This is a genomic window from Geobacillus sp. PLS 41, assembly GCF_056494105.1.
Genome location: NZ_CM151395.1, coordinates 1781453 through 1837372 on the forward strand (window position 1 = coordinate 1781453; position 55920 = coordinate 1837372).

Genomic DNA, 55920 nt, shown 5'->3' on the forward strand with positions numbered 1-55920 from the left:
TATGATTCGTCGACCGGATGGTTGTATGTGTTGTCCGCCGAAGACAGCAAACTGTTTGTCATTCGCGCCAGCGACATGAAAATGGTGAAAGAAATTCATCCCGGACCGCAGCCGACGGATGTAAAAATTGATGGCGGCAAGGTGTATGTTGCGCTATCGGGAGCGACGAAAATGGCGATTTACGACGCCAAAACAATGCAGTTTCTTGGAACGGTGCCGCTGATCGCTGCTCCGCGTTCATTGGCGATCGGGGACGGGAAAATTTTCTTCACGGACAATAGCCGCACGTTGACGGGATCGATTGCCGTTTATGATATGAAGACGAAAAAACAATGGCGAATCCCAAAGGTATTCATCAATCCGTTGATTGGGTATGACGAAAAACAAAATGTATTGTATGTCGGACAGGAAGGAACATCGGATCATGATCTGTATGCGGTGCGGCTTTCCGATTGGCATGTTTCGCAACTATTGTCCTTCCCTGGAGGGGATGATGCCTTTTTTATGAACGGCGGGGAGATTTTTTACGGAAAGGCGCGCATCAATCCAGCCCAGCCCGGCGCATTGGTGGCCGCTGAATTTCCGGAGCCGCTTCGGGCGGCGAGCCGTCAATATATCATCACCAGCCGTGCCATTTATAACCGGGCAACAGGAACGAAAATCGCCGATTTGTCATCTGAAGCGTTGCTCGCAACGGCTGGAGATGATGGAATGATCTTCACGTATCGAAAAGTGGCTACGAACCATTATTTGATTAAGCAAAAACTGTCTCAATAAAATTGCCATTGCTGGGAGCGTTGGTGCTTCTCCAAAGCGCATGAAACAGTTTTCACAACGTCTAGACGGGCTCGTACCTCCGCCCGTCTAGTTTTATCATCCTAAACCGAGAAGACCCCCCACTTCCACGCGTGAGCGTAAGTGGGGGATGAATCGTTTATTCGCCATCGATCTCCCTCTTGACAATTGTGCTCGTGTTGCGGGCATCGGCAGGTTGAGGTGAAATCGCTCGACATCCGTCAGTGGATGTGCCCAAACGGCGGAGCCGAACATGACCGGGACCATAACGCCGCCCGAACTATTTTGCAGGAAGGGCTTCGTTTGCTGTTTTGGTAAGACCACTAAACCGTGGGACGCACGGGGATGGCTTGGTTGACAAGCCTGCCTTAGGGCGGGTGTTCAAGAATCTCCCACCTCTAAGCGTGAGCGTAGGTGGGAGAGCGTTCAAAAAGAAGCAAATATGTCATAATGAGGATGATGCCCAAGGGTGAATTTTCCAAGGCGTTCAATCACTTAAACACGTCTGTTCACAGATAGGAGGGTCTTTCCATGTCACAACAGCGTAAATCGATCATCCCCGACGACTTTTTATGGGGCGGGGCGGTGACGTCGTTTCAGACGGAAGGGGCGTGGAACGAAGGCGGCAAAGGGCTGTCGATCGTTGATGCGCGCCCGATTCCAAAAGGGCATTCCGATTGGAAAGTGGCGGTCGATTTTTACCATCGCTACAAAGAAGACATCGCTTTGTTCAAGGAGCTCGGCTTTACCGCCTACCGGACGAGCATCGCTTGGACGCGCATTTTTCCGGACGGGGAAGGGGAGCCGAATGAAGCGGGCTTGGCGTTTTATGACGCCGTGTTTGATGATTGAGAGCGAACGGCATCGAGCCGGTCATTACGCTGTACCATTTTGATTTGCCGCTGGCGTTGGCCAAGAAATACAACGGCTTTGCCTCGCGGAAAGTCGTCGACTTGTTTGAGCGGTACGCGCGCACCGTATTTGAGCGTTACCGCGGGAAAGTGAACTATTGGCTGACGTTCAACGAACAAAATTTAGTGCTCGAACAACCGCATTTATGGGGGGCGATCTGCCCGGAAGACGAAGACCCGGAAGCGTTTGCCTACCGCGTCTGTCATAATGTGTTCATCGCCCACGCGAAAGCCGTGAAGGCGCTGCGCGAAATCGCTCCCGAGGCGAAGATCGGCGGGATGGTGACGTATTTGACGACGTATCCGGCGACATGCCGGCCGGAAGACGCTTTGGCGAACGTGCAGGCGAAAGAGCTGTTCATTGATTTCTTCTTTGATGTGTTCGCCTGCGGCGCCTATCCGCGTTATGTGACGAATCAGCTTGAGAAAAAAGGAATCTGCCTGCCGCTCGAAGCGGGGGATGAGGAGTTGCTCCGTTCGCAGACGGTCGACTTTTTGTCGTTCAGCTACTATCAAAGCCAAATCGTCCGCCATCAGGAACAGGATGAGCGGATCATCAAAGGGCTTGAACCGAATCCCTATTTGCCAAAGACGAAATGGGGCTGGGCGATCGATCCGATCGGTTTGCGGATTGCCTTAAAAGACGTGTACGCCCGTTACGAAATGCCGATTTTCATCACCGAAAACGGCATCGGGCTTGAGGAGGAGCTGAATGAGAACGGCACGGTCGACGATGACGAGCGGATCGACTATCTGCGCCGCCATATCGAACAAATGAAGATGGCCATGGAAGAAGGGGTCGAGGTGATCGGCTATTTGATGTGGGGGGCGACGGATCTATTAAGCTCGCAAGGGGAGATGCGCAAGCGCTACGGCGTCATTTTCGTCAACCGCGACGACGAGAACTTGCGCGATTTGAAGCGCTATAAGAAAAAAAAGTTTTTATTGGTTCCAGCGCGTCATTCGCACGAACGGGGAAGAGCTGTAAAAAGAGGCGGGGAAGCCCCGCCTTTTCACCAGTTCTTTGGACGATCGTGGCGAATGTTCAATCGTTTCAAATATTTGCGAGCCACTTAGTTTTCCTCCCCGTCTTTCAATTCTTTTGCTCCCATCGTACGATATACTTCATCTCGGATTTCCTCAACGGGGCGGAACGGCTGATTGGTTTTGAGAATGCCGATTAATTGTGACAAGCGATATTTCTTCGTGACTTCCACTTTGATTTCCCCATCTTCATTTACAATAAACGTAAGATCGTCGCCTTCAGCAAGGCCTAATGTTTTCCTGATTTCAGCAGGAATGACCACTTGCCCTCGGCTAGACAGTTTGCTTGTCGCTTTCATGACGATAGGCGATGGTTGAGCAGAAACATTCCCCTTCTCCATCGATGCGTTCACTCCTTTCGAGAACGCTTTTTATACTTATGTTTGTGTTGAATCAATCATTAAAAATCGTATGATTTTTTGTCCAGCAAGAAACATGTGTGGTCAGCAACGATATGAGAACGGACGTTGAACGCCCTCTTGCCCCGTTCACACATAGACATGGGGTCTTCTTGAATGAGAATGAAAAAAATCGGTCCCATCAAGGGGCCGGCTGTTTTTACGGCTCGCGGTCAAACAGCAAGACGCGCGCCGGGGCGGCGTCGGTGCCGACGAGTTTGAGCGGAGCGGCGACCATGAAATAGCGTCCTTCGGGGACGTCTTTCAGCCGCAGCCCTTCGATGATGATGACACCGGCCGAAAACAGCGTTTTATGAGTCGGGTGGCCTTCTTGCGCCCGTTCGATGCCAAGGGCGTCGATGCCGACGCCGCGGATTTGTTTGTCGGCCAAATAACGGGCCGCGTCTTCGGCGACGAAAATAAACTCGAAATGGAACGCGTCTTCGAACGAATTTTTCGTTTTGAACAACACAAAGTCGCCTTCTTGAATGTCAAGATGCGCGATGTCGTCTTTCGTGATCCGGTCGTTGACATGCGTCAAATCGAACAGCTTGCACGGGCCGACGAGGTCGTTCAATGGAATCGTTTCAAACGTCGCCCCGCCTTCGACCATATGGAGGGGCGCGTCAATGTGCGTGCCGGTGTGCACGTCCATGTCAATGCGCGATTCGGTCACATAACCGTTGGTGATCGTTGTGCGTTTCGGCTGTTTTTCTGGTTTGTTTTTATACACGGGCATGCCCTCGTAAATCGGGGCGGTGACGTCATACACCTTCATCGTTCATTCGCTCCTTTGCATGAGGGATAAAGGGGCAAGCGCCCTATGTTGGTTTGGCAAAGAGGACGAGATGGGCGCAACAGGCGGGCCCATCGCGTCTTTACGAACGCGGATGCTCGATCGGCCACCAGTGGAAGCCGTCTTGTTTGAGCAGCTCGTCCGCAGCCGCCGGGCCCATGGAGCCAGCCGCGTAGTTCGGAAAGTCGGAAGCTTTTGTGTTCGCCCACACCTCAGAAATTGGGTCGACAAATTGCCATGACGCTGCCACCTCGTCCCAATGGGTGAAGTTCGTCGCATCGCCGCGCATGCAGTCGTACAACAGCTTTTCGTACGCTTCGGGCGTGTTGATGCCGTCGATGCAGTTGTTGCAATAGTCGAGTTGAAATGGAGCTGTTATGGTCGTCGATTCCCCGGTTTTTTTGCCGTTTAAATGAAGGGTGATCCCTTCGTCCGGCTGGATGTGGATGACGAGCAAGTTCGGGGCGATCGTCTCATTCGTCCGGTAATACAAGTTCATCGGTACATCTTTAAATTGGACGACGATTTTTGTCGATTTTTCCGCCATCCGTTTGCCGGTGCGGATGTAAAACGGCACGCCGGCCCAGCGGAAGTTGTCGATCAAAAGTTTTCCGGCGACGAACGTTTCCGTGTTCGAGTTCGGATCGACGTTCGGCTCTTCGCGGTACGCCGGCACGTGTTTGCCGTGGATGGTTCCGCGTCCGTATTGGCCGCGCACGAAATAGCGGTCGACTTCATCGTGCACAATCGGGCGCAAGGCGCGCAACACTTTCACTTTTTCATGGCGGATGTCATCAGTTGTTAGTTTGATCGGCGGCTCCATCGCCAACAGGGCGACCATTTGCAGCATATGGTTTTGCACCATGTCGCGCAACGCCCCGGAATGGTCGTAGTAGCGGCCGCGGTCTTCGACGCCGAGCGTTTCGCTCGATGTGATTTGAATGTTGGCGATGAACCGGTTGTTCCAAAGCGGCTCGAAAATGGCGTTTGAAAAGCGGATGACCTCGATGTTTTGCACCATTTCTTTGCCGAGGTAATGGTCGATCCGGTAGATTTCCCGCTCGGAAAAGACGCGGCGAATCTCGTCATTCAGCTTCTCGGCGCTCGCCAAGTCATGCCCGAACGGCTTTTCGATGACGAGCCGCTTAAAGCCGTGCGTTTCCGTCAATCCTTCCGACTGCAAGCGGGAAGTAACGGTGCCGAAAAATTCCGGCGCCATCGCCAAATAAAAGATGCGGTTGCCTTCGGTCTTGTATGTGCCGTCGAGCTGTTCGAGGAGCGACTTTAAGCGCTGGTACGACTCGGCTTCCGTCACGTCGAACGGATGGTAATAGAAATGGGAGGTGAATCGGCCGTCGGCGAGCTTTTGGTGAAACGCCGTTTCGACCGAGTCGCGCACATAGTTCCGGAACTCGTCGGCCGACAACGGGCGGCGCGCGACGCCGACGACAGCGAATTGCTCGTTCAAATGCCCTTTTTCATACAGGCGGTAAAGGGACGGAAACAGTTTCCGTTTCGCCAAATCTCCCGTCGCTCCGAAAATGACGATGATCGATTTCGGATTCATGTTGTCCACCGTATGTACCTCGCTTTAACCAAATTTGTCTCTTCAATGAAACCATTGTAGAGGTTTGCCGGTCGGAACGCAAACACTTTGTTGCTTTCCGGCGGGAAAGCGTTTATGTTCATGAAAGAGCCGGGCGCCAACCCGGCGTTTTTGAGCGCAAAAGAAAGTTGAAAAGCCGTTTTGACATTGGTACGCTAACAACAGGCAATGTTGAGCGAGAAAAAGGAGTGAAGCGCGTTGGAACTGTTGTTTTTAGGCACGGGTGCCGGCGTGCCGGCCAAAGAGCGCAACGTATCGTCCGTCGCCCTGCAGCTGCTTGGCGAACGCGGGGCGACATGGCTGTTTGACTGCGGCGAAGCGACGCAGCATCAAATTTTGCATACCGCCATTCGCCCGCGCCGCATCGAGCATATTTTTATTACGCACTTGCATGGCGACCATTTGTTCGGATTGCCTGGACTGCTAGGCAGCCGTTCGTTTCAAAGCGGCGAGACGCCGCTTACGGTTTTCGGCCCAAAAGGCATTCGCTCGTTTGTCGAAACGGCCCTTGCCGTCAGCGGGACAAAGCTCCGGTATGAACTGAACATTGTGGAGATCGATGAGGGCGTCATTTTTGACGATGAACGGTTTTCCGTCATCGCCAAACGGCTCGATCACGGCATGCCGTCATACGGTTTCCGCGTCGTTGAAAAAGATTTGCCCGGCCCGCTCTTGGTCGAGCGATTGCAAGCACTCGGCGTCCGCCCCGGCCCGATTTATCAAGAAATTAAGCAAGGAAAAACGGTCGTGCTGGATGACGGCACGGTCATCGACGGGCGCGAATTTGTCGGGCCGCCGCAAAAGGGGAGAATCGTCGCCGTGTTGGGCGACACCCGTTTTTGCGAAGCGGCGATTGAACTCGCCCGCGATGCCGATGTCGTCGTCCACGAGGCGACGTTTGCCGCGGCGGAACAGCGGCTGGCCCATGACTATTTCCATTCCACGACCACAGACGCAGCCGAGGTGGCGAGGCGGGCCGGGGCGAAGCGGCTTATTTTGACCCATATCAGCTCTCGCTACCAAGGTGAGGCGGCGCTGCAGCTCGTCGCCGAGGCGCGCAGCGTGTTTCCGAACACCGAGCTCGCCGTTGATTTCGCCTCGTTTTCGATCCCGCGCGGTTAAAACCGCCAGCCGCGCTCATATTGGACGGGCGCCGAGATTTTTGCGCCCAGCTCTCTCGCCGCGGCGTATGGCCAATACGGGTTGCGCAGCAGCTCGCGCCCCAAAAAGACGAGATCGGCGCGGCCGTTTTGCAAAATTTCTTCCGCTTGCCAGCCGGACGTAATGAGGCCGACAGCGCCGGTCGGGATGTCTGCTTCACGGCGGATCAGTTCGGCAAATGGCACTTGGTAGCCGGGATAGACGTTCATGCGCGCCGGAACAATAGCGCCGGAGCTGACATCGACGAGGTCGACTCCTTGTTCTTTCATCCGCTTGGCGTATGGGACATAGTCTTTGGCCGTCAGCCCGTCCGGATGGTAGTCGGACGCCGAGATGCGGACAAAAAGCGGTCCGTCCCACACCTCGCGGACAGCGTCGATCACCTCGCCCAAGAAACGGTAACGGTTTTCCGGAGAGCCGCCGTACTCGTCTTGGCGCCGGTTGGAGAGCGGCGATAAAAATTCGTTAATGAGGTAGCCGTGGGCGGCATGGATTTCAATGACGTCAAAGCCGGCTTCCTTCGCGCGCCGTGCGCCGTTTTGGAACGCTTGCACCGTTTCTTCAATGTCGGCTTTCGTCATTTCTTTTGGCGTCGGCGACGAATCATCAAACGGGACGGCTGACGGAGCGATGATCTCTCCCGGCACTTGCGATTTTCTCCCCGCATGGGCAAGCTGGATGCCGATGGCCGCCCCATGCTCTTTCACAAGCCCAACGAGTTCGCGAAGCCCGGCGATATGGTCATCGCTCCAAATGCCTAAGTCGCGTTCAGAAATGCGACCTTGCGGCGTCACGCCGGTCGCTTCAACGATAATCAAGCCGACTTGGCCGACAGCGCGAGCCGGGTAGTGGATTTTATGCCACGTGCGTACGGCGCCGTCTTTCGTGTCGCACGAATACATGCACATCGGCGACATGACAATTCGGTTTTTCAGCGTCAGCCCGCGGATTGTATACGGCGAAAACAGCATCGTGTTCATGACAAGCAGCTCCTTTCTAGGCCAATGAATGGTTCATTACTGAATGATAGCACGCTGCTTATCAAAAACAAAATAAAACGGATTGTCGCCGTGTTCGGGCTAGGCGGGAAAAGGAGCGGCGCGCTCCGGAGGTCCGCTCTTTACGCTTCGGCGATGGCAGCGAGAAGAGCGCTGCCGAGCTCTTCGGAGCGGGCCGTCGCCCGGCGGATGCAGGCGATGACCGCTTCTTGGAACCGGTATTGCTCAAGCACGCCAATGCCGGCTTCGGTCGTGCCGCCTGGGCTCGTGACTTCACGGCGCAGGACGGATGGGTGCTTGTCGGACGCTTTTAGCATCTCGGCTGCGCCGATGATCGTTTGCAAAATGAGCCGTTTGGCGACATCTCGCTCAAGGCCGATGTCGGCCGCCGCTTTTTCCATCGCTTCGACCAAGTAATACACATACGCCGGACCGCTCCCGGACAGGCCGGTGACCGCATGCAAGTCCTTCTCCGGCACAACAGCGACGATGCCGACCGTTTCAAACAGCTGTTTGGCGACCTCAAGATGTTCTTTCGCGGCGAAGCGGCCGCCGGCGATCGCGGTCGCTGATAAGCCGACGGCGGCGGATGTGTTTGGCATGGCGCGCACGACAGGGATGTTGCGTCCGGCGAGCCGTTCGATCGTCTCGGTCGTGATGCCGGCGAGCAGTGAAAGAATGAGCTGATGGGCGCGGAGGGTCGGTGCGATGGCGTTCATCGCTTCGACGACGTCTTTCGGCTTCATCGCCAAAATGACGATATCCGCTTGTTTGACGGCTTCTTGCGCGCAACCCGCCGTGCAAACACCGTATTGGCGCGCCAGCTCCTCGAGCCGAGCGCGGTTTTGTCGGTTGGCGACGACAATGTGCGCCGGATGGCAAAACGCTTTCGTCATGCCGGCGATGAGCGCTTCCGCCATCGAGCCGGCGCCGATGAGCGCGATCGTTCGTTCGTTGTTCATCATTCCACTCCTCCTTGCCTTGGTGTATCCATCCAAAAGAAAAAGGTTTCCCGTCCTGCAAAAGGACGGAAAACCTTCGTTTCCGCGGTACCACCTTTTTTGGCCCGATTTGGCCCAAGCGCCAAACAGGCCCGACTCTGCCCCGATAACGCCGGGGAGGCGTTTAGGTTGGCCTAACAGCTCCTAGGGTAGGTTCAACCGCAAAGAGGGCCGCAAAGCCTTCCAGCCGCGGGCTTCGCTCTCTGGTGCCGTTTGCGGTTTACTGGCCCTGTTCATCGCCGGTTTGCCGTATCCGTGATGTTATTAGTCATTATGCCGCGGGACAGGCGCTGTTGTCAAGAGAGGAGAGCGAATTTTTTTGCAATTTCGTCGTGCGGAAGAAAAAGGCATGACAAATGGATGAAATCGGTGTAAACTGTAAAATAAAATATAATGAATAACTATTCATTTTGACTGATGAAACGGTTCGAACGGGATGGTTCATGAACTTGAGGAAAGAAGGGAACGCAATGAACGAGGAACGAGTGTATCGGATCACGGTGCCGACGCCGTTTCCGGTCGGCGATGTGCATATGTACGTGATCGCCGGCGATCGGTTGACGCTGGTCGATGCCGGAGTGAAAACAGAGGAAGCATGGCAGCTGTTTGTGAAGCAGCTTGGCGAGGTCGGTTATGCGCCAGAGGATATTGAACAAATCGTCATTACTCACCATCATCCGGATCATGTCGGCTTGCTTGATTATTTTCCGCATGCGCCGATCATCGGCCATCCGAAAGCGGATCCGTTTTTGCGCCGCGAACGTTCGTTTATGGAGCGGTACGTCCAATTTTTTCAGGAATTTTTTACGGAATGCGGCGTCGACCGCCGTTTGTTCAGTCAGCTGTCCAAAGAAGGCGGATCGCTTCGCTACGCAAGCCGGCGCGGGCTTGACATCATGGTGACGGAAGGGGACGCGGTGCCGGGGATGCCCGGGTGGCAGGTCATCGAAACGCCGGGGCATGCGCAAAGCCATATCGCCCTCTACCGCGAGGCGGACGGATTGCTGATCGGCGGCGATCATTTGCTTGTTCATATTTCCCCGAATCCAATGATGGAGCCGCCGGCGGAAGGGGAGACGGGACGGCCGAAACCGTTGTTGCAGTACAACGAGTCGCTGCAAAAAATGCTGCAATACGATATCGTTCGCTCGCTAAACGGCCATGGCGACGATGCGACCGATATTCCGGCGCTCGTTCGCGAGCGGCTGGGTAAGCAACGCCAGCGCGCCGAGCGGGTGCTCGAAATGGTGAAAGAACGCCCGCATACGGTGTTTGACGTTTGTCAAAAGCTGTTCCCGACCGCTTACGAACGCCAGCTCATGCTGACGATGTCAGAGACGATCGGCCAGCTTGATTATCTCGAGGCGAACGGGTATGTGACGAAAAAGCAAGAAGCCGGCCGATACGTCTACGAAGCGGTGGGGGTGTCGGTGTGCGGCTGAAGGGGCGCCATGTCGTCATTACCGGAGCGTCGGGAGGAATTGGCGAGCAAATCGCCTATGAAGCGGCGCGCCAAGGGGCGGTGCCGGTGCTCTTGGCGCGCAGTGAAGAAAGGCTGAAAGAAGCGAGCGCGCGGATCGAAGCGCAAACCGGTATTCGCGCCCCGTATGCATCGCTTGATGTCAGCGACCGCGGCATGATCGAGGCGGTTGTTTCCCAGCTCATTGCGGATCTTGGCGCGATCGATGTGTTGGTCAACAACGCCGGGTTTGGCGTCTTTCGCTATGTCGAGGACATCGACTTGGATGAAATGGAGAGGATGTTTGCCGTCAACGTCTTCGGCCTCATCGCCTGTACGAAGGCGGTGTATTCGCATATGAAAGAGAGAGGAAGCGGTCATATTATCAACATTGCGTCGCAAGCCGGCAAAATCGCGACGCCGAAGTCGAGTGTCTATTCCGCGACGAAACACGCGGTCGTTGGCTTTACCGACAGCCTCCGCCTCGAGGCGGGGCGCTTTGGCATTTTTGTCACGGCCGTCAATCCGGGGCCGGTGGAGACGAACTTTTTTTCGGCCGCTGATGAATCGGGAGAGTATGTGCGCAATGTCTCGCGTTGGATGTTAAGGCCGGAGGCGGTGGCGAAGCGCGTTGTTGCCGCGATGATGACGCCAACGCGCGAAGTGAACATGCCGCGTTGGATGGATCTCGGCAGCCGGCTGTACCGGCTCGCTCCGGGTCTTGTGGAAAAGGTGGCAAAGCGGGCGTTTTTCCAAAAGTAAGCGAGGGTGTCCCAAATATAAGGGGCACCCTTTCTGATCATCGTCTAGACGCGCGAAACGCCTTTCCTCTTCTTGAAGAAAGATGGCCTTTGGGGCCAACCCCGTGTTCGTTTGACACGAGCCGGGTCAAGCGCTGGTGATGAACCGGTAGACGGCGTCATGGACAAGTTCATAGATGTCCGCGTTTGGCTGCCTCTCTTTGGCGGCGGCAATGCGGGTGCAAAGCTCGCGCCAGTCGTCTTCGCCAAGCGGCATCATGTCATCATCATAGCCATAATGCCGCAGGCAGTTGCGCACTTGTTTTTGCAGCCATCGTTCGTCCATCGGCTTCTCACCGCCTTATTGTTTATCCGTTTCCGGCAAAGGGGCGCGGACAACGGATTGGAAGCGGCCTTTGTGCGAACCGTCGCAAAACGGTTTGTTGTTCGACAGCCCGCAACGGCAGAGCGAAAACGTTTGTTTGGTCACAAACGGCTTTCCTTCTCCATCGAGCAGTTCAACATCGCCGGTGACGCGCAGCGAGCCGTTGTCGTTCACTTTGATTTGCACTTTTGCCATCGCTTTTTCCTCCTTGCTTTGTTTTGACAGTTTCTCATGTTGACAGGTAAAATAAATAAAGGAAATCAAAGGGAAAAGGAGCCAGCTATGAGTCTGTACATCACGTTTACGGATGCAGCCAAACGGGCGCTTGCCTCTATTGTAGCGGAATCCGGACGGCAGTTAAAGTTGATGTTTGACACTGACGGCTGCGGCTGTTTGGTCGACGGCGTGCCGGCGCTTATGGCTTGTCGACAAAGCCGATGAAGATGATGTCGTCGTCGAGACGAATTTTGCGCCGGTGCTCGTGGAACGGTCGCGTCTCATCTTTTTTGATGAAACGATGACGATTGACGTCAAGCCGGGAACGACCGTTTTTCAGCTCAAAAGCCCAGGGCAAACGTTGAATGGTCATATGCCGTTTGTTGAGGTGAAATCTGGCCATGAACGGTAAGCTAGAGCAGCTCGCAAAGGCGGCGAAGCAAAAAACATGGGTGTCGTTCACCCATGAAAACGATCCGTACAGCTTGCTTCATTGGTCGGTCGCCGGCCCGTATCATGAGGCGAAAGACGTCTGGCTGCTGCAAAACGAAATGACGTTTGAAATGAAAGAGTTTCCGACGCTGGAGGCGGCGATCGCCTGGCTTGGCGAACATATGCCGCACATCACCGAGGTGTTGTAAAGGGGCCGCCCCTAAGCCATTTTCGGCCGGGGGCGCCCCTTTCCATAGTTAGAAGCCGCGTTTTGCGCCGAACGGCGCTTTCCAATGTTATTGCGGACTGTTTTGCCGCTTAGTCGGGTGGATTGCTTTTTCCAATTCTTCTTTTGCGATCACCGGCTTCACCGTATCGGCGGACGGTTTCCCTTTTTGGGCGCGGTTTTTCTCCATCCATACATCTCTCCTTTTTCTTATCGTTTAGTTGTATCGTTTGACAAACGAACGGTCGTTATGCAAAGGGGGCGGAAATCATGAAGAACCGGGTTGCGCGGAAAAAAGAACAAGAGACGCAGGCAGTGACGCTTGCCGACCGGCTCGGTGCCGAGACGGAAGCGAAACTGCTCGCGAAAAAGCGGGCGCTTGCCGAGGAAGAACAGCGGCGTCTAGCGGCGGAAGAGGCGCGGCGTCGCGAGGAAGAGCGCCGCCGTGAGGAACAGAAATCATTTGCCGAGCTGCTGGAAGAAAGTGAACTCGATTGGCGGAAGTTTAAATAGGGGGAACGTTCAGATGAAACAAAAAATGATGACAGCGGGTATGGCGTCCGCGTCTGTGTTCATGGTGGCTGCGGTCGTGATCTTGGCCGCCAACTTGCGCGCACCGCTCACAATGGTCGGGCCGCTTGTTCCTGAATTGCAGCGGGAGCTTGGCCTCTCCCACGCAGCCGCTGGGGCGTTGACGACGATTCCGCTTTTGGCGTTTGCCTTCTTGGCTCCTGTGGCGGCCGCGTTCGCCCGGCGGTTCGGAATAGAGCGGACGCTGTTCGGTTCGCTTGTTGTTTTGCTTGCCGGCGAACTCATTCGCCCGCTTTCGGGAGAGTTTTCCCTATTTCTCGGCACGGCGCTGATTGGAGCCGCCATCGCGGTCGACAACGTTCTCATGCCGGCGCTGATCAAAGACACGTTTTCTGAACGGGTCGGCTTGATGATGGGCGTTTATACCGTAACGATGAACATGAGCGCCGCCTTCGCTTCCGGGTTCGCCGTTCCGCTTGCCGACGGGTGGGGGATCGGCTGGCAAGGGGCGTTTCGCTTTTGGGCGCTGGTTGCCGCGTTGTCGCTTGTCGTTTGGCTGCCGCAAGCTTGGCGCCAGAAGTCAAGCGGCGTCCCGGCGGGAAGCCGGCGCTCTTCGCTTTGGCGATCGGCGCTTGCCTGGCAAGTGACGCTGTTTATGGGGCTGCAATCCTTGTTCTTTTATTGCATCGTCACGTGGCTGCCGGAGCTTGGCCAAAGCAAGGGCTTGGCGGCCGATACAGCCGGATGGCTGCTCTTTTTCTTCCAGTTTGCCCAGTTGCCGATGATGTTCGTCTCTCCGATGCTCGCGGAGCGGATGGACAATCAAAAAGTGCTGATCGGCTCGGCGGTGTTGCTCATGGCTTTTGGAACGATCGCCTTTTTGGCTGGCCAAGGTTGGCTGCTTTGGGTTGGGGCGCTTTTCGCCGGCATCGGCGCCGGCATGGCGTTTTCGCTGGCGATGATGCTGTTTACTTTGCGCACGCGCCGTCCGCTGGAAGCCGCCCAGCTGTCGGCCATGGCCCAATCGGTCGGCTACTTGCTGGCTGCTGCCGGACCGCCTCTGTTTGGCGTATTGTACGATGCGGCCAGACGGTTTACCGCCCCGCTTGGCATGTTGTTGGCCGTCTGTGCGGCCATGATGGCGTTCGGCTTAGGGGCAGCGAGGAATCAGTATGTGGAAGAGGATTGATCGGTTTTTGTGAAGTGACCGGCCCATTTGGAAAAAAGAGCCCGTAACGGACATTGGCAGCCGTTGGGCTCTTTTGGTTTGTTTTTTCGTTTTGCCTCTTGTCAGCGCCATGGCCGCCGGCAAGTTCAGTGACACACATAGGCAGGGAATAGAGGCTGCGGCCTGCGGTTGTTGCTGGCCATAGGCGTCGGAATGAAGCACGATGGCGATTCCTGCGCTTATCGGTGCGCCTCATACACCGAGCGTTTTGTCGTTTGTTTCAGCCATTCGTATTCGTCGGCATCAAGCGGCGGGGCGGAAGCGGCGGCGATGTTTTCTTCAAGCTGCCGAAGCCGGCTTGCGCCCGGAATGACGGCAGCAACGACCGGGTCATACAGGCAAAATTGCAGCGCGGTCGCGGTCAATGAACGGCGCCCGGCCGTTTTTTCCTTCAGCTTCGGGATGAGCGCCTGCAGTTCTTTGTAGGAATAATCGAGGTAGCCGTGTTCTTTCACCGCGCTGCTCGCTTGTTCAAGCGGGCGGCTCGTGAGCAAGCCTCTAGCGACCGGACCGCGGGCGATCACGCTGATGTGATGTTCGCGAAGAAGCGGGAACCATTCTTCCGGCCGCCGGTCAAGCAAGCTGTATTGCATCATGACGCTGACGATGTTCGAGCGCTTCACATATTCGCGAATGACGTTTGGGCGGATCGAGGAGATGCCGTACCAACGGATGACGCCTTCTTGCTTCAGCTCTTCGAACGCTTCAATCGTCTCATCGATCGGGTCGTCGATCGTGCCGCCGTGGAGCTGGTATAAGTCAATGTAGTCCGTTTGCAGGCGGCGCAGGCTCTCTTTGACCGCTTGTTTGATATAGGCTTTTGACGGATCCCAGTCCCAGCCGCTTCCGTCTCGGCGCCAACGGTTGCCGACTTTTGTCGCGATGATGACTTGGTCGCGTTTTCCTTTCACCGCTTTGCCGACAAATTCCTCGTTTAAGCCGCGGTCGTATAAATCGGCTGTATCCAAGTAGTTGATGCCGCGCTCCAATGCTTCATGGATGAGATAGATGGCATGGTTTTCATCAGTGCCGAGCGACATGCAGCCGAGTCCAATTTCGCTGACGTATAAGTCTGATGTGCCGATGCGGCGTTTGTTCATCTTTTGCGCCCCCTTTCGCGATCGATGATGATATGTTCATTGTACAACGGAAGCGAAAAAATGGCCAAACATGTAGTACAATGGAAAAGAGTCCATCAATCGATAGGGGAGAAGAAGAATGGAGAAGTTGTATGAAAAAACCGTCCGCAAAGAGAAATTGTTCAGCGGCCGCATCATTGACTTGTATATCGAGGAAGTCGAGCTGCCAAATGGGAAAACGAGCCAGCGCGAGGTGATCAAACATCCGGGGGCGGTGGCGGTGCTGCCGCTGTTGCCGGACGGGAAAATCGTTCTTGTCCGCCAGTACCGAAAAGCGCTGGAGCGCGCATTAGTCGAGATTCCGGCGGGCAAGCTAGAACATGGGGAAGAGCCGCTCGCTTCCGCACACCGCGAGCTCGAAGAAGAAACCGGCTACCGCGCCCAATCGATGCGCCATCTCATTTCCTTTTATACATCCCCAGGGTTTGCCGATGAACTCATCCATTTGTATGTCGCCGAGGGGCTGGAAAAAGCGGAGGACGGCGCCGGTTTGGATGAAGATGAGTTTGTCGAGCTGTTGGAAGTTACATTGGAGGAGGCGCTTGAGATGCTTCAACAACGCGACATTTACGATGCGAAAACGGCATACGCCTTGCAATATTTGCAGCTGCGCCGCGCGCTAGGGGAGCAAAATGCCGAATAAAAAAAACGAGCGCGGCCTCGGCTGTTATTACGCTGATTTACATATTCACATCGGCCGCACCGCCTCGGGCCGCCCGGTGAAAATTACTGGGGCGCGGACGTTGACGCTTGAGAACATCTTGCATGAGGCGGCTGAGGTGAAAGGGATCGACCTCGTCGGCGTCATTGACAGCCATGTGCCCGAAGTGCTGGACGAGCTCGAGCGGGCAATGGAGAAGCACGGTTGGCGCGAACATGAGGGGGGCGGCGTCAGCGCCGGGAAAGTGACGCTTTTGTTAGGCAGTGAAATCGAAGTATATGACGACCATTGCCATGGACCGATCCACGTGCTCGTTTTTTTGCCGACTGTGCAGACGATGCGCACGTTTTCCGGCTGGCTTGGCAAACGGGTAAAGAACATGTCGCTCAGTTCACAGCGCATTTACGCCTCCGGCCGCGAGCTGCAAGCTGCCGCGAAAGAGCAGGGCGGCTGGTTCATTCCCGCGCACGCGTTCACCCCGTTTAAAAGCTTGTACGGAAAAGGGGTCAAGCACAGCCTGACAGAAGTGTTTGACCCGGATTGGATTGATGCCATTGAACTTGGGTTAAGCGCCGACACGGCGATGGCGGACCAGATCGCCGAATTGCATCGCTACCCGTACTTGACGAATTCCGATGCCCATTCGCTGCGGAAAATCGCCCGCGAATATGAAGAAGTGCGGCTCGCCGCCCCGACGTTTGCTGAATTGGAAAAAGCGCTGCGCGGTGAAGACGGGCGCGCGATTGTCGCCAACTACGGTTTAAATCCCAAACTCGGAAAATATCACCAGACAGTGTGCGAGCGCTGCCTTGCGCCGGTTGCACCGGACGTCGACCGCTGTGCGGCATGCGGCCATCATCGCTTCGTGAAAGGCGTGTTTGACCGGCTTGCGGAGCTGAAAACGGCGGAACGCGGGCCGAAACGGCCGCCGTACATTTATCAAGTGCCGCTTGAATTCATCCCCGGCCTTGGTTCAAAAGCGTATGAAAAGCTGCTCGCCCGTTTTGGCACGGAAATGAGCGTTCTTCATGAGGCGGCGGAGGAAGAGATCGCGGAGACGGTGGGAGAAAAGTTGGCCCAACTGATCGTCTTTGCCCGCAGCGGTGCGCTCCATATCGAGGCCGGGGGCGGTGGGAGGTACGGGAAAGTGCGGGAGGGGTAACCACTCGGGCAGCGCTCCTGCCGTTCATCATCATGCCGTGCGTGCTGCTTGGCCCAGCCATGCGCTAATGGACCGAGGCGGCGTGCCGCCCGTGGAGTTGGTCACACGTCGGTGTTGAGCTGCTTTTTTATTACATCACCAGCCTTTTAGAAAAACAGTCATACCGAAAGCGGATGGACATACAATCTACTAAGAGACAAAGTAGGAGGACGAAGCACAATGAGAACCCATCCGCTGAAATCGGCTATCGCTGTTCATTGGCGTGAACATGCTTCGCTGTACGTGTTTGTCATCGTCCTGTTTCTCATGGGCGTCATTTTCGGCGCCATTGTCGTCAACAGCCTCGGTTTCAGTCAAAAGCAAGACTTGTACTATTACTTGACGCAATTTTTTGGACAAGTGTCAAAAGACAATATCGCAAGCGCCCATGATATGTTCCGGCAAAGCTATATGCACAACGTCAAATATACCGCGCTGATGTGGGTGCTTGGCATTTCTGTCATTGGCTTGCCGATCATTCTTGTTTTGCTGTTTTTCAAAGGCGTCGTTGTCGGCTTTACGGTTGGCTTTTTAGTCAACCAAATGGGTTGGCGCGGGTTTCTTTTGTCGTTTGTGTCCATCATGCCGCAAAATTTGGTGGCCATTCCACTCATGATCGTCATGGGCGTCATTTCGATTTCGTTTTCCTTGCACATGGTGCGCAACCAGTTTATGAAGCGGCCGCATGGATCGATGTTTCCGATGGTGATGCGCTACGCAGCGGCGATGGCGGCTGTCGCCCTTGGGCTGCTTCTTTCCTCAGCGGTCGAGGCATATCTTTCGCCGGCATTGATGAAACAGGCGGTTCAATGGACAATGAGTTTAATCATAATGAATATTATATAATAACCATTATCATTTCTTCATAATAGTGATTTTACTTTGATACTTCCCTCGTGCATTTGTTATAATGATGGGTGAATGGCGAGGGAGGAATGAAAAGATGGAAGATCGTGTGGAACGAATCAAGAAGCAGCTGCATTCGGCGGGTTACAAGTTAACGCCGCAGCGGGAAGCGACGGTAAGAGTCCTGCTTGAACATGAAGAAGACCATTTAAGCGCGGAAGACGTCTACCTCCTCGTGAAAGAAAAATCCCCAGAAATCGGGTTGGCGACCGTTTATCGGACGCTCGAGCTGTTAACCGAGCTGAAAATTGTCGATAAAATCAATTTCGGGGACGGGGTGTCGCGCTATGACCTCCGCAAGGAAGGAGCGGCCCATTTTCATCACCACCTCATCTGCTTAGAATGCGGGTCGGTGGCGGAAATTCAAGAAGATTTGCTTGAGGATGTCGAAGCGATTGTTGAGGAGAAGTGGAAATTTAAAATTAAAGACCATCGTTTGACGTTCCACGGCATTTGTCACCGTTGCCAGCAAAAGCATGAAGAAAAATAAAAACCTTTTCCAACGGGAAAGGTTTTTTGCGTATAAACAACGAAACAAATGGCATATCCTCATACTAGCAAGCTGACAAGCAGCTGATAGGGAGGATGCCATGAAAACCGTTTGGCAAATGGTGAAAGTGTTTCTTTTATTTACGGGATGCACCATTTTATTTTATTATAGTCTTGTATGGTTTAACCGCGAGTACGAGTATTACCACCGATACGATGAGCCGAAGGGATCGGCGGTCAAAGTATCGGCGGCGGAGAGTGCGCCGCCAAGTTGGCTCGACCGACTGTTATTTTTTTATCGCGATGGGGAGTAGAGAGCGTTGGAATACGAGTTGAAAGATTTTCTGCATTATTTGACGGTGGAGCGGAATTTGGCGCACAATACGATCGTTTCATATGAACGCGATTTGAAAAAATACGTCCGCTATTTGCGCCAAGTCGAGCAGCTTCAGGCGTGGGGCGAAGTGGAGCGCCTCCATATTCTCCATTTTTTAAAGTTTTTAAGCGAACAAGGGCAATCGGCGCGGACGATCGCCCGCCATTTGGCGTCGATCCGTTCGTTTCATCAGTTTTTGCTAAGGGAGAAAATCGCGGCGCAAGACCCGACCGTCCATATCGAAACGCCGCAGTTTGAACGGACGCTGCCGAAAGTGCTGTCGGTCGAGGAAGTCGAGGCGCTGCTTGCAGCGCCGCAAGTGAGCACACCGTTTGGGCTGCGCGACAAGGCGATGCTGGAGCTGTTGTATGCGACCGGCATGCGCGTCAGTGAGCTTGTGCAGCTCAACTTAAGCGACGTGCATTTGACGATGGGGTTTGTCCGCTGCTATGGAAAAGGGCGGAAAGAGCGGATCGTGCCGATCGGGCGCATGGCGATTGAAGCGCTTGCCCACTATTTGGAGCGAGGGCGCCCGCAGCTTGTCAATCCGCGACGACGGGCAACGGAGGCGCTGTTTTTGAACCATTATGGCCAGCGGTTGACACGGCAAGGGTTTTGGAAAATTTTAAAGCGGCTCGCGAAAGAAGCCGGCATCGAAAAAGAATTGACGCCGCATACGCTTCGGCATTCGTTTGCGACGCATCTGCTTGAGAACGGAGCCGATTTGCGCGCTGTGCAAGAGTTGCTTGGGCATGCCGACATTTCGACGACGCAAATGTATACGCATGTTACGAAAACGCGCCTAAAAGACGTGTACAAACAGTACCACCCGCGCGCCTAGCAGCTGCCGTATGCTAGGCGCTTGCCTGTCGTTTTAGTTGTCAGACTTCTGACCAATTGGCCATAGGCGTGTTTTCGCGAAAATACGGGAACGATAGAAAGAGACTCCATTTTTCATTGCAGGCAGGGGGAATGAATGTGAAAACGACATACCGGCGCGTTTTTTTGATTGTGATGGATTCAGTCGGCATCGGCGAGGCGCCGGATGCCGAGAAATACAACGACAAAGGAGCGGATACGCTCGGCCATATCGCTGAGTATCGCGGCGGCCTCTATATGCCGAACATGGCGAAGCTCGGCCTAAGCCATATTCGTGAGATCAAAGGGGTGCCGAAAGTCGAGCGACCGCTCGCGTACTATACAAAAATGAAGGAAGCATCGGCTGGAAAAGATACGATGACAGGCCATTGGGAGCTGATGGGCCTTCGCATCGACAAGCCGTTCCGCGTCTTTCCGAACGGGTTCCCAGATGAATTGATCGCTGAGCTCGAGCGGCGCACCGGCCGGAACGTGATCGGCAACAAACCGGCGAGCGGAACAGCGATCATCGAAGAGCTTGGCGAAGAGCATATGAAAACAGGGGCGATCATCGTCTATACATCAGCCGACTCCGTCTTGCAAATCGCCGCCCATGAACAAGTTGTGCCGCTTGATGAATTGTACCGCATTTGCGAAATCGCTCGTGAATTGACGCGCGACGAGCCGTATATGGTCGGGCGCGTCATTGCCCGACCGTTCATCGGCAAACCCGGCCATTTTGAGCGAACCGCCAACCGGCACGACTATGCGCTTAAGCCGTTTGGCAAAACGGTGATGAATGAATTGAAAGACGCCGGTTATGAAGTGATTGCCATCGGGAAGATCGCCGATATTTACGACAATGAAGGAGTTACCCAGTCGTTGCGAACGACATCCAATATGGACGGAATGGATAAGCTCGTCGACACGCTCGGCATGGACTTTACCGGGTTGAGTTTCGTCAATCTCGTCGATTTTGACGCTAAATACGGCCATCGCCGCGACCCAAAAGGTTACGGCGATGCGCTCGAAGAGTTTGACGCCCGGCTTGCCGATGTGTTGCCGCGCTTGACAGCGGACGACTTGCTTATCATCACCGCTGACCACGGCAACGACCCGATTCACCACGGAACTGACCATACGCGCGAATATGTGCCGCTTCTTGTGTACAGCCCGCGATTTCGCGGCGGCAAGCCGCTCCCAGTCCGCGAGACGTTTGCCGATGTCGGCGCAACGATTGCGGATAACTTCCAAGTCAACCGGCCGCCGTACGGAACAAGCTTTTTGGCTGATTTGGCCTAACTTCATAAAGAACGATGAGGGGGAAAAGAATGGATCGACAAGCGATTGAAAAAACCGCCGGTCATTTGCGCCCATTGATGCCAACTCCGCCTGAAATCGGTCTCATTCTCGGCTCGGGGCTCGGCGTGCTCGCTGATGAAATCGAAGAGGCGGTTCGCATTCCGTATGAAGATATTCCCGGATTTCCAGTGTCGACCGTTGAAGGACACGCTGGACGGCTCGTATATGGGCGGCTTGAGGGGGCGACCGTTGTCACCATGCAAGGGCGGTTTCATTATTATGAAGGGTATTCGCTTCAGGAAGTGACGTTTCCCGTCCGGGTGATGAAGGCGCTTGGCGTCCGCGAATTGATCGTGACAAACGCTGCGGGCGGCATCAACGAACGGTTCCAGCCCGGCGATTTCATGATCATTTCCGACCATATCAACTTGCTGGGCACAAATCCGCTCATTGGTCCGAACGATCCGGAGCTTGGTCCGCGCTTTCCGGACATGACGGAAGCGTACAGCCGGCGGCTGCGCGAGCTCGCCAAGGAAACGGCGGCGAGACTTGGCGTTCGCGTGCATGAAGGAGTATATGTCGCCAATACGGGGCCGTCGTACGAAACGCCGGCGGAAATCCGCATGATTCGTACGCTCGGCGGCGATGCGGTCGGCATGTCGACCGTCCCGGAAGTGATCGTCGCCCGCCACGGCGGCATTGAGGTGCTCGGCATTTCGTGCATTTCGAATATGGCTGCAGGGATGTCGGATGCTCCGCTTCACCACGACGAAGTGGTTGAAACGGCCGAGCGGGTGAAGACGGACTTTTTGCGGTTTGTGAAAGCGATTGTCGCCGAAATGGCGAAATCAAAACGAAAAAGGTGATCGCGATGCGAATGGTCGATTTGATTGCGAAAAAGCGCGACGGAAAGGCGCTGACGAAGGAAGAAATTGAGTGGATCGTCCAAGGGTATACAAACGGGGACATTCCCGATTACCAAATGAGCGCGCTCGCGATGGCGATTTATTTCCGCGGCATGACCGAGGAAGAAACGGCCGCGCTGACGATGGCGATGGTGCACTCCGGCGAAATGCTCGATTTGTCGAGTATTCGCGGCGTGAAAGTCGATAAACATTCGACCGGCGGGGTCGGCGATACGACGACGCTCGTTTTAGGGCCGCTTGTCGCTTCTGTCGGCGTGCCGGTGGCGAAAATGTCTGGGCGCGGCCTCGGCCATACGGGCGGCACGATCGACAAACTCGAGTCCGTGCCCGGGTTTCATGTCGAGATCAGCAAAGACGAGTTCATTCGACTCGTGAATGAAAACGGAATCGCCATTATCGGCCAAACGGGCGATTTGACACCGGCTGACAAAAAGCTATATGCGCTTCGCGATGTGACGGCGACCGTCAACAGCATTCCGCTCATCGCCTCGTCGATCATGAGCAAAAAAATCGCCGCTGGGGCTGATGCCATCGTCTTGGATGTGAAAACGGGCGCCGGAGCGTTTATGAAGGAACTTGACGAGGCGCGCCGGCTCGCTCGAGCGATGGTCGACATTGGCAAGCGCGTCGGCCGCCGGACGATGGCGGTCATTTCTGACATGAGCCAGCCGCTCGGCTATGCCGTCGGCAACGCCTTGGAAGTGAAAGAGGCCATCGAAACGTTAAAAGGAGACGGGCCGCACGATTTAACCGAACTTTGTTTGACGCTCGGCAGCCATATGGTCTATTTGGCGGAGAAGGCGCCATCGCTTGATGAGGCGCGCCGTTTGCTTGAAGAGGCGATTCGCAGCGGGGCCGCCATCGCGGCGTTCAAAACGTTTTTGGCCGCTCAAGGTGGAGATGCATCGGTCGTTGACGATCTGGATAAATTGCCAAAGGCGGCCTATACGTCGACCGTCACGGCGGCTGCCGACGGCTATGTCGCCGAGATGGCCGCCGATGACATCGGCACGGCCGCCATGTGGCTCGGCGCCGGCCGGGCGAAAAAAGAAGACGTGATCGATTTGGCGGTCGGCATTGTGCTCCATAAAAAAATCGGCGATCGCGTGCAGAAAGGGGAAGCGCTCGCCACGATTCACAGCAACCGGCCAGATGTGCTTGACGTGAAAGAAAAGATCGAGGCGGCTGTTCGTCTGTCGCCGCAGCCGGTTGCTCGGCCGCCGCTCATTTATGAGACCATCGTATAGAGAGGGACGCTGGCGATCCGCAAGGAAAAAAGCGGTTGTTCAAGAAGAAGACGCCTGAAACGCGTGTTTCGGGCGTTTTTTTTGTTTTTTGGAAAATGAGCTGTTTTTTTGTATAAAAATATCTCGCCTGGAAAAAATGGCATGTATAAAGAATGGAGGTTTGGGAGATGAAAACGAAAGTCACTCGTCTTCTTTTATTGCCGTTTCTTCTTTTTCTTCCTCTTTCTGCCCATGCCGAGGCGAAAGAGATGAAGGAAGCGAAAGTGAAGCTGGCCGATGAGGCGAAATCAGCCATTTTGATTGAACGCGACACCGGCAAAGTATTGTATGAAAAAAATGCCCATGAACCATTGCCGCCGGCGAGCATGACGAAAATTATGACGATGCTGCTAGTCATGGAAGCCATCGATGAAGGAAAGCTGTCCTACGATGAAAAAGTGCGGGCGAGCGAATACGCCGCGTCAATGGGTGGATCGCAAATTTTCCTCGAGCCGGGCGAGGAAATGACCGTCGATGAGCTGCTGCGCGGCATTGCCATCGGTTCGGCCAACGACGCGTCGGTCGCTATGGCTGAGCAGATCGCCGGGTCGGAAGAAGCATTTGTCGAGATGATGAATGAAAAAGCGAAACAGCTCGGCTTAAAAAACACTCATTTCGCCAATGCGACCGGCCTGCCGGCGGAACATCACTACAGCAGCGCTTATGATATGGCCATGATGGCGCGCGAACTGTTGAAATATGAAGATATTACGAAATATACGAGCAAGTACGAAGACTATTTGCGCGAAAATACGGACAAAAAGTTTTGGCTCGTCAATACGAACCGGCTTGTCAAATTTTATCCGGGCGTTGACGGCCTGAAAACCGGATATACAGCCGAAGCGAAATATTGTTTGACCGCCACGGCGAAAAAGAACGGCATGCGCGTCATCGCTGTTGTGTTTGGAGCACCGACGCCGAAATCGCGCAATGCGCAAATTACGAAGATGCTCGATTACGCGTTTTCCCAATATCGAACTCACCCGGTGTACAAACGGAATGAAACAGTCGCCCGCGTCAACATAAGCAAAGGCAAACGGTCATCCGTCGAAGCGGTGACGTCGGAGCCGGTGTCGGTGCTGACGAAAAAAGGGCAGTCGGTCGAGCAGATCGAAAAAGTGATCAAAGTGAAAGACAATGTGAAAGCACCCGTTCGCAAAGGCGATGAGCTTGGCGTCCTCATTTTAAAACAGGATGGAAAAGAAATTTTGCACAGCCCGATCGTCGCCAAGCAAACGGTCGAAGAAGCGAGCTTTTGGGACTTGTTTAAGCGGGTGTTTGGCCGCTTCGTGCAAGCGGGATAATGTCAAGTTTTGCGGTCTTTTCGCTCTCTTTGGCGAACGACCACTAGTTTTGTCGGACGGCAGGATTTCGGGCGGACAGCAGCGAAATGTCTCCATATCCTGAAATGGACAAGGGGGAACACGCTGTGAGTCTCGCGATCGACTTGGAAGTGAAGCAAGACGTGCTCATCGTTCGCCTGTCTGGGGAGCTTGACCATCATACAGCCGAACAATTGCGTGAACAAGTGACGGATGTGCTCGAAAACCGAGCGGTCCGCCACATCGTGCTCAATTTAGGACAATTGACGTTCATGGACAGCTCTGGCCTCGGCGTCATTCTCGGACGCTATAAACAAATCAAAAACGTCGGCGGGCAGATGGTTGTATGCGCCGTATCGCCGGCCGTCAAACGGCTGTTTGACATGTCGGGTCTGTTTAAAATCATCCGCGTTGAGGCGGATGAGCAATTCGCCTTGCAAGCATTGGGGGTGGCGTAAATGCGCAACGAAATGCACCTCCAATTTTCTGCCCGCAGCGAAAATGAATCGTTCGCCCGTGTGACCGTGGCGGCGTTCGTCGCCCAGCTTGACCCGACGATGGACGAACTGACGGAAATTAAAACGGTTGTCTCTGAGGCGGTGACAAACGCGATCATTCACGGCTACAACAACGATCCGAACGGCATCGTCTCCATTTCCGTCATCATTGAAGACGGTGTCGTCCATTTGACGGTGAGAGACGAAGGAGTCGGCATTCCTGACATCGAAGAAGCGCGCCAGCCGTTGTTTACGACAAAGCCCGAGCTCGAGCGGTCAGGGATGGGCTTTACCATTATGGAAAACTTCATGGACGAAGTCATCGTCGAATCGGAAGTGAATAAAGGGACGACTGTGTATTTGAAAAAGCATATTGCGAAAAGCAAAGCGTTATGTAACTGAGGGAGACATGCCTATGGATGTCGATGTCAAGCAAGATCAGTCGCCAATCAAAGATCAGGAGATGAAAGAGCTGATCCGCCGCAGCCAAGAAGGCGATCAAGAAGCGCGTGATGAAATTATTGAAAAAAACATGCGCCTCGTCTGGTCGGTCGTTCAACGTTTTTTAAACCGCGGCTATGAAGCGGACGACTTGTTTCAAATCGGCTGCATCGGCTTGTTAAAGTCGGTCGACAAGTTTGACCTGTCGTATGACGTCAAGTTTTCGACGTACGCCGTGCCGATGATCATTGGGGAGATTCAGCGGTTTCTTCGCGACGACGGCACCGTCAAAGTGAGCCGTTCGCTGAAAGAGATGGGCAACAAAATCCGCAAGGCGAAAGATGAGCTGTCGAAAACGCGCGGGCGGGCGCCGACGGTTACGGAAATCGCCGACCATTTAGGCATTTCCCCTGAGGAAGTCGTTCTCGCCCAAGAGGCCGTCCGCTCGCCGACATCGATTCACGAAACGGTGTACGAAAACGACGGCGATCCGATTACGTTGCTTGATCAAATCGCTGACGCCGACGAGGCGTCATGGTTTGACAAAATCGCCTTAAAAAAAGCGATCGAAGAACTCGACGAGCGTGAGAGGCTGATCGTCTATTTGCGCTATTACAAAGACCAAACCCAGTCCGAAGTGGCATCGAGGCTCGGCATCTCTCAAGTGCAAGTATCCCGGCTGGAAAAGAAAATATTGCAGCACATAAAGGACAAAATGGACGGATAGTCCATTTTGTCCGCACGGAGTGAGCAACAAAATGGACGGATAGTCCATTTTGTCCGCACGGAGTGAGCAACAAAATGGACGGATAGTCCATTTTGTCCGCACGGAGTGAGCAACAAAATGGACGGATAGTCCATTTTGTCCGCACAGGTGTGTTCAAAATGGACGGATGTCAATTCATCGGCGGTGAACCATGAATCGCATCCGCCTTTTGGTCTGTAAGCGCATCTTGGAACGCTTTTTCCATAGCAAGCAACAAAAGTCTAAAAAAGAATGGGCATTTTTTGCCCATTCTTTTCTATTTTTATGAAATCGATGGTGAACGCCGACAGGCCGCATGATCGGTGTTTTTGCCAACCAAACTAAAGAAAAACAAAATGGGGACAAAGGTGTGAAGCAAATGGCCAACACCGTATTTATCAAGCCGCGCCATCGCGTGCAAGTCAAGCCGGGGGCGGTGGTGACGCTCGGGCAGGCGGCCCAAATCGCTGCGCCGGATGGCGGGCTCATTCGGCGGTTGAAGACGATTCCGCTCTATCGCATCCAGCCCAGCGATAAAAATATCGTCATCATCGATATGATGCAAATGATCCGGGCTGTGTTTGATGTGGATTCCTCGCTTGATGTGCAGATGATCGGCCCATCGCAGACGATCATTGAAGTCGTCTATGAAAAACGGAAGGTTTCGACCGCTTCCTTCGTTCTCGTTTGGCTTCTTTTGTTCGTCGGTTCGGCGATGGCGATCATGAACTTTCACGAGGACGTCAGCATGCAACGGGTGCATCGCCATCTGTACGAGATGGTGACCGGCCAGGCGGTCGATAAACCGCTGCTTTTGCAAATTCCATATTCGCTTGGGCTCGGCATCGGGATGATTTTATTTTTCAACCATTGGTTCCGCAAACGAATCAACGAGGAGCCCAGCCCTCTTGAAGTCGAAATGTTCAACTACCAGCAATCGATCGATCAGTACGTCATTTTGCATGAAAACAAAGAAAGCTTGAGGCCTCTTGACGACGCTTGAGATTTTGCTGGTAGTGTTCGTCGGCTTCGCCGGAGGGTTGGCGGTCGGAACCGGATTTGTCGCTTTTTTGGTCGTGCTTGGCGTCATCCCGCGCCTGACGCAGCTGACGAAAACGCCAAAACGCATTCACGCCTATGAATGGGGGGCTGTAGCCGGCGCCATCGTTGGCGGTTGGATGAGTTTGCGCCATTCTGTTTGGCATTTATCCAAATATTGGCTAGCGCCGATCGGATTGTTTCATGGTGTGTTTATCGGAATGCTCGCTGCCGCTTTAACAGAGGTGTTGAACGTTTGGCCGATTTTAGCGAAGCGGATCGGCGTCGATGATAAAATCGTCATTTTACTTATGGCCATCGCCTTTGGCAAAGTGGCCGGTTCGTTGTTTCATTGGCTTTATTTTGTCGATCACTTTCGCTGACAAAGGGGGAAGGAAACGTGGGATTAAAGTCCGATTATGTCCGCGAGGTGAAGGCGTTTCAGCCTTCTCCCCCATACGCCGCCAATGCGGTAAAAGCGTTTCTTGTCGGCGGGGCGCTTTGTGCGTTGGCGCAATGGCTCGTTGATTGGTATGGCGGCACGTTTGCCGCTTCGCCGCTCGAGGCTCATCTGTGGGCGTCTATGGTGATGGCCGGATTGGCGATTGTGCTGACGGCCGTCGGGAAATATGATGATTTCAGCCAATTTGCCGGTGCGGGGGCGACGATGCTCATTACAGGGCTGGCCAATGCGATCGCGAGCGCTGCCATCGAACATCGCAGCGAAGGATGGACGGCCGGGGTGGCCGGGCAGATGTTGAAAGCCGGTGGGGCAGCGGTCATTTATGGTCTGATTGCCGCCTATGTGCTTGGCCTTGTTTGGCCGTGACGAAAAGAGGGATTGGCCATGAAACGTGTCGGAAAGCAGACATGGGTGTTTGACGATGGTGTTTACATCCAAGCGGCCGCTGCCGCAGTCGGGCCGCTTGAAGCCGACGGGCCGCTCGGAAGTTATTTTGATGTTTGTCATCGCGACTTATATTGCGGCGAAGCGACGTGGGAGCTGGCCGAGCGGAGGCTGATGCGGGAGGCGGTGGACTGCTGCTTGCAAAAGGCGGGCGTCTCTGCCGAAGAAGTCGATCTATTTTTGGCCGGTGATTTGTTAAACCAAAATGCGACATCGAACTATGTCGCCCGCGAGCTGCCGATTCCGTTTTTATGCTTGTTCGGCGCCTGTTCGACCTCGATGCAAACGTTGGCGGCAGCCGCTGCGTTTGTCGCTGGTGGATTGGCTGATCGGGCGCTTGCGGCGACAAGCAGTCATAACGCGACGGCCGAACGGCAGTTTCGCTACCCGACTGAACTGGGGGTGCAAAAGCCGAAAACGGCGACGTTCACCGTCACGGGCGCCGGCGCCGCGCTCGTTGGCCGCGCGCCGGGACGTTGGCGCGTCCGGGCGGCGACGATCGGCAAAGTCGTTGACGCCGGGCTGAAAAACCCACTCGACATGGGGGCGGCGATGGCCCCGGCGGCGGCCGATACGATCGAGCAGCATTTCCGTGACTTAGGCGTCTCGCCGGGCGATTACGATTTGATTGTCACCGGCGACTTGTCGCGCGTCGGCAGCGTCATCGTCCGCGAGTTGCTTGCTGAATCAGGCTACGATGTGACCGACGTTTACAACGATTGCGGGCTGATGATTTACCGGCCAGATCAAAAGGTGTTCGCCGGCGGCAGCGGCTGCGCCTGCTCGGCGGTCGTCACGTACGGGTATTTGCTTCAAGAGCTCGCCCGCGGAACGTTTCGACGCCTGTTTGTCGTCGCTACCGGGGCGCTCTTGAGTCAAACGATGGTGCAGCAAAAACAGTCGATCCCAGCGATCGCTCACGGCGTCGTCATCGAAGCGGCTGGACAGGAGCCGGATTTGCCGCCGTAGGACGTCTTTTATTTGGGAACGATCAGGAGGGAATGTGATATGGAATACGTCCGTGCCTTTCTCGCCGGCGGGCTGCTGTGCGCCATCGTTCAGCTCATCATCGACCGCGGCAAATGGACGCCGGCTGGCGTCGCCGGTTCGCTTGTCGTCTTTGGCGTACTCCTTGGCTTTGGCGGCGTCTATGATCCATTCGTCGCTTGGGCTGGCGCCGGGGCGACGATGCCGCTATGCGGATTTGGGTATTGGTTGGCGAAAGGGGCCATGGCAGAACCGCGGCCGGAGGGATTTGTCGAAACCGGAGCAGCGGTGTTCCGATTTGCCGGCGCCTTGTTCGCTTTTATAGTGGCTGGCTCTTTTGCCGCGGCGCTCACTTGCAAACCGAAAGGGTAGAGATGATGGAAAAACGACGAGTCATTTTAGTAACGGATGGGGACGAGTTCGCCTGCCGGGCGATTGAGCGGGTTGCCGCCGAGATCGGCGGCCGTTGCATTTCTCGCTCGCAAGGCAATCCGACGAAACTGAGCGGTGAACAGTTGGTCGAACTCATTTTGCAAACGCCGCACGATCCAGTGTTTGTCATGTTTGACGATTGCGGCGCCCTCGGGGAGGGGGCCGGAGAGCAGGCGCTTCGCTATGTGGCGACGCATGAGCAAATCCAAGTGCTCGGGGCGCTGGCGGTTGCCTCCAATACGCACCAGCATGAATGGACAAAAGTGCATGTGAGCATCGACCGTGACGGCGTGATGACCGAATATGGGGTCGATAAAGAAGGCGTCCGGGACCTCGAGATCGGGCGGATCAATGGCGATACCGTCTACTGCCTTGACCGGCTGAACATCCCGCTCATCGTCGGCATCGGCGACATCGGCAAAATGGGATATCGAGACCATGCGAAATACGGAGCGCCGATTACGCGCAAGGCGGTCGAGTTGATTCTCGAAAGGAGTGGTGGCCATGCCGGAAAAAGAAAAGAAACCGAAAGCGCCGATCGCGAAGCGGCTCGTTGACAACGCGAAGTTTTTGCAACAGCGGATCGGCGTCGGGACAAGCTTTGATTTAGGCGTGCGGAAAATCTATGTCCTAAACCGGGAAGTACATATTTACTACTGCAACGGTTTATGCGACACGCAATACATTATCGAATTGTTAAAACAAATTGTGCGCGTCAACGATGATGAACGCCAGGCGTCCCAAGCGTGGCAGATCATCGAAAATCGACTCGTTCATCAGCAAGTCAGTCCGGTGACGAGCCTCGACGAAGCGGTTGACAAGCTGCTGTCGGGCTTGATCATCGTCTTGATTGAAGGCGAATCGACCGGATTTGCTGTCGACGTCCGCAGCTATCCGGGTCGGCAGCCGCAAGAGCCGGATACGGAAAAAGTTGTGCGCGGCGCCCGCGACGGCTACGTCGAGAACATCATTGTCAACACGGCGCTCACCCGCCGCCGCATCCGCGACGAGCGGCTGCGCTTTGAAATTTTGCAAGTCGGCGAGCGGTCAAAAACGGACGTATGCATCGCCTATATTAAAGACGTCGCTGACCCGGGGCTTGTTGAACTCGTCAAGAAAGAGTTGCAGCAAATCAACGTCGATGGACTGACGATGGGCGACAAAACAGTCGAAGAGTTTTTAGTCAAGCAAGGATACAACCCGTACCCGCTCGTCCGTTATACCGAGAGGCCGGATGTAGCAGCGACGCACCTGCTTGAAGGGCACGTGCTCATTATGGTTGATACATCGCCAAGCGTCATCATCACGCCGACAACATTTTTCCACCACGTCCAGCATGCCGAGGAATACCGGCAGTCGCCAGGGGTCGGGACGTTTGTGCGCTGGGTGCGGTTTTTAGGCATTTTGACGTCGTTGTTTTTGCTGCCGCTGTGGGTGCTGTTCGTCCTTGAACCGTCGTTGCTGCCCGAATCGTGGGCGTTTATTGGGCCGAACAAACAAACGAACATCCCGATCATTGTGCAAATTTTGCTCGCTGATTTTGGGATTGAGTTTTTGCGGATGGCAGCCATTCATACCCCGACGCCGCTATCAACCGCGATGGGTTTGATTGCCGCCGTCTTGATCGGACAAATCGCCATCGATGTCGGGCTGTTTGTGCCGGAAGTGATCTTGTACATTTCGGTGGCGGCGATCGGTTCATTTGCGACGCCAAGCTATGAGTTGAGCGTGGCGAATAAGATTTCTCGATTGGCATTGGTCATTCTTGTCGCCTTGTTTAAAGTGCCCGGGCTCGTCATTGGCACGACCGTTTATTTGCTTTGGCTCGCCAGCATCCGCTCGCTTAATACGCCGTACTTATGGCCGTTCATCCCGTTCGATCCAGCGGCATTTATGCAAATTGTCGTCCGCCGTTCGGTTGCCGGAGCGAGAGTGCGCCCGAGCATCGTTCACCCGCAAGACCGGCAAAAACAGCCGTCATGACGCGAACGATCCATTTGGAAGCGGCCGTCTCCACCTATTGGCGGCCGCTTTTTTCGTTTTAGCGCTATTGCAACTTTTTTATAATTATGATAAGTTATATTTAATTGCTTGCACTGATGGTGCTTGCCTCAGTGCTTCGCACGTTTGCACGGACGGAATGGGCATGGCCCAGCGCGGGGTGTGCGGCCTTCCGTTTCAAGGCAGAGCCGATGGCGCTCTGCGGTTTTCCATTTTGTAAAGGCAGTTGCCGATTTTGCAAACTGTCTTTTTTGCTTTTGCCATGCGATTTCGATAGAGGAATGAGGGGTTTGCGATGTTTCTTCACGGGACAAGCCGCGTGAATGAACAAGGGCATTTGGAAATCGGCGGCGTCGATGTGGTCGAGTTGGCCAAAACGTATGGCACGCCGCTTTATATTTATGACGTTGCGTTGATCCGCGCTCGGGCGCGCGCGTTTAAAGAAGCGTTCCAGCGTCACGGCGTGCGGGCGCAAGTCGCGTATGCGAGCAAGGCGTTTTCCGCCGTCGCCATCGTGCAGCTGGCCGCTGAGGAGGGATTGTCGCTTGACGTCGTCTCAGGCGGTGAGCTGTATACGGCGCTTGCGGCCGGTTTTCCGCCTGAGCGCATCCATTTTCATGGCAACAACAAAAGCCGGGACGAATTGGCGATGGCGCTTGAACACGGCATCGGCTGCATCGTTGCCGACAACTTTTACGAACTCGAGCTGATCGAAGAGCTAGCGGCGTCATCCGGTCGGACGGTGCCGGTTTTGCTCCGCGTGACGCCGGGGGTCGAGGCGCATACGCACGATTACATTTTAACCGGGCAAGAAGATTCAAAGTTCGGCTTTGACTTAAACAACGGTCAGGCGGACGAGGCGTTTCGCCGTGTTATGGCATCGGCCGCGTTTCAGCTGCTCGGCGTTCATTGCCATATCGGCTCGCAAATTTTTGAAACAGCTGGGTTTGTGCTCGCGGCGCAAAAAGTGTTTGCCAAGCTGGCGGAGTGGAACAAGGAGCACGGATTTGTCCCAGCGGTTGTCAATCTTGGCGGCGGCTTTGGCATCCGCTATACGGAGGAAGACGACCCGATTCCGGTGACAGCGTACGTCGACTGCATCGTGGAAGAGGTGAAAAGGCAGGCCGAAGCTTGCCGCTTGCCGTTGCCGGAAATTTGGATCGAGCCGGGGCGGTCGCTCGTGGGTGATGCGGGAACGACGATTTATACGATCGGTTCGCGCAAAGAGGTGCCCAACGTCCGCACCTATATTGCCGTTGACGGCGGCATGAGCGACAACATCCGCCCGGCGCTTTACGGAGCGAAATACGAAGCCGCGCTCGCCAACCGGGTGTTCGGCGAGCCGACGGAAGTCGTATCGATCGCCGGGAAGTGTTGCGAGTCAGGCGACATGCTCATTTGGGACATCGCCCTGCCGGAAGCGAAGCCGGGCGATTATTTGGCCGTTTTTTGCACCGGCGCTTACGGCTATTCCATGGCGAACAATTACAACCGTCTGCCGCGCCCAGCCGTTGTGTTCGTTGAAAACGGCGACGCCCAGCTCGTTGTGAAACGGGAGACATATGAAGATTTGATCCAATATGATTTGCCTTTGAAAACGAAAGTGAAAAAGTGAAGGCCGCCGGTTGGAAAGAGAACGGCCTTCACAAAGAAAAGGCGCCCGCTGCTTTTTTTTCTGTGAAAATAATGAATCCATGAGCGGTTATTTTCATGCTTGGGTGGCGAGTAAAAGCTTACTCATGGATGTTTTTTGTTTTTAATTCAAATAAATATTTGAATAATAAAAGAAATGGGGTATAATATATTCGAACGGAAATTTGAATATGAAAGGGGGATAATGAATGAGTAAGAAAGATACATGTGAAATTTATTGTTATGACGAAGAAAAAGTCAATCGAATACAAGGGGAATTGCAAAAAGAAGATATATCCAGTGTTGTCCTGTTGTTTAAAGCACTGGCAGATGAAAATAGGGCAAAAATTGTCTATTCACTTTGCCAAGATGAAGAGTTATGTGTATGTGATATTGCTAATATCATCGGGGCTTCTGTTGCAACAACTTCCCATCATTTACGCACCCTTTATAAACAAGGGATTGTAAAGTATCGAAAAGAAGGAAAGCTAGCATTTTATTCGCTGGATGATGACCATATTAAGCAGTTAATCATGATTGCGTTAGTACATGAGAAAGAGGTGAAAGTCCGTGTCTGAACAACAAGCAAAATTATCTAAATCAGAAGCGAAAACCTACCGTGTTCAAGGATTTACTTGTGCAAACTGTGCGGCAAAGTTTGAAAATAATGTAAAATCATTGCCAGGTGTTCAAGATGCTAAAGTAAACTTTGGAGCATCTAAAATTACCGTTTGGGGTACAACAACCATCGAAGAATTAGAAAAAGCAGGAGCTTTTGAAAACTTAAAGGTTCGGGAAGATAAAGAAAAATCAGTCAAGCGTGAACCTTTTTGGAAGCAAAAAGAGAACATTAAAGTGTATATTTCCGCCGTTTTGCTTGTGATCAGTTGGTTTTTAGGGAAGCAATACGGAGAAGAGCATATCTTTGCGACAATTGGATATGCTGCAGCAATTTTAATCGGTGGATATTCGTTATTTATAAAAGGTTTCAAAAACCTAGTTCGATTGAATTTTGATATGAATACGCTGATGACAGTGGCGATTTTAGGAGCTGCAGCGATTGGTGAATGGGGAGAAGGTGCAACGGTTGTTATTCTATTCGCCATTAGCGAAGCCTTAGAGCGTTATTCCATGGATAAAGCTCGTCAATCCATTGAATCGTTGATGGATATTGCTCCAAAAGAAGCATTAATTCGTCGCGGAAATGAAGAAATGATGGTCCCTGTTGACGATATTCAAGTCGGAGATATTATGATCGTAAAGCCTGGTCAGAAATTAGCGATGGATGGAATCGTCATCAAGGGTACATCTACGCTAAATCAGGCTGCCATTACGGGAGAAAGTGTTCCAGTAACCAAAACAGTCGGTGATGAAGTCTTTGCAGGAACATTGAATGAAGAAGGGTTATTGGAAGTAAAAGTGACAAAACGAGTGGAAGATACAACTCTTTCGAAAATCATCCATTTAGTGGAAGAAGCTCAAGCAGAACGAGCACCTTCTCAAGCGTTTGTAGATCGTTTTGCCAAATACTATACACCAGCCATTATCATTTTTGCTCTTTTACTAGCCGTTATTCCTCCATTATTTATGGGTGCTGATTGGAGCGAATGGATTTATCGAGGTCTAGCTGTATTAGTGGTTGGTTGTCCGTGTGCGTTGGTTATTTCCACGCCTGTTTCGATTGTAACTGCCATTGGAAATGCAGCGAAAAACGGTGTGTTAATTAAAGGTGGTATTTATTTAGAGGAAGCAGGATCTCTAAAAGTCATCGCTTTTGATAAAACAGGAACATTAACAAAAGGTGTTCCTTCCGTCACCGATGTGGTCACTTATAATGGCGATGAAAATGAACTAATGACCATTACAGCAGCCATTGAAAAAGGCTCACAACATCCACTTGCTTCCGCCATTATAAGAAAAGCAGAAGAAGATGGATTGAATTTTAATGATGTATCGGTTGAAGAATTCCAATCCATTACAGGTAAAGGGGTCAAAGCCAAAGTAAACAACGAAATGTATTATGTCGGAAGTCCAGGTCTTTTTGAGGAACTTCTTCCAAATGGCATCCAATCAGAAATAAAAGAACAAATTACAACCCTTCAAACACAAGGGAAAACGGTCATGGTATTAGGGACGGAAAAAGAAATTCTGGCGTTAATTGCCGTGGCAGACGAAATAAGAGAATCATCCAAAGAGGTTATTCGAAAACTTCATCAAGTCGGTATTGAAAAAACGGTAATGTTGACAGGGGATAACCAAAGAACAGCCGAAGCCATCGGAAAACAAGTCGGCGTTTCCGATATTAAAGCCGATTTACTTCCAGAAGATAAACTGAATTTCATCAAAGAGCTTCGTGACAAGCATCAAAGCGTGGCGATGGTTGGAGATGGTGTGAACGATGCACCAGCTCTTGCAGCTTCAACCGTTGGTGTGGCAATGGGTGGTGCTGGAACCGATACAGCCCTAGAAACAGCCGATATTGCCTTAATGTCTGATGATTTAAGCAAATTGCCATATACGATTAAATTGAGCCGCAAAGCTTTAGCGATTATTAAGCAAAACATTACTTTCTCTTTAGGGATTAAGGCATTGTCATTACTGTTAATTGTGCCTGGTTGGTTAACGCTATGGTTAGCGGTATTTGCCGATATGGGAGCAACATTAATCGTAACATTAAACAGCATGCGATTGCTAAAAGTCAAAGAATAGGCTCTTCACCACAAGTTGTACTTGATCATTTAAGGTAGGTGTGCATAGAGGGTACAAAAAATGCGAATTTTCCTGTATGGTAAAGGTGACCAAACCAAACCATGGAGGGAAATTCGCATGTACTCTCAGTTTATCAAAGAACTCATCGATTGACCAGATGTTTTGATTCAAAAGGTGCGAAAAGAAGGGGAACGTTGGATTTTCGAACTTTCTCTACCCGAACAATGCCCGTTATGTCCTGTCTGCTTGAAGCGCACGATCAAAATGACAGACAAAAAGAAGCAATGGATGCATGGCTATGCTCAGCGAATCGGAATTTTTTGGATCGAACTTCCTGTCGAGCGCAGACGTTGTAGCACGTGTGGCGTGACGTTCAGCACGTCGTATCCAGCCATCTCTCCTCGAAGTGTGGCGACGGATGCTTTTCAGCGATGGGTCGCGCAATCTTGCATCGGAACATCCATTCAGGCGGTGGCTCGTATGCTCAAGCTTCCTTACACGACCGTTGAACGATGGTTTTATACCCATGCCCCTTCCTTCCTATCGAATGACGTCCAACCAAAGGCGGTTTGTGTCGATGAGTTTGCTTTTCGAAAAGGGCACGACTATGGAGTGGCGATCATGGATGCCGAAACGGGAGAAGTGTATGCCATGGAAGCAGGAAAGAACGAGGAAGCCATTGGGCGTGCATTGGCTCATGTATCTCGTTCCGTTCAGTATGTCGTGAGTGACTTGGCTCCAGCGATGAAAAAAGCGATTCAACGGGTTTGCCCAGAGGCGACACATGTCGTCGACTATTTCCATGTCATTCAGCTGTTTACCGATGCTTTAGAACGTTGTCGCAAATATTTGGGCAAAGGAGGCAAGAAACACGGAAATGTTCGTTACGTTTGCCGTTTATTGAGCCAATGCCCAGAGAAATTGACGGAGGAAGAACGTCAAATCATACGAGAATGGTGTAATGAAAGCGATTACTTAAAGTCTGTTTACCAATCGCTCCAACATGTTCGCTATGTGTTCAAAAGCAAAGATGAGCAACAGGCGAAACGACGCTTGAAGGCTTGGATTCATCGGTATTTGTTTTGTCCTTGTTCCGTTGTTCGTGCCATCGCAAAATCACTCGTCAAACGAACAGACGAAATGATATCGTGCATTTTATCCCATTATTCGAATGGGAAGATGGAGGGAACGAATAACAAGATCAAGCTGATGAAACGTCGGGGATACGGATACCGAAATATCCAGCGTTTTGCACTGCGGGTTCGGCTGGAAACAGCTAACATACTTTCATGACAGGTGCAAGTACATCTTTTGGTGATGAACCTCTTTTCGGGAAAGCATGCAGTAAATGGTGACAAGCATTCGGTGCGCGATCGCAACGAGTGCTTTTTTCTTTCCCCGGCGAGCCGCCAATGACCAAAATTTCGCCGCCAACGGTTGATTCCTGCATCGGGATAACGCCCATGCCGCCTCGCATAACGCGGATTTAATATGAGGACTGTAGATGAGCATTTTTCATTACAATAATTTCCATGGTTAGAGAGACAAACAGGGTCCCCCTTACGCGATACGGAGCTGTTTTTTGATCACATCAATGGGAATATCTTGCTTCGCGGCGTTATAAATGAACTCGACGACACTGTGGTCTTTCCGCGACCGAAGAAGCTCCAGCCCGGCGGAAAGGGTTTGTCGGGATTCGGCGATGCTGTACACGCAGGCCAAGAGCACCACCGCCCAATACCGTTTCACCGCCCGAATGTGGCGGACCCGGTATCCATCCAGCTTCAATTGGTCTTTTGCCTGCCGGAAAAAGCACTCGATCGTCCAACGCTGAGCATAGTAACGCAAGATGTCTTCGTCCCCGAGCTCCCGATCGGTGCTCAAGACGACATGGAGATGTTCCGGCGTCAGCGGCTGATCCGCCTTCCAAGCCAGCAGCACCACCGCATCATCGAGGCCATGGATGGCCCCCTCATAGCGATACACGCAATAACGCTCCTGACCCACCGTGACGAGGTGGGTGTCTTGGGGCTCGATATAGCGAGCAAACTGCTTGGCTTGGACGGCGACGCCATTCGGATAAAGAATCCGGTTCGTCTTGAGCATGGCGATGACATGGAATCCCTTTTTCAGACAGGCTTCGATGAGCGTTTGGGACGGATACCACGAATCCATGAGCACATACACCGGCTGAGCCCGCTTCACCTTGAGCGAGGAAAGCATCTCGATCGCCAAGTCGATTTTGCTCCTTCCCGCCGCCTTGTCATACAGACGAAACGCGAACGGAAACGCTTGCGTGAAGGTGTGCACCATCAGCCAAACGAGCGAATGCCCCCAAACCGATTGATGATCTTTGTGCGAGTAGTGCCAATCACACCCTTGAATGGCGTGTGCAGCCCGTGACGAAGGCTTCGTTTTTTGGCAAATCGTATCATCAATCGAGACAAAAAGAGGCTGATTCTTTCGCTCGACCAGGGGCTCGATTCGGCGGAGGATCCACTCTTGAAGCTTCCCAAGCAGCCTTTCCTCATCCCAAGGGCTTTTCGTGAAAAAGTGACTGAGCGTCGTTCGATGATTCGGATGAAAGCTCCAGTGATGAATATCGGTCAATGTTCCCGAGAATCCCTTGGTGGTCAAGGCATCGACGATATGAATGAGATGCTTGATGACCGGTTTGGAAAGCTGCAGCGTTAACCCCAAAGTGAAGAAAAACTTGTGGATTCCTTGGTGATGTGCTAATCTATTCATGAGACATGAACCTCCTTGTGTGAATGGGTTTTGAGCACATCTATTTTACCCAAGGAGTCCGGTTCATGTCTCCTTTTTTGTTTGGTTGTCAATTTATGTTAGTGAATTTGCTCATCTACAGATGAGGATTACCCTTTACCGTTCGTGTACTTTTGCGTTTTCCAGCGCTTTCGTGATTTCCCGGGGCCACCCCAGCCCAAGAAGCGAGGCGCTGCGGTGTCGGGAACTGTCCCATATCCACTCCGATTTCGGCGATGATGACGGCGGCGGTTTCCTTTTTCACTCCAGGAATCGTCATCAGAAGATCCACTTCCTGTTGATACGGTTGTAAGAGATGGTCGATACGTTGGTCCATCTCCTGAATCAAGCTTTCCAAATACTCGATGTGCTTCCACGATTGGCGAATCATGAACAACTCATGTTCGGTTAATGTCCCAAAGAGCGATTCCTGAATTTGTTGCTTTTTCCCTTTCATTCTTCCGTGAAGGCAAGCGTCGATATCGGCTTCTTCGATGTACCCCTGTTCCATTAAACGGGTCAAGAGTTTTCGGCCCGATACTCCGAAGATGTCGGAAATCACCGTACCCAGCTTGATATTGGAACACTCCAATACTTTATGAATTCGGTTTTTTTCCGCAATCAATTGACCCACCCACTTTTTGCGTAAACGGGTCAAGTCCCGCAATTCTCGAATTGGCGCGGGTGGCACAAAACTCTTTTCAATCAGTCCATAACGCAATAATTTAGCGATCCATTCCGCATCGGATACATCCGTTTTTCTCCCTGGGACATTCTTGATTCGCTGAGCGTTGGCCAAGGTAATGTCAAAGTAGTCCTCTAAAATGTTAAAGACCGGTTTCCAGTAAACCCCCGTACTCTCCATCGCTAGATGAGTGATTTCTCGATCCTCGAGCCATTTCAGGAGGCGAAACAAGTCTTTGGTAAACGTCGAAAACGTTTCGATCTCCTTTTGAATGTGGTCTTCTTCTCCCCAAAGCGCACAAACGACAATCGTTTTGGCATGAACATCTAAACCTGCGCAACGATGATAAAGCACATCCATGATCCGGACTCCTTCCATTGATGAATTCGCAAACAGTGAGTCCACTTGTTCGTTAGGCATTTTTCTGTTCGTAGTCACCTTTTCCAAATGAAAAGGGCTTACAATGGGTGGAACACCAAATGGACTCAAACAGTTTTTTGTACAGGGTCGAACCACCATTAAAAAGCACGTCTTTCCAAACTGTTTGCGTTCATCCTCCATTATGGAAGGAGAGATGGATTTTCATGCCTGGGTGGGGAGTAAAATTTACTCATGGATGTTTTTTGTATCACTAAAAAATATGATATAATATATGATATAATATATTATATAATATATTTAGTGAAAGAGAGGTGAGACAAATGGACATGACGTTAACAGCCAAAATCAAAATTTACCCAACAGCGGAACAAGCAGAAGTATTGAAAGCCACCCTTTCCGCTTATCGACAAGCGTGCAACGCTGTATCTGTTGTGATTTTTGACACAAAAGTGCTTGTACAAGCCAAGTTACACGACATGACCTATCGTCTACTTCGATCAAACTACGCTTTGCGTTCGCAAATGGCGCAATCTGTGATTAAAACGGTGATCGCTAGATACCGTTCCCTAAAAAGCAATGGTCACGAATGGACATTGGTTCGCTTTAAAAAACTTGAATATGATCTCGTTTGGAATCGAGATTATTCGCTTGTTCAAGGCGTATTTTCTGTCAATACGCTAGAAGGACGAATCAAAGTACCATTCGAACCAAAAGGCATGGAACAATATTTTGATGGCTCATGGACGTTTGGCACAGCCAAACTCGTCTACAAGCATAACAAATTCTTTTTGCACATTCCCATGACCAAAACGATTCCAACCGTGGATGAACACAACATCCGCCAGGTGGTCGGTGTCGATGTGGGTGTTAACTTTCTTGCAGCAGCTTATGATTCGCAAGGGAAAACCACCTTTTTTAACGGGCGAAAAATCAAGCATATGCGTGCCAAGTACAAACGAATGCGAAAAACCCTCCAGCAAAAAGGGACGGCTTCTGCGCGTCGGAAGTTGAAAACAATCGGACAACGAGAAAACCGTTGGATGACGGATGTGAACCATGCTGTCACGAAGGCACTCGTTCGTCAATATGGAGAACGTACCCTTTTTGTATTAGAAGATTTAACAGGCATTCGTGAAAAAACAGAACGTGTACGTATCCATGACCGATATGAAACCGTATCGTGGGCGTTCTATCAGTTCCGTCAAATGTTAGAGTATAAGGCACGTTTGCATGGGTCAAAAGTGATGGTGGTTGCTCCGCATTACACCTCTTTGACATGTCCAAAGTGTGGTCATACGGAAAAAGCCAATCGAAACAAGCGTACACACACCTTTTGTTGCCGAACATGCGGATACACCTCAAACGATGACCGCATTGGTGCTATGAACCTTCAACGAAAAGGAATAGAGTACATCGTTGAAGGAACGACACAGGCATGACCTGCGTCGTTGGGTAGTTGTCAACCTGCCCCTAATGCAACCCCAAGTCAAGGAAGGAGGACGAAGTCCGCTCGCACTTCTGGGGAGTTGCAAGCCCCCACTTCAAGCGTTAGCGAAGTGGGGGTAGTTGACTGTTGATTTGAGGAAAATGCTGATTTGATCGCGTTCCAAATTTCTTTGAAGATGTCGATAAGGTTTTGAATGAACGTTTTCCCTTCTTCTGACTGCAAAAACGCCGATAGCTGTTCTTTCGCCTTGCTCAGCTGATCGTTCACTTGATCCCAATTAATATGGGCGTTTTGCATTTTATGGAAAAGGGAAATCAGGTTGTTGATTTCATTCTCGCTCAGCGTAATGCCAAGGTCGTTGGCGATTTTTTCAATAAGGGCGCGCAAATCAGCGTCCGTCTGCGGTGGGTTGTTGGCGATTTCTTGTTTGATTTTCGCCAGCAGGGCGACCGCTTTGTCCGCGCCGATCGAATCGGCGAGCTTCGCCGTCTGCACCATTTCCTCGTTCGCCACTTTTTTGACATCATCAGGGATGGCTTGGTCCGAGGAAATTTCATACGCCTTCATCAGCCCCGTCAGCGCTGCGGTGCCGGAAACCGGAAACGGGGCGGTGATGTAAATATCGGCATCTTTCACCCCTGCGGTGATCAAGGCGTTTGTATACATCTCTTTCGTCACCCATGTGATGTTGTGCGTTTCGACATGAAGCCCCGAGCCGGGCTCTTTTATCGTGATCATCGACGACGAGATGGCGCGCGTGCCGATTTGCGCTTTCGGAATGAGTCCGTCCAAATATTTATGCTCCTCAACGTTTGAGACGGTGATCGTTTGCGCCCCGTCCGGTGCCTTCATTTCGTCGAGCACTTTTTGCTTTTGTTCATTCGTTAAGTTTTCCCCGAGCGTCACAATGACATCGCCCGGCGCGGCATCGGCCGCTGCGATGCCCGGAGATGCCAAGAGCACCGCCCAAAGCAGCGATGAAGCGATCGTTCGTTTCACATAGCTCGCCTCCTGTTTACGAAAATGCATTATCATTATACCGCACGCTCGCCTGCTTGGCTATCGGCAAAAAAGCGACGCGGTCAGGCGGCGTGCGAATTTGAAAAGACATTTTTTCTTTTGTTTCACTTGGCAATCATGGTATGATAAAAGCAGTTTCGATGTCGAAAAGGAGCTGGATGCTTGTGGCGAAAAAAGGATATATTCTAATGGAAAACGGCGGGAAAATCGAGTTTGAACTGTTCCCAAACGAGGCGCCGGTGACGGTGGCCAATTTTGAGAAGCTCGCAAACGAAGGCTTTTATAACGGGTTGACGTTCCACCGCGTCATCCCTGGATTTGTCAGCCAAGGAGGATGTCCACGCGGCAACGGAACGGGCGATGCCGGCTATACGATCCCGTGCGAGACGGACAACAATCCACACCGACATGTCACCGGCGCGATGTCCATGGCGCACCGCGGCCGCGACACCGGCAGCTGCCAGTTCTTTATCGTCCACGAGCCGCAGCCGCACTTGGATGGGGTGCACACCGTCTTTGGCCAAGTGACATCGGGCATGGACGTCGTGAGGACGATGAAAAACGGCGACGTGATGAAGGAAGTGAAAGTATTTGACGAACCGTAAACAGCGCATGAGCGAGGATGATCGGACTGTTCGAAACAACTGGCGCTTGTTTTTCTTTTTGCTTGCGGCCAGCCTGTTGTGGGGAGCGGCGTATTGGATTTGGGTTGCGGAATGATGATGCAGGGCGTTTCGTGTGGTATAATGAACATAACGATATAGTGATGCATCCTTCGGGGCAGGGTGAAATTCCCGACCGGCGGTGATGGGGCTTTCCGCCCCTCAGCCCGCGAGCCGAAAGGCAGGATCCGGTGCGATTCCGGAGCCGACAGTATAGTCTGGATGGGAGAAGGATGCCAATATGCGCACGGCTGTTTTCGGCCGGTTCAGACCCATGGGCAGCGTCTGTCGGCCGACTAGGCATGGTAGTATCTTTTGTTTCCGACCGGCCGGTATAGCCTGCTTAGCGAACGTGTGTTTGTTTGCGCATCATTGGTCATTCTCTCATCAATGAGCCCCCGGGGACATCCCGGGGGTTTCGTTTTTATTGAAGGAGGGAGTGCGGTGCATAACGATGAACATTATATGCGGCTCGCTCTCGATGTGGCCAAAGCTGGGGTCGGGCAAACGTCTCCCAATCCTGCAGTTGGCGCGGTCGTTGTCAACGGTGGGACGGTCGTTGGGCTTGGCGCCCATTTGAAAGCGGGTGAGCCGCACGCTGAAGTCTATGCGATCCGCATGGCTGGCGAGAAGGCGCGCGGTGCGACGGTGTACGTGACGCTTGAGCCGTGCAGCCATTATGGAAAAACGCCGCCATGTGCCGATTTGCTCATCCAGGCGGGCGTCCGTCGCGTCGTCGTTGCCACGACCGACCCGAATCCGCTTGTCGCGGGAAAAGGGATTGCCAAGCTGCGCCAAGCGGGCATTGACGTTGATGTTGGCGTATTAAAAGACGAAGCGGACGAATTAAATCGGATGTTTTTCCACTATATCGCCGCAAAAACGCCGTTTGTCACGTTGAAGTTCGCATGCAGCCTCGATGGCAAAATCGCGACGGCGACGGGGGAAAGCAAATGGATTACATCAAGCGCGGCGCGTGAGGATGCCCATCGCCTTCGTGCGCAGCATGACGCCATTTTGGTCGGCGTCAACACCGTTTTGACCGACAACCCGAAGCTTACCGTCCGCTTTGGGGAAAAGCGGAAAAACCCGCTGCGCATCATTTTAGATACAAAATTGCGTACACCGCTTGACGCCCATGTCGTCGCTGACAAGGAAGCAGAAACGTGGATCATCACCGGCGGCGTCAGTCGGGAACAAGCAGCGGCGTATGAGCGCCTTGGGGTGCGTGTATTTTCAATGCCGACGGCCCAGATCGATGTCCGCGATGTGCTCCGTCTGCTTGGGGAGCAGGGAGTCATGTCGCTGTTTGTCGAAGGCGGCTCGCGCGTTCATGACAGCTTCCTCCGCGCGGGAGCAGTCAATGAGGTCATCGCCTATATCGCTCCGAAGCTGATCGGCGGCCGCGGGGCGCCGACGCCGGTCGGCGGCCTTGGCTTCGCCCGGCTTGCTGAAGCGGTGGAGCTTGACATCCGCCGCATCGAGACGATCGGCCCGGACATCAAAATCGTCGCCGCGCCGAAACGGAAGGAGGAATCGTTGTGTTCACTGGCATTATTGAAGAGATCGGCACGATCGAACAAATGAAGCAAACCGGCGACGCCATCGTGATGACGATTGGCGCCAAGCGGGTGCTCGAAGATGTGCGGCTTGGCGACAGCATCGCCGTCAACGGCGTCTGCTTGACCGTCACATCGTTCACCGAACGGCAGTTTACGGTCGATGTCATGCCGGAGACGGTGAAAGCGACGGCGCTAAAGACATTAAAGCCGGGGGCGAAGGTGAATTTGGAGCGGGCAATGGCGGCTGGAGGACGGTTTGGCGGCCATTTCGTCACCGGGCATGTGGACGGCGTCGGGCGCATCATCCGGCAGTGGCCGAAAGCGAACGCCGTCTACTATGAAATCGAAGTGCCGGCCTCGCTGCGCGCCTATATGATTGAGAAAGGATCGGTCGCAGTCGATGGGACGAGCTTGACGATTTTCGGTCTGAGCGAGCGCACGTTCATCGTTTCACTCATTCCGCATACGCGTGAGGCGACGATTTTAGGCGAAAAGCGGCCGGGCGATCTCGTCAATATCGAGTGCGACATGATCGGCAAGTACGTCGCCGCTTTCCTCACCGCGAAAGCGACGCCGACCTCCAAATTGACGGTCGAATTTTTGGAGCAGCACGGCTATAAATAGTGGAAAAGGGGGCAAGCTTGATGTTTGACACGATTGAAGCAGCGCTTTCGGCGCTGAAAAACGGAGAAGTGATCATCGTTTGCGATGACGAAGACCGCGAAAATGAAGGCGATTTTGTCGTGCTGGCCGAAAAAGCTACTCCGGATGTCATTAACTTTATGATCACTCATGGCCGCGGGCTCGTCTGCGTGCCGATTACGGAGGAATTGGCGGAGCGGCTCGAGCTTGAGCCGATGGTCACTCATAACACGGACGCGCATGGCACAGCGTTTACGGTGAGTGTCGACTACAAAACGACAACGACGGGAATCAGCGCCTACGAGCGGGCGGCGACGATTCAGGCGCTGCTTGATCCGAATGTGAAAGCGAGCGATTTTAAACGTCCTGGCCACGTTTTTCCGTTGATTGCGAAAAAGGGAGGCGTCTTGCGGCGCGCCGGCCATACAGAAGCGGCGGTTGATTTGGCCCGTTTGTGCGGCGCGAAGCCGGCCGGCGTCATTTGCGAAATCATTAAAGAGGACGGGACGATGGCTCGCGTTCCTGATTTGCGGCAAATCGCCGACCAGTTCGGATTGAAAATGATCACGATCAAAGATTTGATCGCCTATCGGAGCCAGCGGGAAAAGCTCGTGAAACGGGAGGTGGACGTTTGGCTGCCGACCGAATTCGGCGAATTTCGCGCCATCGGCTACACAAACGTGCTCGACGGAAAAGAGCATGTGGCGCTTGTCAAAGGAGAGATCATCCCGGATGAGCCGATCTTGGTGCGCGTCCATTCCGAATGCTTAACTGGCGATGTGTTTGGCTCGTACCGGTGCGACTGCGGTCCGCAGCTGCATGCGGCGCTCAGGCAAATCGAGGCGGAAGGGCGCGGGGTGTTGCTTTACATGCGCCAAGAAGGGCGCGGCATCGGCCTTATGAACAAGTTGCGCGCTTACAAGCTGCAGGAGCAAGGTTATGACACCGTCGAGGCGAACGAAAAGCTCGGCTTCCCCGCCGATTTGCGCGATTATGGCATCGGGGCGCAAATTTTGAAAGATCTTGGCGTGACGAAAATGCGCCTGCTCACGAACAACCCGCGCAAAATCGCCGGCTTAAAAGGGCATGGACTCGAAGTCGTTGAACGGGTGCCCATTCAGATGCCAGCGAAAAAGGAAAATGAAAAATATTTGCGCACGAAACATGAAAAATTAGGACATATGCTTCATTTTTAATGATGGGAGGAGCAACGAACATGCGCATCATTGAAGGAAACTTAGTCGGCACCGGATTGAAAATCGGCATCGTCGTCTCTCGTTTTAACGAATTCATCACGGGCAAGCTTTTATCTGGGGCGATCGACGGCTTGACGCGCCATGGCGTGAGCGACAGCGACATCACTGTCGCCTGGGTGCCGGGTGCGTTTGAAATCCCGCTTGTGGCGAAAAAAATGGCGGAATCGAAGCAGTTTGACGCTGTCATTACGCTTGGCGCCGTCATCCGTGGGGCAACGAGCCATTTTGACTACGTCTGCAGCGAGGCGGCCAAAGGCGTCTCCCACGCGGCGCTTGCAAGCGGTGTTCCGGTCATTTTCGGCGTGTTGACGACGGACACCATTGAACAGGCGATCGAGCGGGCCGGCACGAAAGCGGGCAATAAAGGATGGGAAGCGGCGGTGTCGGCGATCGAAATGGCGAACGTCTTGCGGACGCTTGCGTAATTTGCGTAAAAAGGCATGAAATGGTTCACAATATCGGTGAGAATGTTTATAATACGTATAGAGAAAATGACAAAAACTTTTCCATTTCGGAAAAGCGTTTGTCGATAATGAGGGATTTTTATGTTAATCCGTTACCGAAAAAACTATGAGAAAATCGCCATGGGACTGTTGTCGTTTATGCCGACGGAAAAAGACCTGAAACGGCTGCAGCAGACGATGAAACAGTATGAAACAAACAACGATTGGCAGCTGTTTTTATGGAAAGAAGGGGATGACATCGTCGGCATTATCGGCGTCCTGTTGCGCGCTCCTGATGTTGTGGAAATCCAGCACATCAGCGTCAATCCGTCACACCGCCACCAAGGGATCGGAAAACAGATGGTCAAGGCATTGAAAGAGGTGTACCCGGGCTGCCGATTGTGCGCCAACGAGTGGACCGCCTCGTTTTTCGATAAATGCCATGCGTGCAACGAATAACGAAACTAGCGCGGCTCCGCGCTCAGGCGGGCGGCGGAGGGGGAGGGAAGCCAACTCCTTCCGCTTTGGCCCGTTTTTTTTGTTCGCGTGCGGCGACGACGTCCGAGCGGTCGCGGCGCCGGTGTTTATCCACAAGATCAAGGTTGGCTAGGTCGCTGGCTTGCCCCCAAACGAGCTGCCGGTGGGCGCAGGCGGCCTGGCATTGCTCATAAAGGGAACGGTCGCGAATCGGCAGTTCGACGCTTTCGTACGGTTCGCCGCGGGTGATCCGCCCAGCCGTCTCGTCGAGCAAGCGGGCGAGCGCCTCGTCATCGAGGCCGAGCCGCCGGATCATCTCTTGCGCTTCGTCAAGCAGCGCCCGCGCCCGTCGAATGAGGCGCAGCGCTCCCGAGACGTTGCCGCGCCGGTAATGGTAAAAAGCGACCGCCGTTTGAATGAGCACAAGCCAACCTTTGTTTCGACCGTCTTGTTTCCAATGTTCCTCCAAAATTTCGTGGCATTCAAAATAATCGCGGTCGCTATGGAAATGGACCAAATACTCGATATACGCTTTTGGATACATCGGCCATCGTTCCTTTCAAAAGTGGGCCGCGCCATGTGAAGGCGGACGGCTCTTCTTCGATTATACGACTTCGGCGGCCTGCGGCGCAAAAAAGAGACTGTTTTCTGTTCGCTTCGCCGCTTCGTTATGATACAATAAATGTACTGCAGCTGGAGACGAGCCTACCGGGCGGTGGTTCTGGAAAAAATGGTGGGATGGATGTGCAATTGCCGTACAACGTCAAAATCGAAGCGTTTGAAGGGCCGCTTGATCTGCTTTTGCATTTGATCAACCGCTATGAAATCGATATTTACGATATTCCGGTCGCGCAAATTACGGAGCAGTATATGGCGTACATTCACGCCATGCAGGAGCTTGAGTTGGATATCGCCAGCGAATATTTAGTGATGGCGGCCACCTTGCTTGCGATCAAAAGCAAAATGCTGTTGCCGCCCTCCAATGAGGAAGCTGTCGACGACGACATCGAGTGGGGCGATGACGGAGACCCGCGCGAGGAGCTGGCGCAGCGGCTGCTTGAATATAAAAAGTTTAAAGAGGCGGCGCGCGAACTGAAGCGGCGCGAAGAGGAGCGGGCGCTTTTGTTTACAAAGCCGCCGAGCGACTTAAGCGCATACGCGGATGAGAAAAAGGCGGCGCCGCTGGATGTGAACGTATACGATATGCTTGGCGCCTTGTCGAAGCTGTTGCGCCGAAAAAAACTGCAAAAACCGATGCGGGCGAAAATCTCCCGCCAAGATATTTCCGTCGAACAGCGCATGGCGGAAATTTTGCATGAACTAAAGCAGGCGAACGGGCGGAAAAACTTTTACGAGCTGTTTCCGTCCTACGATCGTTCGTATATCGTCGTGACGTTTTTGGCCATTTTAGAGTTGATGAAGCAAGATGAAATCATCGTTGAGCAAGAACGGAATTTCAGCGATTTGTTTCTGGCGGTGAAACCAGCCGGTTGAGGCGGTGCGGTTTGGCCGCGGCGGTTCGCTGCGGCGGGCCGCTTTTCTTTTGTTGTTTGCCCATGCCATGATAAGGCGGAGAGCTGACTCACATTGGGGTGAGAAGACTTGGGAAACGACGAAAACAGGAGGAAAGGAGGAGGGGCGCCAACGAGTTTGGCGTGGCAGAAGGGCGATGGAACAAAACGAAAGAGAAAAAAAGGGCGCCGGTGCGCCAAATTCGGCAAAGGCGATCGTGGAAGCGTTGTTGTTTGCTGCCGGCGATGAAGGGCTGTCACTTTCGCAAATCGCCGCTGTGTTGGAAGTCAGCGAGCTAGAGGCGAAAGCGGTGATCGAGGAGCTTCAACAAGACTGCCGACGGGAAGAGCGCGGCATCCAGCTTGTCGAACTTGGCGGCGTGTTTTTGTTGGCGACAAAAAAAGAACACGCCCCCTATTTAAAGAAGTTGGTCGAAGCGCCGGGAGCATCGCCGCTGTCGCAGGCGGCGCTTGAGACGCTCGCCATTATCGCATACCGCCAGCCGATTACGCGCGCGGAGATTGAGGAAATTCGCGGCGTAAAAAGCGACAAGCCATTGCAGACGCTGATGGCACGGGCGCTCATTAAAGAGGTTGGACGAGCCGAAGGAACCGGGCGGCCGATTTTGTACGGGACAACCCCGGAATTTCTCGATTATTTCGGGCTAAAAACGCTCGAGGAGCTGCCGCCGCTGCCGGAATGGGCGGACGATGGCGAATCCGAGCGGGAAGCGGATTTATTTTTCGAAAAATTAGCAGAAAATTTGAGCGATGGGCAGCCGGAATATGGTAAACTAAAGAAAAATGGCTGATCGGGAAGGAGAGCGCTCATGAACGTTTGCCGCCTGTACGGTGAAGAGCTGCAAAAGTCGCAATCGAACACGTTTGAAGACTATTTCAACCGCTCGGAAGTCACGTACCGCGACGGGGGCGAAGAGCGGACGCTGTCTGTGTTGTATTTGCGCCATTTTGAGGCGGCGCTGCTTGATTGGCTGCCGTATGAAAGCGATCCACTGTTTACGGCTAACGGGCGCGACATTCATTTGCGCGACATCATTGCTCTTGTCTGTTTATGGAAAAATCCGGCGTATCGGAAGCGAAAGCGCGTCTACATTCATGATGAAGAGGAATTGCGCCGTTATTTTGCTGAGGTAGACGCCAAAACGCTGCAGGCGCTTGTCAGCGAATGGGCGGAAACCGGCGAGTGCCGCTTGCCTGAACGGTCGGCGTAACGAGAAAATGCGGTTGGCGCCGCGTTTTCTGTGCGTCTGGACAAGGAAACCGTTTGGTGCAGCCGGCGGTTTGCCAAAGCAGCCTGCCTTTTTCAGAAAAAAGGGGGCTGACCCAAAACGCGAATATGTTTTGGGTCAGCCCGATTTTTTTGAGCGGTTTATCTATGGCTCATTTGCAGACCCGCTGCAGGGAAGCATCACCGCGATTCTGTTCTTCCTTGCTGTCTTTTCCTATGATGACTGCCCTCGCTCCTCTATGTATGAGCGGCCGGGAATTTGGGTGAATGCGGACAAGAACGATTTCCCCATGACAGCATACGATATGGCGAACAAAACAGGAGGAGGTTTTTACCAAATGGACGATCAGGTGTTGTTCGCCCAATATGCGGCTAGGGTGAACGAATGGGGAAATCAAGTCAAGGAGACGCTCGCTTTGCGTGGGGCAAGCACGGATGGCGCTTCGTCGCTGCTCGAGTTTATTGCCGAGCATGACGGCGAGTGGACGGAAGAGGCCGTCCGCGAGCTTCAGCGCCTTGCCGATGACGTGTATGTCGGTGCGCTTCGCCAGTATGTCATGGAAGCGGCTGCGTGGGGAAGACAAGTTGAACAGGCGCTGTCTGCACGCAGGATGGCTGAGGATGTTGGGCTTTCGTCTTTGTTGGCGTACATCGATGGACACGGCGATGAATGGACCGAAGAAGCGATTTACGAGCTCCAGCGTCTTGTCGATGACGTATACACTCGGGCCGTCCGCCTGGCTGATTCGTCAGCTGCCGATCGGGAAGAAGAGGCGACGCAAGAACAAGTCGAAGGGGAATCGGTGTCGCCTGAACTGGAGAGTGAAAACAAAGAGAACGAAGACGGATGGCTTGACACCAGCGGGACGGCAGAGCGGGTTGAGGACGCAAAAGAGCCGGCTTTTATGGCGGAGCTCTCCGACTCGCCGACTGATGCAGCTGACGGCGAGCCGGATCAAGCGGACAACGTGACCGATGGAAAGCGACGCTGGGTGGATGCGGACGACGGCGGTGAGCCGCGTCAACAAGTAGCGCCCGGCCGTCATGTCTTGCCGCCGCTGCCGTACCGTTATGATGCGCTCGAGCCGCATATTTCCGAAGAAATCATGCGCCTTCACCATACGAAGCATCATCAAAGCTATGTCGACGGTCTTAATCAGGCGGAGCGGATGATGGCCGAGGCGCGCCGGACGAACAATTTTGATCTGTTGAAACATTGGGAGCGGGAAGCGGCGTTCCACGGCTCCGGGCATTATTTGCATACAATCTTTTGGTACAACATGCATCCAGAGGGCGGCGGCGAGCCGCGCGGGGAGCTGCGGGCGCAAATCGAGCGCGATTTTGGCAGTTTTACCGCCTTTCGCCGTCATTTCACCGAAGCGGCGAAAAGCGCCGAAGGGGTCGGCTGGGCGCTGCTCGTTTGGGCGCCGCGAGCGCACCGTCTGGAAATTTTGCAGGCGGAAAAACACCAGCTCATGGCGCAATGGGATGTGATCCCGCTTCTCGTGCTTGATGTGTGGGAGCATGCCTACTATTTGCAATACAAAAATGATCGGGCGGCGTACATCGAACATTGGTGGAACGTCGTCAACTGGCGCAACGTTGAAGAACGCTTTCATGAGGCGCAGAAGCTTCGTTGGCAGCCGTTTTAAACGGGCGGGGGGGAACCCCCTGCCCGTTTTTTTGGGAGAGCAGGCGCTGCGATCCATCAGGACACCTGTCCGCCGTTTCAAGGAGCGGCTTTCTCTTTGCAGGGAAAATGTCATCAACGCGCCCAGCGCAAGCGCCGGAGCGGATCGTTCAGGCTGTCTCCCCTTGCAACAGCATTTTTTCATCATATTTGTCCCATCGAGGCATACACTTGTACAAAACGCGGCTTTGGGGTTCAGCCTGTTTCCGCCGCGACGTTTCTTCGGCTGCGGCCCGTTCAGCCTAATCGGAAAGGAGGAACAGGCGATTCCTCCCCGCTCCTTAAAGGAGGGGGATCCTCGCCGATATGAGATGAATAAGCAGAAGCGGCTCATTGCGCTCATTCTTGCACTCGCTGCGGGGATTATGGCATTTGTTCCAGAGCGGATGCGCGCTATGGATGGGGTGAGCGCAAAAAGCGCGATTTTGATAGAGCAGCATTCCGGGCGGGTTTTGTTTGCCAAGGATGCCTATACAAAACGGCGCATCGCCAGCATTACGAAAATTATGACCGCCATTTTGGCGATTGAATCGGGGAAGATGGACGACACGGTGACGGTCAGCGCCCGCGCTGTCCGGACCGAAGGGTCGTCAATTTACTTGCGCCAAGGGGAGAAAATCAAACTGCGCGATTTGGTATATGGGCTGATGCTTCGTTCCGGCAACGACGCGGCGGTGGCCATCGCTGAACATGTCGGCGGCAGCGTCGAAGGATTTGTTTTTTTAATGAACCAAAAAGCGGCTGAAATCGGGATGCGTGATACCGAGTTTGCCAATCCGCACGGGTTGGATGACGCGGAAAACCACTACTCAACCGCGTACGATATGGCGCTGCTCATGCAATATGCGATGAAAAACAAAGAGTTTCGGCGCATCTCGGGGACGAAGGTGTACCGCGCCCCCGCTCCGCCCGGCGAAGACGGCGCGCGTGTGTGGCGAAATAAAAACAAGTTGTTGACAAGTCTTTACGAATATTGCACCGGCGGCAAAACCGGCTATACGAAACGGGCCCATCGCACGCTCGTGACGACGGCATCCAAAGGCGGCATCGATTTGATCGCCGTGACGTTGGATGCACCGGACGATTGGAATGACCATATCGCTATGTACGAATATGGATTTTCTCATTATCACATCGCCAAAGTGAGCAGCGAGCGGGTGGTCGACAAAATTTCTGATCCGTTTTACCGCGGGCGGCTGCAGGCGGTCCGCGATTTGCGATATCCGGTGACCGATAAAGAGGAGAGCGGGCTGCGGGTGAAAGTGTATTTGCTGAAGCCGCGCAAGGAATGGGAAAAATACCCAGAACGGGCGCCGACAGAGGTCGGAAAGGCGGTGCTTTATTTGCATCAAAAGGCGGTTGATTCGGTGCCGCTGCTGTATGAACCGGGAAAGGAAGGAAGCGGCCGAGGGTTTTTATGGCAAGTATTTCGCTTTTTAGGTGTGAGAAGCGATGGTTAACCTCATTTGGGTGATGATGGCGGTCATTGGCATCGTCTTTGCGGCGGCCAACGGCACGATGGACGAAGTGAACAAAGCGGTGTTTGAAAGCGCCAAAGAAGCGGTGACGATCAGCATCGGCATGGTCAGCATTTTAGTGTTTTGGCTCGGGCTGATGGCGATCGCTGAACGCGCCGGCTTGCTTGACAAAGCGGCGCGCCTGTTTATGCCGCTCGTACGCCGCTTGTTTCCAGAGGTGCCGCCCGGCCATCCTGCGCTCGGCTATATCGTCTCGAATATGGTCGCCAACATGTTCGGCCTTGGCAATGCGGCGACGCCGATGGGCATAAAGGCGATGGAGCAGCTAAAAAAGCTCAACGGCGGCCGCGACGAGGCTAGCCGGTCGATGGTGACATTTTTGGCCATGAACACATCAGGCATTACGCTCATTCCGGCGACCGTCATCTCGATCCGCATGACGTACGGTTCAGCGGCGCCGAGCGAGATCATTGGGACGACGATCGTCGCTTCGACGATTTCGACGATTGGGGCGGTATTGATTGACCGGTACTATTATTGGAAACGGATGCGGAAAGGCAGGAAGCCATAATGGCCATCGTCCAACTTCTTTCTGTTTGGCTGATCCCTGCGCTCATTGCTTTTATTTTGCTTTACGGTACAGCAAAGAAAGTGCCGACGTACGAAGCGTTTGTGGAAGGCGGCAAGGAAGGGATCGAGATCGCGTTTTCGCTCATCCCGTATTTGGTCGGCATGTTGGTGTCGGTCGCCATTTTCCGAGCCTCAGGGGCGCTTGATGCCATGATGGAAGTGATCAAACCGCTGGCTGATGCCATTGGACTGCCGGCCGAAGTCGTTCCGCTTGCGGCTCTCCGCACGCTTTCCGGCACGGCGGCGCTCGGCATGACGACCGATTTGATCGCTACTTACGGCCCGGATTCGTTCATCGGGCGCCTTGCTTCTACGATCCAAGGCAGTACGGAGACGACGCTTTACGTGCTCACCGTCTATTTTGGCGCCGTCGGCGTCAAAAAAATGGGCGATGCGTTAAAAGTCGGCATTTTGGCCGACATTCTCAGCTTTATTGTTTCTGTTTTCATCGTTTTGTTTGTATTCGGGCGCTAGCGGCGCCTTTTTTCGTTCCCGCCGTCCGGCGGGTTTTTTGTTTGCAAAGGGGACGGGAAAGGTGAAAAATAAAAGTGCCGCACTTGTATCTGTTAGACGGAAAGGGTAAGATGATGAAAGAGGTGAGAGAGAATGGAACGGTTGCAAAAAGTGATCGCCCGCGCCGGCATCGCGTCAAGGCGCAAGGCGGAAGAACTCATTTTGCAAGGGCGGGTGAAAGTGAACGGCCGCGTCGTCAAGGAGCTTGGCGTCAAGGTCGGGCCGCGCGATGATGTCGAAGTCGACGGCATCCCGATCGAGCGCGAAGAGCCGGTGTATTATTTGCTGTACAAGCCGCGCGGGGTGATTTCCAGCGTCAAAGATGACAGAGGCCGCAAAGTGGTGACCGATTTTTTCAAAGATCTGGACAAACGCATTTATCCGATCGGGCGGCTTGACTACGATACGTCTGGACTGCTTTTGTTGACGAATGACGGCGACTTTGCCAACCTGCTTATGCACCCGCGGTATGAAATTGAAAAAGTGTACATTGCCAAAGTGAAAGGCATTCCAACGCACGAGCAGCTGAAACGGCTCGAACAAGGAGTGCAGTTGGAAGATGGCATGACGGCGCCAGCCAAAGTGAAGCTGCTCTCCGCCGACCGGAAGAAGGGGACAGCCATTGTGGAAATCCGTATCCACGAAGGACGAAACCGGCAAGTGCGCCGCATGTTTGAGGCGATCGGCTGCGAGGTGCTGAAGCTGAAGCGGGAGCGGTACGCGTTTCTCGATTTGAAAGGGCTGCGCCCCGGCGAATACCGCGAGCTGACGCCGCATGAGGTGAAGTTGCTGCGCGTCCTTGCCCAATCCGGGGGAAGAAAATGACGAAGATTGTCACATAACGTTCATATCCTTGCGCATAAACGAGCGAGGGACTTTGCTATAATGGAAAATGGGAGATTGTGAACCGCTTGCCTCCCCTCTACCGTTGGCTGTGGGGGAGGAGAAACGTAAAGGGGTTTGAACGATGAAAAAACAACAGCGCTTAGTGATGAGGACAGCGATTTTGCTCGTGTTGCTCGCGGCGATCGGCTATACGATTTACACGAATTTTTTCACGGAGAAAACGGCTGTCGCTGTTGGTTCGACGGCGCCTGATTTTGTGCTGACTGATTTGAAAGGGCATGAACATCGTCTTTCAGACTATCGCGGCAAAGGCGTTTTTTTGAACTTTTGGGGAACGTGGTGCAAGCCGTGCGAGCGGGAGATGCCGTATATGAACGAGCTGTACCCGATTTACAAAAAACAAGGGGTTGAAATTTTGGCTGTCAATGTCGGTGAACCGAAGTTGAGCGTTGAAAAGTTCGCGGAACGGTTCGGCCTGACATTTCCGATTGTGATCGACCGTCAAGATCAAGTATTGAACGCCTATAACGTCGGGCCGCTGCCGACAACGTTTTTGATTGACAAAAACGGCGAAGTAAAACAAATCATTACCGGAACGATGACGAAAGAAGACATCGAACGGCATCTAGAAAGCATCAAACCGTAAGGAGTTTTGCGCCATGGAACACGTCAAATGCGAATGCGGCCATGTCAATCCGCACGGCACGGCGTTTTGTGAGTCGTGCGGCAAGCCGCTTGCCGATTTGGGAGAAAAACTGATTTTGGACATGCGCTACGAAGGAAGCGCGCGCCGATCGCAAACGTACAAAAAAACGATGATCGACCAAATTTGGGCGTTTTTCTCGTCGGTCAAAGTCGGGGTGGCGCTCATCGTCATCAC

Annotated in this window: 61 protein-coding genes, 4 pseudogenes and 1 riboswitch (2 of these 66 only partly in view); of the genes and pseudogenes, 52 read left to right on the top strand and 13 right to left on the bottom strand. The window is 53.2% G+C overall.

What is annotated here, in order from left to right:
- The 3 genes and pseudogenes from ACVX3G_RS08845 to ACVX3G_RS08855 form a co-directional block, all read left to right on the top strand.
- Positions 1–777, top strand: the end of a protein-coding gene (locus ACVX3G_RS08845; protein ID WP_235045602.1) for a YncE family protein. Its footprint begins 852 nt before the window's first position; the window shows 777 of its 1629 coding nt (coding positions 853–1629); its start codon lies beyond the left edge, outside the window; it ends in the stop codon at positions 775–777.
- A 186-nt stretch (positions 778–963) separates the two neighbouring features.
- The gene (locus tag ACVX3G_RS08850; RefSeq protein WP_075261432.1) at positions 964–1113 is read left to right on the top strand and encodes a zinc ribbon domain-containing protein; all 150 of its coding nucleotides are present in this window, start codon (positions 964–966) and stop codon (positions 1111–1113) included.
- A 213-nt stretch (positions 1114–1326) separates the two neighbouring features.
- Positions 1327–2694, top strand: a pseudogene (locus ACVX3G_RS08855) (glycoside hydrolase family 1 protein).
- Positions 2695–2779: 85 nt separating this feature from the next.
- Here the strand turns inward: ACVX3G_RS08855 and ACVX3G_RS08860 are convergent.
- The 3 genes from ACVX3G_RS08860 to zwf all read right to left on the bottom strand — a co-directional run bounded on the left by ACVX3G_RS08860 (position 2780) and on the right by zwf (position 5520).
- Positions 2780–3091, bottom strand: coding sequence for an AbrB/MazE/SpoVT family DNA-binding domain-containing protein (locus ACVX3G_RS08860; RefSeq protein WP_013144818.1), 312 nt, complete (start codon positions 3089–3091; stop codon positions 2780–2782).
- A 217-nt stretch (positions 3092–3308) separates the two neighbouring features.
- A complete protein-coding gene (locus tag ACVX3G_RS08865) occupies positions 3309–3926 on the bottom strand; it encodes a cyclase family protein (protein ID WP_011231817.1) in 618 nt (205 codons plus the stop codon).
- Positions 3927–4026: 100 nt separating this feature from the next.
- Entirely contained in the window at positions 4027–5520 is a 1494-nt protein-coding gene (zwf, locus tag ACVX3G_RS08870; protein WP_020278261.1) for a glucose-6-phosphate dehydrogenase, read from the bottom strand.
- Positions 5521–5748: 228 nt separating this feature from the next.
- On the opposite strand from zwf, the gene rnz reads away from it, so the two are divergent.
- Positions 5749–6672 (top strand): ribonuclease Z, encoded by a 924-nt coding sequence (gene rnz / locus ACVX3G_RS08875; RefSeq protein ID WP_011231815.1) that lies wholly within the window; start codon positions 5749–5751, stop codon positions 6670–6672.
- On the opposite strand, the gene namA is transcribed toward rnz, so the two are convergent.
- Both namA and proI read right to left on the bottom strand, forming a co-directional pair.
- Positions 6669–7691 (bottom strand): NADPH dehydrogenase NamA, encoded by a 1023-nt coding sequence (gene namA / locus ACVX3G_RS08880; RefSeq protein WP_011231814.1) that lies wholly within the window; start codon positions 7689–7691, stop codon positions 6669–6671. The two genes, rnz and namA, sit on opposite strands and share 4 nt — an antisense overlap.
- A gap of 140 nt (positions 7692–7831) precedes the next feature.
- Entirely contained in the window at positions 7832–8671 is an 840-nt protein-coding gene (gene proI, locus ACVX3G_RS08885) for a pyrroline-5-carboxylate reductase ProI (protein WP_013144820.1), read from the bottom strand.
- A gap of 509 nt (positions 8672–9180) precedes the next feature.
- Between proI and ACVX3G_RS08890 the strand changes: the two genes are divergently transcribed.
- On the top strand, positions 9181–10152 hold the full coding sequence (locus ACVX3G_RS08890; protein ID WP_011231812.1) for an MBL fold metallo-hydrolase: 972 nt from the start codon (positions 9181–9183) through the stop codon (positions 10150–10152).
- Positions 10143–10931: an SDR family NAD(P)-dependent oxidoreductase gene (locus ACVX3G_RS08895; RefSeq protein ID WP_020278263.1), complete on the top strand. Its 789-nt coding sequence runs from the start codon at positions 10143–10145 to the stop codon at positions 10929–10931. The genes ACVX3G_RS08890 and ACVX3G_RS08895 overlap by 10 nt, the downstream gene beginning before the upstream one ends.
- A gap of 126 nt (positions 10932–11057) precedes the next feature.
- On the opposite strand, the gene ACVX3G_RS08900 is transcribed toward ACVX3G_RS08895, so the two are convergent.
- The gene (locus ACVX3G_RS08900; protein ID WP_011231810.1) at positions 11058–11255 is read right to left on the bottom strand and encodes a YqzH family protein; all 198 of its coding nucleotides are present in this window, start codon (positions 11253–11255) and stop codon (positions 11058–11060) included.
- Between the two features lie 15 nt (positions 11256–11270).
- The gene (locus ACVX3G_RS08905) at positions 11271–11489 is read right to left on the bottom strand and encodes a CDGSH iron-sulfur domain-containing protein (RefSeq protein WP_011231809.1); all 219 of its coding nucleotides are present in this window, start codon (positions 11487–11489) and stop codon (positions 11271–11273) included.
- An 87-nt stretch (positions 11490–11576) separates the two neighbouring features.
- Here ACVX3G_RS08905 and ACVX3G_RS08910 point away from each other — a divergent pair.
- The 4 genes and pseudogenes from ACVX3G_RS08910 (at position 11577) to ACVX3G_RS08925 (ending at position 13888) form a co-directional block, all read left to right on the top strand.
- Positions 11577–11922: pseudogene (locus ACVX3G_RS08910) on the top strand (iron-sulfur cluster biosynthesis family protein).
- Positions 11912–12151 (top strand): YqkC family protein, encoded by a 240-nt coding sequence (locus tag ACVX3G_RS08915; RefSeq protein ID WP_020278264.1) that lies wholly within the window; start codon positions 11912–11914, stop codon positions 12149–12151. Before ACVX3G_RS08910 ends, ACVX3G_RS08915 begins: the two are co-directional and overlap by 11 nt.
- A gap of 287 nt (positions 12152–12438) precedes the next feature.
- Complete coding sequence (locus ACVX3G_RS08920) at positions 12439–12681, top strand: YqkE family protein (protein WP_011231805.1); 243 nt, start codon at positions 12439–12441, stop codon at positions 12679–12681.
- Positions 12682–12694: 13 nt separating this feature from the next.
- Complete coding sequence (locus tag ACVX3G_RS08925; RefSeq protein ID WP_011231804.1) at positions 12695–13888, top strand: CynX/NimT family MFS transporter; 1194 nt, start codon at positions 12695–12697, stop codon at positions 13886–13888.
- Positions 13889–14106: 218 nt separating this feature from the next.
- Here ACVX3G_RS08925 and ACVX3G_RS08930 read toward each other — a convergent pair whose 3' ends face one another.
- Entirely contained in the window at positions 14107–15027 is a 921-nt protein-coding gene (locus tag ACVX3G_RS08930; RefSeq protein ID WP_014196270.1) for an aldo/keto reductase, read from the bottom strand.
- Between the two features lie 118 nt (positions 15028–15145).
- On the opposite strand from ACVX3G_RS08930, the gene ACVX3G_RS08935 reads away from it, so the two are divergent.
- The 24 genes from ACVX3G_RS08935 (at position 15146) to ACVX3G_RS09050 (ending at position 37075) form a co-directional block, all read left to right on the top strand.
- Positions 15146–15709 (top strand): NUDIX domain-containing protein, encoded by a 564-nt coding sequence (locus ACVX3G_RS08935; RefSeq protein WP_014196269.1) that lies wholly within the window; start codon positions 15146–15148, stop codon positions 15707–15709.
- Complete coding sequence (locus ACVX3G_RS08940) at positions 15699–16889, top strand: endonuclease Q family protein (protein ID WP_020278265.1); 1191 nt, start codon at positions 15699–15701, stop codon at positions 16887–16889. The genes ACVX3G_RS08935 and ACVX3G_RS08940 overlap by 11 nt, the downstream gene beginning before the upstream one ends.
- A 219-nt stretch (positions 16890–17108) precedes the next feature.
- Positions 17109–17774, top strand: coding sequence for a stage II sporulation protein M (gene spoIIM / locus ACVX3G_RS08945; protein ID WP_013144830.1), 666 nt, complete (start codon positions 17109–17111; stop codon positions 17772–17774).
- A 97-nt stretch (positions 17775–17871) separates the two neighbouring features.
- Positions 17872–18324, top strand: a complete 453-nt coding sequence (gene fur / locus ACVX3G_RS08950; protein ID WP_011231799.1) for a ferric iron uptake transcriptional regulator — start codon at positions 17872–17874, stop codon at positions 18322–18324.
- 100 nt (positions 18325–18424) lie between these two features.
- Complete coding sequence (locus tag ACVX3G_RS08955; RefSeq protein WP_011231798.1) at positions 18425–18637, top strand: YqzK family protein; 213 nt, start codon at positions 18425–18427, stop codon at positions 18635–18637.
- A 6-nt stretch (positions 18638–18643) separates the two neighbouring features.
- Complete coding sequence (xerD, locus tag ACVX3G_RS08960) at positions 18644–19540, top strand: site-specific tyrosine recombinase XerD (protein ID WP_011231797.1); 897 nt, start codon at positions 18644–18646, stop codon at positions 19538–19540.
- A gap of 131 nt (positions 19541–19671) precedes the next feature.
- Positions 19672–20859 carry a phosphopentomutase gene (gene deoB, locus ACVX3G_RS08965; protein ID WP_020278266.1) on the top strand — a complete coding sequence of 396 codons (1188 nt, stop codon included), beginning with the start codon at positions 19672–19674 and terminating at the stop codon, positions 20857–20859.
- A 29-nt stretch (positions 20860–20888) separates the two neighbouring features.
- Positions 20889–21725, top strand: a complete 837-nt coding sequence (locus ACVX3G_RS08970; protein ID WP_025039284.1) for a purine-nucleoside phosphorylase — start codon at positions 20889–20891, stop codon at positions 21723–21725.
- Positions 21726–21730: 5 nt separating this feature from the next.
- Positions 21731–23032 (top strand): pyrimidine-nucleoside phosphorylase, encoded by a 1302-nt coding sequence (locus ACVX3G_RS08975; RefSeq protein ID WP_014196266.1) that lies wholly within the window; start codon positions 21731–21733, stop codon positions 23030–23032.
- Positions 23033–23199: 167 nt separating this feature from the next.
- Positions 23200–24375, top strand: a complete 1176-nt coding sequence (locus ACVX3G_RS08980) for a D-alanyl-D-alanine carboxypeptidase family protein (protein ID WP_011231793.1) — start codon at positions 23200–23202, stop codon at positions 24373–24375.
- Positions 24376–24500: 125 nt separating this feature from the next.
- Positions 24501–24851 (top strand): anti-sigma F factor antagonist, encoded by a 351-nt coding sequence (gene spoIIAA, locus ACVX3G_RS08985; RefSeq protein ID WP_014196264.1) that lies wholly within the window; start codon positions 24501–24503, stop codon positions 24849–24851.
- Positions 24852–25292, top strand: a complete 441-nt coding sequence (spoIIAB, locus tag ACVX3G_RS08990; RefSeq protein WP_011231791.1) for an anti-sigma F factor — start codon at positions 24852–24854, stop codon at positions 25290–25292.
- A gap of 13 nt (positions 25293–25305) precedes the next feature.
- The gene (gene sigF / locus ACVX3G_RS08995; RefSeq protein ID WP_014196263.1) at positions 25306–26058 is read left to right on the top strand and encodes an RNA polymerase sporulation sigma factor SigF; all 753 of its coding nucleotides are present in this window, start codon (positions 25306–25308) and stop codon (positions 26056–26058) included.
- A 397-nt stretch (positions 26059–26455) separates the two neighbouring features.
- Positions 26456–27079: a stage V sporulation protein AA gene (locus tag ACVX3G_RS09000; RefSeq protein ID WP_011231789.1), complete on the top strand. Its 624-nt coding sequence runs from the start codon at positions 26456–26458 to the stop codon at positions 27077–27079.
- Positions 27066–27497, top strand: coding sequence for a stage V sporulation protein AB (locus ACVX3G_RS09005; protein ID WP_011231788.1), 432 nt, complete (start codon positions 27066–27068; stop codon positions 27495–27497). The genes ACVX3G_RS09000 and ACVX3G_RS09005 overlap by 14 nt, the downstream gene beginning before the upstream one ends.
- Positions 27498–27514: 17 nt before the next feature.
- The gene (locus tag ACVX3G_RS09010) at positions 27515–27943 is read left to right on the top strand and encodes a SpoVA/SpoVAEb family sporulation membrane protein (RefSeq protein WP_011231787.1); all 429 of its coding nucleotides are present in this window, start codon (positions 27515–27517) and stop codon (positions 27941–27943) included.
- Between the two features lie 18 nt (positions 27944–27961).
- Positions 27962–28990 (top strand): stage V sporulation protein AD, encoded by a 1029-nt coding sequence (gene spoVAD / locus ACVX3G_RS09015; protein ID WP_011231786.1) that lies wholly within the window; start codon positions 27962–27964, stop codon positions 28988–28990.
- Positions 28991–29029: 39 nt separating this feature from the next.
- Positions 29030–29380, top strand: a complete 351-nt coding sequence (locus ACVX3G_RS09020; RefSeq protein ID WP_012820684.1) for a SpoVA/SpoVAEb family sporulation membrane protein — start codon at positions 29030–29032, stop codon at positions 29378–29380.
- A gap of 5 nt (positions 29381–29385) precedes the next feature.
- On the top strand, positions 29386–29997 hold the full coding sequence (gene spoVAEA / locus ACVX3G_RS09025; protein ID WP_020278271.1) for a stage V sporulation protein SpoVABEA: 612 nt from the start codon (positions 29386–29388) through the stop codon (positions 29995–29997).
- Positions 29945–31423, top strand: a complete 1479-nt coding sequence (locus ACVX3G_RS09030; protein ID WP_011231783.1) for a spore germination protein — start codon at positions 29945–29947, stop codon at positions 31421–31423. Before spoVAEA ends, ACVX3G_RS09030 begins: the two co-directional genes overlap by 53 nt.
- 313 nt (positions 31424–31736) lie before the next feature.
- Positions 31737–33056 (top strand): diaminopimelate decarboxylase, encoded by a 1320-nt coding sequence (gene lysA, locus ACVX3G_RS09035; RefSeq protein WP_014196257.1) that lies wholly within the window; start codon positions 31737–31739, stop codon positions 33054–33056.
- A gap of 226 nt (positions 33057–33282) precedes the next feature.
- The gene (locus ACVX3G_RS09040) at positions 33283–33651 is read left to right on the top strand and encodes an ArsR/SmtB family transcription factor (RefSeq protein ID WP_014196256.1); all 369 of its coding nucleotides are present in this window, start codon (positions 33283–33285) and stop codon (positions 33649–33651) included.
- Entirely contained in the window at positions 33644–35782 is a 2139-nt protein-coding gene (locus tag ACVX3G_RS09045) for a heavy metal translocating P-type ATPase (RefSeq protein ID WP_014196255.1), read from the top strand. Before ACVX3G_RS09040 ends, ACVX3G_RS09045 begins: the two co-directional genes overlap by 8 nt.
- A 162-nt stretch (positions 35783–35944) precedes the next feature.
- Positions 35945–37075: an ISL3 family transposase gene (locus tag ACVX3G_RS09050; protein ID WP_014196254.1), complete on the top strand. Its 1131-nt coding sequence runs from the start codon at positions 35945–35947 to the stop codon at positions 37073–37075.
- Here ACVX3G_RS09050 and ACVX3G_RS09055 read toward each other — a convergent pair.
- From ACVX3G_RS09055 to ACVX3G_RS09065, 3 genes and pseudogenes are all read right to left on the bottom strand, one after another.
- Positions 37070–37282 (bottom strand): annotated as a pseudogene (locus tag ACVX3G_RS09055) (IS110 family transposase); the annotation flags it as partial. The gene ACVX3G_RS09050 and the pseudogene ACVX3G_RS09055 sit on opposite strands and share 6 nt — an antisense overlap.
- Before the next feature lie 60 nt (positions 37283–37342).
- Positions 37343–38530 carry an IS701 family transposase gene (locus tag ACVX3G_RS09060; RefSeq protein ID WP_033845081.1) on the bottom strand — a complete coding sequence of 396 codons (1188 nt, stop codon included), beginning with the start codon at positions 38528–38530 and terminating at the stop codon, positions 37343–37345.
- 118 nt (positions 38531–38648) lie between these two features.
- Positions 38649–39593 (bottom strand): annotated as a pseudogene (locus tag ACVX3G_RS09065) (IS110 family RNA-guided transposase); the annotation flags it as partial.
- Between the two features lie 341 nt (positions 39594–39934).
- Between ACVX3G_RS09065 and ACVX3G_RS09070 the strand changes: the two are divergent.
- Entirely contained in the window at positions 39935–41053 is a 1119-nt protein-coding gene (locus ACVX3G_RS09070) for an RNA-guided endonuclease InsQ/TnpB family protein (protein ID WP_042379312.1), read from the top strand.
- A 47-nt stretch (positions 41054–41100) separates the two neighbouring features.
- Here the strand turns inward: ACVX3G_RS09070 and ACVX3G_RS09075 are convergent, their stop codons facing one another.
- Complete coding sequence (locus ACVX3G_RS09075) at positions 41101–42060, bottom strand: DUF1002 domain-containing protein (RefSeq protein ID WP_021321993.1); 960 nt, start codon at positions 42058–42060, stop codon at positions 41101–41103.
- 185 nt (positions 42061–42245) lie between these two features.
- Between ACVX3G_RS09075 and ACVX3G_RS09080 the strand changes: the two genes are divergently transcribed.
- The 7 genes from ACVX3G_RS09080 (at position 42246) to ACVX3G_RS09110 (ending at position 47105) form a co-directional block, all read left to right on the top strand.
- Positions 42246–42686 (top strand): peptidylprolyl isomerase, encoded by a 441-nt coding sequence (locus ACVX3G_RS09080; RefSeq protein ID WP_011231780.1) that lies wholly within the window; start codon positions 42246–42248, stop codon positions 42684–42686.
- Entirely contained in the window at positions 42673–42801 is a 129-nt protein-coding gene (locus ACVX3G_RS09085; RefSeq protein ID WP_014196248.1) for a hypothetical protein, read from the top strand. The genes ACVX3G_RS09080 and ACVX3G_RS09085 overlap by 14 nt, the downstream gene beginning before the upstream one ends.
- A 47-nt stretch (positions 42802–42848) precedes the next feature.
- Positions 42849–42981: riboswitch (FMN riboswitch) on the top strand.
- A 206-nt stretch (positions 42982–43187) separates the two neighbouring features.
- Complete coding sequence (gene ribD / locus ACVX3G_RS09090; RefSeq protein ID WP_014196247.1) at positions 43188–44330, top strand: bifunctional diaminohydroxyphosphoribosylaminopyrimidine deaminase/5-amino-6-(5-phosphoribosylamino)uracil reductase RibD; 1143 nt, start codon at positions 43188–43190, stop codon at positions 44328–44330.
- Positions 44285–44929 carry a riboflavin synthase gene (gene ribE, locus ACVX3G_RS09095; RefSeq protein ID WP_011231778.1) on the top strand — a complete coding sequence of 215 codons (645 nt, stop codon included), beginning with the start codon at positions 44285–44287 and terminating at the stop codon, positions 44927–44929. Before ribD ends, ribE begins: the two co-directional genes overlap by 46 nt.
- Positions 44930–44949: 20 nt before the next feature.
- Entirely contained in the window at positions 44950–46143 is a 1194-nt protein-coding gene (locus ACVX3G_RS09100; protein ID WP_014196246.1) for a bifunctional 3,4-dihydroxy-2-butanone-4-phosphate synthase/GTP cyclohydrolase II, read from the top strand.
- A 20-nt stretch (positions 46144–46163) separates the two neighbouring features.
- Complete coding sequence (gene ribH, locus ACVX3G_RS09105; protein ID WP_011231776.1) at positions 46164–46628, top strand: 6,7-dimethyl-8-ribityllumazine synthase; 465 nt, start codon at positions 46164–46166, stop codon at positions 46626–46628.
- 120 nt (positions 46629–46748) lie between these two features.
- Entirely contained in the window at positions 46749–47105 is a 357-nt protein-coding gene (locus ACVX3G_RS09110) for a GNAT family N-acetyltransferase (protein WP_011231775.1), read from the top strand.
- A 22-nt stretch (positions 47106–47127) separates the two neighbouring features.
- On the opposite strand, the gene ACVX3G_RS09115 is transcribed toward ACVX3G_RS09110, so the two are convergent.
- A complete protein-coding gene (locus ACVX3G_RS09115; RefSeq protein ID WP_011231774.1) occupies positions 47128–47667 on the bottom strand; it encodes a DUF309 domain-containing protein in 540 nt (179 codons plus the stop codon).
- Between the two features lie 194 nt (positions 47668–47861).
- Between ACVX3G_RS09115 and ACVX3G_RS09120 the strand changes: the two genes are divergently transcribed.
- The 10 genes from ACVX3G_RS09120 to ACVX3G_RS09165 all read left to right on the top strand — a co-directional run.
- Positions 47862–48617: a segregation/condensation protein A gene (locus ACVX3G_RS09120; RefSeq protein ID WP_033007637.1), complete on the top strand. Its 756-nt coding sequence runs from the start codon at positions 47862–47864 to the stop codon at positions 48615–48617.
- Positions 48618–48792: 175 nt separating this feature from the next.
- On the top strand, positions 48793–49446 hold the full coding sequence (gene scpB, locus ACVX3G_RS09125) for an SMC-Scp complex subunit ScpB (protein ID WP_011231772.1): 654 nt from the start codon (positions 48793–48795) through the stop codon (positions 49444–49446).
- An 18-nt stretch (positions 49447–49464) separates the two neighbouring features.
- Positions 49465–49866 (top strand): hypothetical protein, encoded by a 402-nt coding sequence (locus tag ACVX3G_RS09130; RefSeq protein WP_011231771.1) that lies wholly within the window; start codon positions 49465–49467, stop codon positions 49864–49866.
- Between the two features lie 355 nt (positions 49867–50221).
- On the top strand, positions 50222–51535 hold the full coding sequence (locus tag ACVX3G_RS09135) for a superoxide dismutase (RefSeq protein WP_025039220.1): 1314 nt from the start codon (positions 50222–50224) through the stop codon (positions 51533–51535).
- Positions 51536–51884: 349 nt separating this feature from the next.
- A complete protein-coding gene (locus tag ACVX3G_RS09140; RefSeq protein ID WP_014196241.1) occupies positions 51885–53033 on the top strand; it encodes a D-alanyl-D-alanine carboxypeptidase family protein in 1149 nt (382 codons plus the stop codon).
- A complete protein-coding gene (locus ACVX3G_RS09145) occupies positions 53026–53622 on the top strand; it encodes a nucleoside recognition domain-containing protein (protein WP_011231767.1) in 597 nt (198 codons plus the stop codon). The genes ACVX3G_RS09140 and ACVX3G_RS09145 overlap by 8 nt, the downstream gene beginning before the upstream one ends.
- Complete coding sequence (locus ACVX3G_RS09150; protein ID WP_011231766.1) at positions 53622–54155, top strand: spore maturation protein; 534 nt, start codon at positions 53622–53624, stop codon at positions 54153–54155. The genes ACVX3G_RS09145 and ACVX3G_RS09150 overlap by 1 nt, the downstream gene beginning before the upstream one ends.
- 132 nt (positions 54156–54287) lie before the next feature.
- A complete protein-coding gene (locus tag ACVX3G_RS09155; protein ID WP_011231765.1) occupies positions 54288–55019 on the top strand; it encodes a pseudouridine synthase in 732 nt (243 codons plus the stop codon).
- A gap of 142 nt (positions 55020–55161) precedes the next feature.
- The gene (gene resA / locus ACVX3G_RS09160) at positions 55162–55686 is read left to right on the top strand and encodes a thiol-disulfide oxidoreductase ResA (RefSeq protein ID WP_011231764.1); all 525 of its coding nucleotides are present in this window, start codon (positions 55162–55164) and stop codon (positions 55684–55686) included.
- 13 nt (positions 55687–55699) lie between these two features.
- On the top strand, positions 55700–55920 hold the start of the coding sequence (locus ACVX3G_RS09165; protein WP_014196240.1) for a cytochrome c biogenesis ResB family protein. 1444 nt of this gene lie beyond the right edge of the window; only the first 221 of its 1665 coding nucleotides appear in the window; the start codon lies at positions 55700–55702; the stop codon falls past the right edge of the window.

Coding starts and splice junctions, on each gene's coding strand:
- ACVX3G_RS08860 (WP_013144818.1), bottom strand. CDS start 3,091: ATGGAGAAGGGGAATGTTTCTGCTCAACCATCGCCTATCGTCATGAAA.
- ACVX3G_RS08865 (WP_011231817.1), bottom strand. CDS start 3,926: ATGAAGGTGTATGACGTCACCGCCCCGATTTACGAGGGCATGCCCGTG.
- namA (WP_011231814.1), bottom strand. CDS start 7,691: ATGAACACGATGCTGTTTTCGCCGTATACAATCCGCGGGCTGACGCTG.
- proI (WP_013144820.1), bottom strand. CDS start 8,671: ATGAACAACGAACGAACGATCGCGCTCATCGGCGCCGGCTCGATGGCG.
- ACVX3G_RS08890 (WP_011231812.1), top strand. CDS start 9,181: ATGAACGAGGAACGAGTGTATCGGATCACGGTGCCGACGCCGTTTCCG.
- ACVX3G_RS08900 (WP_011231810.1), bottom strand. CDS start 11,255: ATGGACGAACGATGGCTGCAAAAACAAGTGCGCAACTGCCTGCGGCAT.
- ACVX3G_RS08905 (WP_011231809.1), bottom strand. CDS start 11,489: ATGGCAAAAGTGCAAATCAAAGTGAACGACAACGGCTCGCTGCGCGTC.
- ACVX3G_RS08915 (WP_020278264.1), top strand. CDS start 11,912: ATGAACGGTAAGCTAGAGCAGCTCGCAAAGGCGGCGAAGCAAAAAACA.
- ACVX3G_RS08920 (WP_011231805.1), top strand. CDS start 12,439: ATGAAGAACCGGGTTGCGCGGAAAAAAGAACAAGAGACGCAGGCAGTG.
- ACVX3G_RS08925 (WP_011231804.1), top strand. CDS start 12,695: ATGAAACAAAAAATGATGACAGCGGGTATGGCGTCCGCGTCTGTGTTC.
- ACVX3G_RS08930 (WP_014196270.1), bottom strand. CDS start 15,027: ATGAACAAACGCCGCATCGGCACATCAGACTTATACGTCAGCGAAATT.
- ACVX3G_RS08935 (WP_014196269.1), top strand. CDS start 15,146: ATGGAGAAGTTGTATGAAAAAACCGTCCGCAAAGAGAAATTGTTCAGC.
- ACVX3G_RS08940 (WP_020278265.1), top strand. CDS start 15,699: ATGCCGAATAAAAAAAACGAGCGCGGCCTCGGCTGTTATTACGCTGAT.
- spoIIM (WP_013144830.1), top strand. CDS start 17,109: ATGAGAACCCATCCGCTGAAATCGGCTATCGCTGTTCATTGGCGTGAA.
- fur (WP_011231799.1), top strand. CDS start 17,872: ATGGAAGATCGTGTGGAACGAATCAAGAAGCAGCTGCATTCGGCGGGT.
- ACVX3G_RS08955 (WP_011231798.1), top strand. CDS start 18,425: ATGAAAACCGTTTGGCAAATGGTGAAAGTGTTTCTTTTATTTACGGGA.
- deoB (WP_020278266.1), top strand. CDS start 19,672: ATGAATGTGAAAACGACATACCGGCGCGTTTTTTTGATTGTGATGGAT.
- ACVX3G_RS08970 (WP_025039284.1), top strand. CDS start 20,889: ATGGATCGACAAGCGATTGAAAAAACCGCCGGTCATTTGCGCCCATTG.
- ACVX3G_RS08975 (WP_014196266.1), top strand. CDS start 21,731: ATGCGAATGGTCGATTTGATTGCGAAAAAGCGCGACGGAAAGGCGCTG.
- ACVX3G_RS08980 (WP_011231793.1), top strand. CDS start 23,200: ATGAAAACGAAAGTCACTCGTCTTCTTTTATTGCCGTTTCTTCTTTTT.
- spoIIAB (WP_011231791.1), top strand. CDS start 24,852: ATGCGCAACGAAATGCACCTCCAATTTTCTGCCCGCAGCGAAAATGAA.
- sigF (WP_014196263.1), top strand. CDS start 25,306: ATGGATGTCGATGTCAAGCAAGATCAGTCGCCAATCAAAGATCAGGAG.
- ACVX3G_RS09000 (WP_011231789.1), top strand. CDS start 26,456: ATGGCCAACACCGTATTTATCAAGCCGCGCCATCGCGTGCAAGTCAAG.
- spoVAD (WP_011231786.1), top strand. CDS start 27,962: ATGAAACGTGTCGGAAAGCAGACATGGGTGTTTGACGATGGTGTTTAC.
- ACVX3G_RS09020 (WP_012820684.1), top strand. CDS start 29,030: ATGGAATACGTCCGTGCCTTTCTCGCCGGCGGGCTGCTGTGCGCCATC.
- spoVAEA (WP_020278271.1), top strand. CDS start 29,386: ATGGAAAAACGACGAGTCATTTTAGTAACGGATGGGGACGAGTTCGCC.
- ACVX3G_RS09030 (WP_011231783.1), top strand. CDS start 29,945: ATGCCGGAAAAAGAAAAGAAACCGAAAGCGCCGATCGCGAAGCGGCTC.
- lysA (WP_014196257.1), top strand. CDS start 31,737: ATGTTTCTTCACGGGACAAGCCGCGTGAATGAACAAGGGCATTTGGAA.
- ACVX3G_RS09040 (WP_014196256.1), top strand. CDS start 33,283: ATGAGTAAGAAAGATACATGTGAAATTTATTGTTATGACGAAGAAAAA.
- ACVX3G_RS09060 (WP_033845081.1), bottom strand. CDS start 38,530: ATGAATAGATTAGCACATCACCAAGGAATCCACAAGTTTTTCTTCACT.
- ACVX3G_RS09070 (WP_042379312.1), top strand. CDS start 39,935: ATGGACATGACGTTAACAGCCAAAATCAAAATTTACCCAACAGCGGAA.
- ACVX3G_RS09100 (WP_014196246.1), top strand. CDS start 44,950: ATGTTTGACACGATTGAAGCAGCGCTTTCGGCGCTGAAAAACGGAGAA.
- ribH (WP_011231776.1), top strand. CDS start 46,164: ATGCGCATCATTGAAGGAAACTTAGTCGGCACCGGATTGAAAATCGGC.
- ACVX3G_RS09110 (WP_011231775.1), top strand. CDS start 46,749: ATGTTAATCCGTTACCGAAAAAACTATGAGAAAATCGCCATGGGACTG.
- ACVX3G_RS09115 (WP_011231774.1), bottom strand. CDS start 47,667: ATGTATCCAAAAGCGTATATCGAGTATTTGGTCCATTTCCATAGCGAC.
- ACVX3G_RS09120 (WP_033007637.1), top strand. CDS start 47,862: ATGGATGTGCAATTGCCGTACAACGTCAAAATCGAAGCGTTTGAAGGG.
- scpB (WP_011231772.1), top strand. CDS start 48,793: ATGGAACAAAACGAAAGAGAAAAAAAGGGCGCCGGTGCGCCAAATTCG.
- ACVX3G_RS09130 (WP_011231771.1), top strand. CDS start 49,465: ATGAACGTTTGCCGCCTGTACGGTGAAGAGCTGCAAAAGTCGCAATCG.
- ACVX3G_RS09135 (WP_025039220.1), top strand. CDS start 50,222: ATGGACGATCAGGTGTTGTTCGCCCAATATGCGGCTAGGGTGAACGAA.
- ACVX3G_RS09140 (WP_014196241.1), top strand. CDS start 51,885: ATGAATAAGCAGAAGCGGCTCATTGCGCTCATTCTTGCACTCGCTGCG.
- ACVX3G_RS09145 (WP_011231767.1), top strand. CDS start 53,026: ATGGTTAACCTCATTTGGGTGATGATGGCGGTCATTGGCATCGTCTTT.
- ACVX3G_RS09150 (WP_011231766.1), top strand. CDS start 53,622: ATGGCCATCGTCCAACTTCTTTCTGTTTGGCTGATCCCTGCGCTCATT.
- ACVX3G_RS09155 (WP_011231765.1), top strand. CDS start 54,288: ATGGAACGGTTGCAAAAAGTGATCGCCCGCGCCGGCATCGCGTCAAGG.
- resA (WP_011231764.1), top strand. CDS start 55,162: ATGAAAAAACAACAGCGCTTAGTGATGAGGACAGCGATTTTGCTCGTG.